The organism is Halopseudomonas sp. 4NH20-0008 (assembly GCF_057548395.1).
Window position 1 is genome coordinate 114,137 of record NZ_BAAJMD010000003.1, and the last position, 55,435, is coordinate 169,571.

General features: G+C 58.3%; 57 protein-coding genes and 1 riboswitch (2 of these 58 cut by a window edge). Of the genes, 28 read left to right on the forward strand and 29 right to left on the reverse strand.

The window, feature by feature from the left end; genetic code table 11:
- Window positions 1-38, forward strand: the final stretch of a protein-coding gene (locus tag AC27HQ_RS04215; protein ID WP_487154745.1) for an LON peptidase substrate-binding domain-containing protein. 490 nt of this gene lie to the left of the window's left edge; the window shows 38 of its 528 coding nt (coding positions 491-528); the start codon falls outside the window, past its left edge; it ends in the stop codon at window positions 36-38.
- Here the strand turns inward: AC27HQ_RS04215 and AC27HQ_RS04220 are convergent.
- Window positions 18-1,238, reverse strand: a complete 1,221-nt coding sequence (locus AC27HQ_RS04220; protein ID WP_487154746.1) for a DedA family protein — start codon at window positions 1,236-1,238, stop codon at window positions 18-20. The genes AC27HQ_RS04215 and AC27HQ_RS04220 overlap by 21 nt on opposite strands.
- Before the next feature lie 178 nt (window positions 1,239-1,416).
- On the opposite strand from AC27HQ_RS04220, the gene AC27HQ_RS04225 reads away from it, so the two are divergent.
- Genes AC27HQ_RS04225 through lipB form a run of 11 tightly spaced genes read left to right on the forward strand, consistent with a single transcriptional unit; the run spans window position 1,417 to window position 11,290 of the window.
- The gene (locus AC27HQ_RS04225; protein ID WP_487155010.1) at window positions 1,417-2,682 is read left to right on the forward strand and encodes a glutamate-5-semialdehyde dehydrogenase; all 1,266 of its coding nucleotides are present in this window, start codon (window positions 1,417-1,419) and stop codon (window positions 2,680-2,682) included.
- 7 nt (window positions 2,683-2,689) lie between these two features.
- Window positions 2,690-3,325: a nicotinate-nucleotide adenylyltransferase gene (nadD, locus tag AC27HQ_RS04230; RefSeq protein WP_487154748.1), complete on the forward strand. Its 636-nt coding sequence runs from the start codon at window positions 2,690-2,692 to the stop codon at window positions 3,323-3,325.
- 23 nt (window positions 3,326-3,348) lie between these two features.
- On the forward strand, window positions 3,349-3,711 hold the full coding sequence (gene rsfS / locus AC27HQ_RS04235) for a ribosome silencing factor (protein WP_487154749.1): 363 nt from the start codon (window positions 3,349-3,351) through the stop codon (window positions 3,709-3,711).
- A gap of 6 nt (window positions 3,712-3,717) precedes the next feature.
- A complete protein-coding gene (gene rlmH / locus AC27HQ_RS04240; protein ID WP_487154750.1) occupies window positions 3,718-4,185 on the forward strand; it encodes a 23S rRNA (pseudouridine(1915)-N(3))-methyltransferase RlmH in 468 nt (155 codons plus the stop codon).
- Window positions 4,186-4,188: 3 nt separating this feature from the next.
- On the forward strand, window positions 4,189-6,057 hold the full coding sequence (gene mrdA / locus AC27HQ_RS04245) for a penicillin-binding protein 2 (RefSeq protein WP_487154751.1): 1,869 nt from the start codon (window positions 4,189-4,191) through the stop codon (window positions 6,055-6,057).
- Complete coding sequence (rodA, locus tag AC27HQ_RS04250) at window positions 6,054-7,199, forward strand: rod shape-determining protein RodA (RefSeq protein WP_487154752.1); 1,146 nt, start codon at window positions 6,054-6,056, stop codon at window positions 7,197-7,199. Before mrdA ends, rodA begins: the two co-directional genes overlap by 4 nt.
- Before the next feature lie 41 nt (window positions 7,200-7,240).
- Complete coding sequence (mltB, locus tag AC27HQ_RS04255; protein WP_487154753.1) at window positions 7,241-8,260, forward strand: lytic murein transglycosylase B; 1,020 nt, start codon at window positions 7,241-7,243, stop codon at window positions 8,258-8,260.
- Window positions 8,250-9,122 (forward strand): septal ring lytic transglycosylase RlpA family protein, encoded by an 873-nt coding sequence (locus AC27HQ_RS04260; RefSeq protein ID WP_487154754.1) that lies wholly within the window; start codon window positions 8,250-8,252, stop codon window positions 9,120-9,122. Before mltB ends, AC27HQ_RS04260 begins: the two co-directional genes overlap by 11 nt.
- A 52-nt stretch (window positions 9,123-9,174) precedes the next feature.
- A complete protein-coding gene (locus AC27HQ_RS04265) occupies window positions 9,175-10,368 on the forward strand; it encodes a D-alanyl-D-alanine carboxypeptidase family protein (protein ID WP_487154755.1) in 1,194 nt (397 codons plus the stop codon).
- A gap of 17 nt (window positions 10,369-10,385) precedes the next feature.
- A complete protein-coding gene (locus AC27HQ_RS04270; protein ID WP_487154756.1) occupies window positions 10,386-10,661 on the forward strand; it encodes an HP0495 family protein in 276 nt (91 codons plus the stop codon).
- Window positions 10,661-11,290 carry a lipoyl(octanoyl) transferase LipB gene (gene lipB / locus AC27HQ_RS04275; RefSeq protein WP_487154757.1) on the forward strand — a complete coding sequence of 210 codons (630 nt, stop codon included), beginning with the start codon at window positions 10,661-10,663 and terminating at the stop codon, window positions 11,288-11,290. The genes AC27HQ_RS04270 and lipB overlap by 1 nt, the downstream gene beginning before the upstream one ends.
- On the opposite strand, the gene lipA is transcribed toward lipB, so the two are convergent.
- Window positions 11,287-12,345, reverse strand: coding sequence for a lipoyl synthase (gene lipA / locus AC27HQ_RS04280; RefSeq protein WP_487154758.1), 1,059 nt, complete (start codon window positions 12,343-12,345; stop codon window positions 11,287-11,289). The genes lipB and lipA overlap by 4 nt on opposite strands.
- 112 nt (window positions 12,346-12,457) lie before the next feature.
- Window positions 12,458-13,705 carry a lytic murein transglycosylase gene (locus AC27HQ_RS04285; protein ID WP_487155012.1) on the reverse strand — a complete coding sequence of 416 codons (1,248 nt, stop codon included), beginning with the start codon at window positions 13,703-13,705 and terminating at the stop codon, window positions 12,458-12,460.
- Window positions 13,706-14,030: 325 nt separating this feature from the next.
- Between AC27HQ_RS04285 and AC27HQ_RS04290 the strand changes: the two genes are divergently transcribed.
- The 5 genes from AC27HQ_RS04290 to AC27HQ_RS04310 all read left to right on the forward strand — a co-directional run bounded on the left by AC27HQ_RS04290 (window position 14,031) and on the right by AC27HQ_RS04310 (window position 19,548).
- On the forward strand, window positions 14,031-14,840 hold the full coding sequence (locus AC27HQ_RS04290; protein WP_487154759.1) for a class I SAM-dependent methyltransferase: 810 nt from the start codon (window positions 14,031-14,033) through the stop codon (window positions 14,838-14,840).
- A gap of 41 nt (window positions 14,841-14,881) precedes the next feature.
- Window positions 14,882-16,180, forward strand: coding sequence for a sialidase family protein (locus AC27HQ_RS04295; RefSeq protein WP_487154760.1), 1,299 nt, complete (start codon window positions 14,882-14,884; stop codon window positions 16,178-16,180).
- Complete coding sequence (locus AC27HQ_RS04300) at window positions 16,177-16,782, forward strand: hypothetical protein (protein ID WP_487154761.1); 606 nt, start codon at window positions 16,177-16,179, stop codon at window positions 16,780-16,782. Before AC27HQ_RS04295 ends, AC27HQ_RS04300 begins: the two co-directional genes overlap by 4 nt.
- Before the next feature lie 253 nt (window positions 16,783-17,035).
- The gene (locus AC27HQ_RS04305; RefSeq protein ID WP_487154762.1) at window positions 17,036-18,664 is read left to right on the forward strand and encodes a SulP family inorganic anion transporter; all 1,629 of its coding nucleotides are present in this window, start codon (window positions 17,036-17,038) and stop codon (window positions 18,662-18,664) included.
- Between the two features lie 2 nt (window positions 18,665-18,666).
- Window positions 18,667-19,548, forward strand: a complete 882-nt coding sequence (locus tag AC27HQ_RS04310) for a universal stress protein (protein ID WP_487154763.1) — start codon at window positions 18,667-18,669, stop codon at window positions 19,546-19,548.
- A gap of 26 nt (window positions 19,549-19,574) precedes the next feature.
- Here AC27HQ_RS04310 and holA read toward each other — a convergent pair whose 3' ends face one another.
- Genes holA through leuS form a run of 3 tightly spaced genes read right to left on the reverse strand, consistent with a single transcriptional unit; the run spans window position 19,575 to window position 23,793 of the window.
- On the reverse strand, window positions 19,575-20,615 hold the full coding sequence (gene holA, locus AC27HQ_RS04315) for a DNA polymerase III subunit delta (protein WP_487154764.1): 1,041 nt from the start codon (window positions 20,613-20,615) through the stop codon (window positions 19,575-19,577).
- A gap of 6 nt (window positions 20,616-20,621) precedes the next feature.
- Window positions 20,622-21,167: an LPS-assembly lipoprotein LptE gene (locus tag AC27HQ_RS04320; RefSeq protein WP_487154766.1), complete on the reverse strand. Its 546-nt coding sequence runs from the start codon at window positions 21,165-21,167 to the stop codon at window positions 20,622-20,624.
- Between the two features lie 19 nt (window positions 21,168-21,186).
- Window positions 21,187-23,793: a leucine--tRNA ligase gene (gene leuS / locus AC27HQ_RS04325; RefSeq protein WP_487154767.1), complete on the reverse strand. Its 2,607-nt coding sequence runs from the start codon at window positions 23,791-23,793 to the stop codon at window positions 21,187-21,189.
- A 296-nt stretch (window positions 23,794-24,089) separates the two neighbouring features.
- Here leuS and AC27HQ_RS04330 point away from each other — a divergent pair, with 296 nt between their 5' ends.
- The gene (locus AC27HQ_RS04330; RefSeq protein WP_487154769.1) at window positions 24,090-24,365 is read left to right on the forward strand and encodes a hypothetical protein; all 276 of its coding nucleotides are present in this window, start codon (window positions 24,090-24,092) and stop codon (window positions 24,363-24,365) included.
- On the opposite strand, the gene lnt is transcribed toward AC27HQ_RS04330, so the two are convergent.
- The 5 genes from lnt to miaB form a co-directional block, all read right to left on the reverse strand.
- A complete protein-coding gene (lnt, locus tag AC27HQ_RS04335; protein WP_487155013.1) occupies window positions 24,303-25,811 on the reverse strand; it encodes an apolipoprotein N-acyltransferase in 1,509 nt (502 codons plus the stop codon). The genes AC27HQ_RS04330 and lnt overlap by 63 nt on opposite strands.
- A gap of 29 nt (window positions 25,812-25,840) precedes the next feature.
- Complete coding sequence (locus AC27HQ_RS04340) at window positions 25,841-26,680, reverse strand: CorC family transporter (protein ID WP_487154770.1); 840 nt, start codon at window positions 26,678-26,680, stop codon at window positions 25,841-25,843.
- Window positions 26,677-27,153, reverse strand: a complete 477-nt coding sequence (gene ybeY, locus AC27HQ_RS04345) for an rRNA maturation RNase YbeY (protein WP_487154772.1) — start codon at window positions 27,151-27,153, stop codon at window positions 26,677-26,679. Before ybeY ends, AC27HQ_RS04340 begins: the two co-directional genes overlap by 4 nt.
- Complete coding sequence (locus AC27HQ_RS04350; RefSeq protein ID WP_487154774.1) at window positions 27,143-28,156, reverse strand: PhoH family protein; 1,014 nt, start codon at window positions 28,154-28,156, stop codon at window positions 27,143-27,145. The genes ybeY and AC27HQ_RS04350 overlap by 11 nt, the downstream gene beginning before the upstream one ends.
- Window positions 28,157-28,320: 164 nt before the next feature.
- On the reverse strand, window positions 28,321-29,652 hold the full coding sequence (gene miaB, locus AC27HQ_RS04355) for a tRNA (N6-isopentenyl adenosine(37)-C2)-methylthiotransferase MiaB (RefSeq protein WP_487154776.1): 1,332 nt from the start codon (window positions 29,650-29,652) through the stop codon (window positions 28,321-28,323).
- Window positions 29,653-29,785: 133 nt separating this feature from the next.
- Here miaB and AC27HQ_RS04360 point away from each other — a divergent pair, with 133 nt between their 5' ends.
- Entirely contained in the window at window positions 29,786-30,112 is a 327-nt protein-coding gene (locus tag AC27HQ_RS04360; protein ID WP_487154777.1) for a DUF1820 family protein, read from the forward strand.
- Window positions 30,113-30,116: 4 nt separating this feature from the next.
- On the opposite strand, the gene AC27HQ_RS04365 is transcribed toward AC27HQ_RS04360, so the two are convergent.
- Genes AC27HQ_RS04365 through AC27HQ_RS04385 form a run of 5 tightly spaced genes read right to left on the reverse strand, consistent with a single transcriptional unit; the run spans window position 30,117 to window position 34,132 of the window.
- On the reverse strand, window positions 30,117-30,746 hold the full coding sequence (locus AC27HQ_RS04365) for a tetratricopeptide repeat protein (protein ID WP_487154779.1): 630 nt from the start codon (window positions 30,744-30,746) through the stop codon (window positions 30,117-30,119).
- Window positions 30,747-30,761: 15 nt separating this feature from the next.
- Window positions 30,762-31,409 carry a hypothetical protein gene (locus AC27HQ_RS04370; RefSeq protein ID WP_487154780.1) on the reverse strand — a complete coding sequence of 216 codons (648 nt, stop codon included), beginning with the start codon at window positions 31,407-31,409 and terminating at the stop codon, window positions 30,762-30,764.
- A complete protein-coding gene (gene hemL / locus AC27HQ_RS04375) occupies window positions 31,406-32,686 on the reverse strand; it encodes a glutamate-1-semialdehyde 2,1-aminomutase (protein WP_487154781.1) in 1,281 nt (426 codons plus the stop codon). The genes AC27HQ_RS04370 and hemL overlap by 4 nt, the downstream gene beginning before the upstream one ends.
- 10 nt (window positions 32,687-32,696) lie before the next feature.
- Complete coding sequence (thiE, locus tag AC27HQ_RS04380; RefSeq protein ID WP_487154783.1) at window positions 32,697-33,335, reverse strand: thiamine phosphate synthase; 639 nt, start codon at window positions 33,333-33,335, stop codon at window positions 32,697-32,699.
- Window positions 33,332-34,132 carry a hydroxymethylpyrimidine/phosphomethylpyrimidine kinase gene (locus AC27HQ_RS04385; protein WP_487154784.1) on the reverse strand — a complete coding sequence of 267 codons (801 nt, stop codon included), beginning with the start codon at window positions 34,130-34,132 and terminating at the stop codon, window positions 33,332-33,334. The genes thiE and AC27HQ_RS04385 overlap by 4 nt, the downstream gene beginning before the upstream one ends.
- A 126-nt stretch (window positions 34,133-34,258) precedes the next feature.
- Here AC27HQ_RS04385 and AC27HQ_RS04390 point away from each other — a divergent pair, with 126 nt between their 5' ends.
- Complete coding sequence (locus AC27HQ_RS04390) at window positions 34,259-34,681, forward strand: Mpo1 family 2-hydroxy fatty acid dioxygenase (RefSeq protein WP_487154785.1); 423 nt, start codon at window positions 34,259-34,261, stop codon at window positions 34,679-34,681.
- A gap of 45 nt (window positions 34,682-34,726) precedes the next feature.
- Here the strand turns inward: AC27HQ_RS04390 and AC27HQ_RS04395 are convergent, their stop codons facing one another.
- The 7 genes from AC27HQ_RS04395 to AC27HQ_RS04425 form a co-directional block, all read right to left on the reverse strand.
- Window positions 34,727-35,356, reverse strand: coding sequence for a pseudouridine synthase (locus AC27HQ_RS04395; protein ID WP_487154787.1), 630 nt, complete (start codon window positions 35,354-35,356; stop codon window positions 34,727-34,729).
- A gap of 93 nt (window positions 35,357-35,449) precedes the next feature.
- The gene (locus AC27HQ_RS04400) at window positions 35,450-37,096 is read right to left on the reverse strand and encodes an acyl-CoA dehydrogenase family protein (RefSeq protein ID WP_487154788.1); all 1,647 of its coding nucleotides are present in this window, start codon (window positions 37,094-37,096) and stop codon (window positions 35,450-35,452) included.
- Window positions 37,093-37,734: a TetR/AcrR family transcriptional regulator gene (locus AC27HQ_RS04405; RefSeq protein WP_487154790.1), complete on the reverse strand. Its 642-nt coding sequence runs from the start codon at window positions 37,732-37,734 to the stop codon at window positions 37,093-37,095. The genes AC27HQ_RS04400 and AC27HQ_RS04405 overlap by 4 nt, the downstream gene beginning before the upstream one ends.
- Window positions 37,735-37,821: 87 nt before the next feature.
- Window positions 37,822-38,022 (reverse strand): DUF2788 domain-containing protein, encoded by a 201-nt coding sequence (locus AC27HQ_RS04410; protein ID WP_487154791.1) that lies wholly within the window; start codon window positions 38,020-38,022, stop codon window positions 37,822-37,824.
- Window positions 38,023-38,107: 85 nt separating this feature from the next.
- Window positions 38,108-38,593: an Lrp/AsnC family transcriptional regulator gene (locus tag AC27HQ_RS04415; RefSeq protein WP_487154792.1), complete on the reverse strand. Its 486-nt coding sequence runs from the start codon at window positions 38,591-38,593 to the stop codon at window positions 38,108-38,110.
- Window positions 38,594-38,913: 320 nt separating this feature from the next.
- On the reverse strand, window positions 38,914-39,798 hold the full coding sequence (locus AC27HQ_RS04420; RefSeq protein WP_487154793.1) for a cation diffusion facilitator family transporter: 885 nt from the start codon (window positions 39,796-39,798) through the stop codon (window positions 38,914-38,916).
- A complete protein-coding gene (locus AC27HQ_RS04425; RefSeq protein ID WP_487154794.1) occupies window positions 39,798-40,208 on the reverse strand; it encodes a polyribonucleotide nucleotidyltransferase in 411 nt (136 codons plus the stop codon). Before AC27HQ_RS04425 ends, AC27HQ_RS04420 begins: the two co-directional genes overlap by 1 nt.
- A 110-nt stretch (window positions 40,209-40,318) precedes the next feature.
- Between AC27HQ_RS04425 and hrpB the strand changes: the two genes are divergently transcribed.
- The 4 genes from hrpB (at window position 40,319) to AC27HQ_RS04445 (ending at window position 46,170) form a co-directional block, all read left to right on the forward strand.
- Entirely contained in the window at window positions 40,319-42,856 is a 2,538-nt protein-coding gene (gene hrpB, locus AC27HQ_RS04430) for an ATP-dependent helicase HrpB (RefSeq protein WP_487154795.1), read from the forward strand.
- 68 nt (window positions 42,857-42,924) lie between these two features.
- Window positions 42,925-43,947 (forward strand): methyltransferase, encoded by a 1,023-nt coding sequence (locus AC27HQ_RS04435; protein WP_487154796.1) that lies wholly within the window; start codon window positions 42,925-42,927, stop codon window positions 43,945-43,947.
- Window positions 43,948-43,972: 25 nt separating this feature from the next.
- Window positions 43,973-44,153, forward strand: a riboswitch (yybP-ykoY riboswitch).
- Between the two features lie 15 nt (window positions 44,154-44,168).
- Complete coding sequence (locus AC27HQ_RS04440; RefSeq protein WP_487154797.1) at window positions 44,169-44,750, forward strand: TMEM165/GDT1 family protein; 582 nt, start codon at window positions 44,169-44,171, stop codon at window positions 44,748-44,750.
- Window positions 44,751-44,841: 91 nt separating this feature from the next.
- Window positions 44,842-46,170: a voltage-gated chloride channel family protein gene (locus AC27HQ_RS04445; protein ID WP_487154798.1), complete on the forward strand. Its 1,329-nt coding sequence runs from the start codon at window positions 44,842-44,844 to the stop codon at window positions 46,168-46,170.
- A 12-nt stretch (window positions 46,171-46,182) separates the two neighbouring features.
- Here AC27HQ_RS04445 and AC27HQ_RS04450 read toward each other — a convergent pair whose 3' ends face one another.
- Together AC27HQ_RS04450 and AC27HQ_RS04455 are read right to left on the reverse strand one after the other, a co-directional pair.
- Window positions 46,183-46,497 (reverse strand): BON domain-containing protein, encoded by a 315-nt coding sequence (locus AC27HQ_RS04450; RefSeq protein ID WP_487154799.1) that lies wholly within the window; start codon window positions 46,495-46,497, stop codon window positions 46,183-46,185.
- Between the two features lie 78 nt (window positions 46,498-46,575).
- On the reverse strand, window positions 46,576-47,388 hold the full coding sequence (locus AC27HQ_RS04455) for a M48 family metallopeptidase (RefSeq protein ID WP_487154800.1): 813 nt from the start codon (window positions 47,386-47,388) through the stop codon (window positions 46,576-46,578).
- Between the two features lie 163 nt (window positions 47,389-47,551).
- Here AC27HQ_RS04455 and AC27HQ_RS04460 point away from each other — a divergent pair, with 163 nt between their 5' ends.
- Window positions 47,552-49,687, forward strand: a complete 2,136-nt coding sequence (locus tag AC27HQ_RS04460; RefSeq protein ID WP_487154801.1) for a methyl-accepting chemotaxis protein — start codon at window positions 47,552-47,554, stop codon at window positions 49,685-49,687.
- Here the strand turns inward: AC27HQ_RS04460 and AC27HQ_RS04465 are convergent, their stop codons facing one another.
- Genes AC27HQ_RS04465 through AC27HQ_RS04475 form a run of 3 tightly spaced genes read right to left on the reverse strand, consistent with a single transcriptional unit; the run spans window position 49,688 to window position 50,848 of the window.
- The gene (locus tag AC27HQ_RS04465; protein WP_487154802.1) at window positions 49,688-50,335 is read right to left on the reverse strand and encodes an SOS response-associated peptidase; all 648 of its coding nucleotides are present in this window, start codon (window positions 50,333-50,335) and stop codon (window positions 49,688-49,690) included. It abuts the gene before it with no gap.
- A complete protein-coding gene (locus tag AC27HQ_RS04470; protein WP_487154804.1) occupies window positions 50,332-50,571 on the reverse strand; it encodes a putative signal transducing protein in 240 nt (79 codons plus the stop codon). Before AC27HQ_RS04470 ends, AC27HQ_RS04465 begins: the two co-directional genes overlap by 4 nt.
- Window position 50,572: 1 nt before the next feature.
- Complete coding sequence (locus AC27HQ_RS04475; RefSeq protein ID WP_487154805.1) at window positions 50,573-50,848, reverse strand: CPXCG motif-containing cysteine-rich protein; 276 nt, start codon at window positions 50,846-50,848, stop codon at window positions 50,573-50,575.
- Window positions 50,849-50,883: 35 nt separating this feature from the next.
- Between AC27HQ_RS04475 and AC27HQ_RS04480 the strand changes: the two genes are divergently transcribed.
- Window positions 50,884-52,047 carry a 1-acyl-sn-glycerol-3-phosphate acyltransferase gene (locus AC27HQ_RS04480; RefSeq protein WP_487154806.1) on the forward strand — a complete coding sequence of 388 codons (1,164 nt, stop codon included), beginning with the start codon at window positions 50,884-50,886 and terminating at the stop codon, window positions 52,045-52,047.
- Here the strand turns inward: AC27HQ_RS04480 and AC27HQ_RS04485 are convergent.
- Window positions 52,021-52,293, reverse strand: a complete 273-nt coding sequence (locus tag AC27HQ_RS04485; protein WP_487154807.1) for a hypothetical protein — start codon at window positions 52,291-52,293, stop codon at window positions 52,021-52,023. The genes AC27HQ_RS04480 and AC27HQ_RS04485 overlap by 27 nt on opposite strands.
- A gap of 279 nt (window positions 52,294-52,572) precedes the next feature.
- Here AC27HQ_RS04485 and AC27HQ_RS04490 point away from each other — a divergent pair, with 279 nt between their 5' ends.
- Window positions 52,573-53,034 carry an outer membrane lipoprotein gene (locus AC27HQ_RS04490; protein ID WP_487154808.1) on the forward strand — a complete coding sequence of 154 codons (462 nt, stop codon included), beginning with the start codon at window positions 52,573-52,575 and terminating at the stop codon, window positions 53,032-53,034.
- 263 nt (window positions 53,035-53,297) lie between these two features.
- Window positions 53,298-55,435: the 5' portion of a hydrogen gas-evolving membrane-bound hydrogenase subunit E gene (gene mbhE / locus AC27HQ_RS04495; RefSeq protein ID WP_487154809.1), read on the forward strand. 586 nt of this gene lie beyond the right edge of the window; 2,138 of the gene's 2,724 nt are visible here — the first part of the coding sequence; it begins with the start codon at window positions 53,298-53,300; its stop codon lies beyond the right edge, outside the window.

Here is a 55,435-nt window from a genome sequence, read left to right on the forward strand (position 1 = left end):
AGTTGATTAACGACTGGCTAGAACAGATGCAGGCTTGACCAGGCAAGTAATGGCATCAACAGGAGGCTCGTGCGCAAGCTGTTGGTCAGCGTCGGCAGGGCAAAGGCGCGCTCGACCATCCAGGTGCTGAGCAAGGTTGCTGTTATGCTGATCAGACCGAGGTTCAGCAGTGTAATAAGCGGGGTGCCCAGCCTTGCTAAAAGAATGATTATCAGCCCTGCCAAAGGGATGGCCGCCGCCATCCAGCCGACCCGAGTCCAGAAGTCGAAGCCTCGATTGATCAATACCAGCAAGCTGATATTCAGGCTGATGGCGACTGAGGCTGACAGACCGATCACATCAAGCCCTAGTGACAGGCCAATCAGACTGCTCATCAGGCAGGCACACAGGGGCATGGACATCAGTCTGAGCTGTTTTGCATGCAGCAGGCTGACCAGCGCCAGTAATAGAACGACGACGGGAAATGCCGGGCTGGCCAATGGCAGTAGCGCCAGGATAAAGGGCCATTGATGGGCTTGTAGCCACTGGTTAAAGGTCAGTGTAACAACCTGCAGATGGCTCTCGAGGAGATTCATGCCGGTTATGGCGCACAGACAAAGCATGGCTGCGGCCAGCGCGCTCCAGCGCGCTTGCAGCCTTATGATGAGTATCAGAGCCGTAAGCAGCAAGGCGCCGGCGCTCAGCAGTCCTAACGCCTGCAGCCAGAAATGTTCAGGCACAGGCCATTTGGTTGCCTGACCGGCGAGAAAGCCGGGCAATACATAAGCCGGTGCCCACGCCAGCGCAGAAAGCAGGTTGATGGTTACGAAGCGCCCGGTGGGCATGTCGAACATGCCGGCCACCATCGGGATGATCGGCCTGATCGGGCCGATAAAGCGTCCGAGTAAAATGCTCAGCATGCCGTGCCGCTGGAAAAAGGCTTCGCCCCGCTGAATCCATCGAGGATGCTGTTTGAACAGGTTCAAGCGTTTGATGTCCTGATGAAACAGGCGACCTAGGGTAAAGCTCATCAGGTCGCCGATCACCGCGCCGGCAAAGGCGGCAGCCAGCACAGTTGTGAGCGGCATGCCGCTGCTGCCGGCCATGGCTGTGGTTGCCAGCAGCAGGACAATGCCGGGCACCAGCAAGCCGGCTATTGCCAGGGACTCAAGCAGGGCAATCAGGAAAATGGCCAATCCCAGCCATTGTTGATGGGCGCCCAGCCAGTCCATAAGACCGCTGGTCAGCAAACTCTCCATCTATCAGGTTTTCCCTACGCTGTTGGCAGCCCGGCCTGTGGCTCGAGACTGCGCTGAATGATTCCAGGCGGTTGCCCGCTCAAAGATAATCTCGATCATAGCAGTTGCGCCCTGTCCAGTACCGGGAGGGACAGTTATAATGCGCAACTTGATTCAACGATGGGTATCAGGTGCGGGCATGGGCAGTGAACAGGTAAACGAGTATATGTTGGGCCTTGGGCGTGCAGCGCGAACGGCATCGCGTGTTATCGCCAGGGCCTCTACCAAAGTCAAAAACAGTGCTTTGCTGGCGACAGCCGAGGCTATTGATGCGGCCCGCCCGGCGCTGCTTGATGCCAACCAGCTTGATCTTCAGGCGGGTCGTGAGAACGGTCTGGATGCAGCCATGCTTGATCGCCTGGCCCTGACGCCAGTCCGCCTGGATGCCATGGTTGAGGGGTTGCGCCAGGTTGCAGCGCTACCCGATCCGGTCGGTGCTATCCGTGACATGAATTTTATGCCGTCGGGTATTCAGGTCGGCAAGATGCGTGTGCCCCTGGGTGTTATCGGCATTATCTACGAGTCGCGACCGAATGTGACGGTCGAGGCTGCCAGTTTATGTCTGAAATCCGGCAATGCCTGCATTCTGCGCGGTGGCTCCGAGTCCATTCACTCCAACCGTGCCATCGCCGCCTGCATTCGTCAGGGGCTGGATGTCGCGGGGCTGCCGGCCGACGTGGTACAGGTAGTAGAGACCACTGACCGTGCGGCGGTCGGCACGCTGATCAGCATGCCTGAGTATGTCGACGTGATTGTGCCACGCGGCGGCAAGGGTCTGATCGAACGCATCAGTCGTGATGCCCGGGTGCCGGTGATCAAGCATCTGGATGGTATCTGCCATGTCTATGTGGATGATCGCGCCGATCTGATCAAGGCCGAGGCCATCTGTCTGAATGCCAAGACCCATCGTTACGGGGTCTGTAATGCCATGGAGACCTTGCTGGTGCATCGTGCTGTGGCTTCCGCTTTCCTGCCAGGCATGGCTGCACTCTATGTTGAGAAGGGGGTCGAATTACGCGGTTGCCCTGCTGCCTGTGCGATTTTACCTGCGGCCTTGCCAGCCAGCGAAGAAGACTGGTCGACCGAGTATCTGGCGCCGATTTTGTCGATACGCATTGTCGACGACATGGATGCGGCTATCGAGCACATCAATGATTTCAGCTCACAGCACACCGACGCCATGGTCTCCGAGGATTACACCCGGGCCCGTCGCTTTATTGCCGAAGTGGACTCCAGCTCGGTGATGATCAATGCCTCGACGCGTTTTGCTGACGGCTTCGAATATGGTCTGGGTGCCGAGATCGGTATCTCCACCGACAAGATTCACGCTCGTGGGCCGGTCGGACTGGAAGGCTTGACCAGCGAGAAGTATGTCGTCTTTGGCGATGGACACATCCGTCAGTGATACCGCTATGATGCGGCGGATCGGTTTGCTGGGTGGGACCTTTGATCCGGTGCACCATGGTCATTTGCGAAGTGCAGTGGAAGTGCGTGACCTGCTTGGATTGGATGAGTTGCGTCTGATCCCGAGTGCCAGACCGCCACATCGTCCGCAGCCCGGCGCCAGTGCCGAAGCCCGTCTGGCCATGCTCCAGCTGGCGGTGGACAGGTGCAGTGGCTTTATTGTTGATGATTGTGAATTGCGCCGAGAGCAGTTGTCGTACACGGTCGACACGCTCGAATCCCTGCGTGCCGAGCTGGGTGAGAAGGTGGTGTTGTTTTTGATTCTCGGCTGGGATGCCTTTTGTGGACTGCCCAGCTGGCATCGCTGGGAGTCACTGCTGGAGTTGGCCAGTCTGGTGGTATTGCAACGCCCTGAGCAGGATTCTGAACTACCAGAAGCGCTGAAGAATTTGATGGCTGCGCGCAGTGTGACGGTGTCGGATGATCCGGCGGCGCATGGACAGATTATCTGTCTGTCCCAGACGCCCCTGGCCATTTCTGCCACGCAAATTCGTGGCTTGCTGGGCGTCGGTCGCTCGGCACGCTTTCTTTTGCCGGATGCCGTGCTTGACTATATTGAAACCCATGGCCTATACCGGCCCTGACAACCTAGGATTTAAACCCGATTATGCAGATTGAAGACCTTCTCAAGGTAGTGGAAGACGCTCTGGACGAACTCAAGGCCAAGGATGTGGTGCGCATCGATGTTCGCGAACTGACCAGCGTGACTGACTTCATGGTTATCGCCAGCGGCAGTTCCAGCCGCCAGGTCAGTGCCCTTAGCGATACCGTCGTGGAAAAGGCCAAGGAGTCCGGATGCCGTCCTCTGGGTGTCGAGGGCAAGGATTCTGGCGAGTGGGTATTGGTTGATCTGGGCGATATCATCGTACACATCATGCAGCCGGCAACCCGTCAATTTTATGATCTTGAGCGCCTTTGGCAGAGTGCTGAATCGCGCCGTGCACAGCAGCAAAAACCGATCGAAGAGTAAGCTGGCTTGCGAATTCGGCTGATCAGTGTGGCCTCACGCATGCCGCAATGGGTGGAGCAGGGCTATAGCGAGTATGCCAAGCGCATGCCCCCTGATCTGCCGGTCGAGTTGGTGGAAATACCGCTGACGACACGTGGCAAGAATGCTGATATTGCCCGACTGATGCGCCGAGAAGGTGAGCAGATGCTTGCGGCAACACAGCCTGGGGAACGAATTGTCACCCTTGAGGTCAATGGCCGTAACTGGTCAACTGAAACCTTGGCCGAACAGCTGGAAAACTGGCGGCTGGATGCCCGCACTGTCAATCTGATGGTCGGAGGCCCCGAGGGACTGGCTTCCGAAGTGCTGGCGCGGAGTGATCAGCGCTGGTCACTGTCAGCCCTGACCTTGCCCCACCCCCTGGTCCGTATTCTGCTGGCTGAGCAGCTCTATAGAGCCTGGACTATCCTAAACCGTCACCCCTACCACAAGTGAGTCATGGCCAGACCCATTCAGCTTAAAGATCACTCCAACGATGCCCGGGTCGTCCAGCGTCGAGTGGCTTTGGCTGCAGTCGTGGTCATGATGCTGGTGGGTGTGCTTGTTGCGCGCATGTACTACCTGCAGGTCGTGCAGTACGAATATCACTCGACACTGTCGGAAAACAACCGTGTGCATGTGCAGCCGGTTCCGCCCGGCCGCGGGCGGATTTACGATCGTAATGGTGTGGTGTTGGCCGAGAACCGGCCCAGTTTCAGTCTGAATATCACCCGTGAACGGGCACCTGACTTGCAACAAACCTTTGATCTGCTGGGTAGGATACTGGGTTTGACTGCCGAAGAGCGTGAACGCGCGGAACGCCGCCTTAACCAGGGCCGTCGGCCCTTCGAGTCAGTGCCCGTCATGTTTGGTCTTAGTGACGAGCAAATTGCCCAGCTGGCGGTCAACCAATTTCGTTTGCCAGGCGTTGAAGTGCAGGCCAGCTTTGTTCGCTACTACCCGCTGGCAGAGCACTTTGCCCACGCGGTGGGTTATGTCGGGCGGATCAATGAGCAGGAGATGGCGCGTATCGACCAGGTGGCTTATGCCGGTACGCACTACATCGGCAAGACCGGTATCGAGCGTTATTATGAAGAACTGCTGCATGGCACGGTCGGCTATGAAGAGGTTGAAACCAATGCCCGTGGTCGCGTATTGCGTGTACTCAAACGCACTGACCCACTACCCGGCAAAGACCTGACCTTGCACCTGGATAGTCGGTTACAGGCCGTAGCCGAGCATGCACTGGGTAATCGGCGCGGTGCTGTTATTGCCATTGAGCCCAGCAGCGGCGGGGTGTTGGCCTTTGTCAGCCAGCCGGGCTTCAATCCCAATTTGTTTGTCACCGGTATCAGTCATATCGACTACGGCAATTTGCGTGATTCCCTGGATCAGCCGCTGTTCAACCGGGTATTGCGCGGCTTGTATCCGCCGGGCTCGACCATCAAGCAAATCGTTGCACTGGCAGGGCTGGATGCCGGCGTCACTACACGCACCAGCCGGGTCTATGATCCAGGTTTCTACCAGCTGCCCAATCACAGCCACCGTTACCGTAACTGGAACCGCTCCGGCGATGGCTGGGTGGATATGCGCTATTCGATTGCGCGTTCGAATGACACCTATTTCTATGATCTAGCCCATAAACTGGGCATCGACCGCCTGCATGACTATATGTCGCGCTTTGGACTCGGCACCCGGGTATCCATTGATATGTTCGAGGAGTCGCCCGGCCTGATGCCATCGCGTGAGTGGAAGCGCAATGCACGACGCGAACCCTGGTACCCGGGTGAAACCTTGATCACCGGCATCGGTCAGGGCTATATGCTGACGTCGCCGCTGCAGCTGGCACAATCCATTTCTCTGATCGCCAACCGAGGTATCTGGCACAGACCACGAATGCTTTTGCATGCTGAAGGGCAACTGCCGGATGAGACGGGTACCCCGGCGGATATCCAGTTGGGCAATCCGGATGACTGGCAGTTCATTATCGATGCGCTGGAGGATGTCATGCATGCCCAGCATGGTACTGCACTTAATTCAGCCCTTAATGCGCCTTATCGTATGGCTGGCAAAACCGGTACCGCACAGGTTGTGGCTATCGCTCAGGGTGAGCGTTATGACTCGCAGGCGTTGCAGGAGCGTCACCGCGACCATGCCCTGTTTGTAGGTTTTGCCCCGGTCGAAGACCCCAAGATCGCTATTGCCGTCATGGTCGAAAATGGTGAGTCAGGCGGACGGGTTGCTGCGCCGGTTGCCAGGGCGGTATTTGATGCCTGGTTGTTGCCCGACCCGGAACCAGTTGGTTTCATTGAAGAGGCTATGCCATGAAAGCCTTGTTTGGTAACGCCGCAAATGGGCGTGTTGGCCTGCAGCGCCGCACGCCTTTCTGGCAGCGCATCCATGTCGATCCCTGGTTGCTCTTGTTGATTCTGGTCCTGGCTACGGTAGCCAGTTTTATTCTCTATTCGGCCAGTGGCAGGAACATGGCGTTGTTGTATCGGCAGGGAGCGGCCTATTGTGTTGGCCTCGCGGTGATGCTGATCATAGCCCAGTTTCAACCACGCTTTATGGCGCGCTGGGTTCCAGTGGCCTATATAGGCTGTGTATTGCTGTTGCTGGCGGTATTGCTGGTGGGCACCGAGGCCAAGGGTGCGCAACGCTGGCTGACCATTCCGGGCGTCATGCGTTTTCAGCCCTCGGAGATCATGAAGCTGGTTATGCCCATGAGTGTTGCCTGGTACCTGGCCAGACGGCCATTGCCACCGAGTTTCAAGTACGTCTGCGGGTGCATGGCAATCATTTTGCTGCCGGTGGTCCTGATCCTCAGACAGCCGGACTTGGGTACCTCCTTGCTGGTGGCCCTGGCGGGCTTGTTTGCCTTGTTGCTGGCGGGTTTGCGCTGGCGATATATCCTTGGTGCTCTGGTCATGCTGGTGCCGTTGGCAACAGTCATGTGGTTTTTTGTCCTGCATGCCTATCAGAAACAACGCGTACTGACGTTTATCAACCCAGAGAGCGATCCGCTGGGTGCGGGTTGGAATATCATTCAGTCCAAGGCGGCGATCGGCTCAGGTGGTGTGTTTGGCAAGGGCTGGCTTCAGGGTACTCAGTCACATCTGGACTTTCTTCCTGAAGGCCATACTGATTTCATTATTGCCGTGTTGGCCGAGGAGTTCGGCCTGGTTGGTGTGTGTCTGTTGCTGGTGGTTTATCTGTTGATCATTGCACGTGGCATGGTCATCACCCTGCAAGCTCAGGATACCTTCAGCAAACTACTGGCCGGCAGCGTAACGCTGACCTTCTTTATTTACGTGCTGGTGAATATTGGCATGGTCAGTGGTCTGTTGCCTGTGGTCGGGGTACCCTTGCCACTGATCAGTTATGGCGGTACGTCGTTAGTCACCCTGTTGTCGGGTTTTGGCATTCTTATGTCTATACAAACGCACCGCAAATGGATGCTCCAGGGATGAGCTCCTTTACCTCCTCGCTTCTGCCAATTATGGGAACAACAATGCCTGTCAGCTTTTCAACTGTATGTCGTCAAGGTGCTATCGCCGCACTCTTTGGTCTCTTCAGTCCGGTTCTCTTGGCGGTGAATTACACCCTTGAACATCCGGCGGTACAGCCGTTTATTGATGAGATGCAAGCCGAACACGGCTTTGCCCCCGCCTATGTGCAGACCTTGCTGGCCGATGCCGAGCGCAAGGAGTCCATACTGACGGCCATCTCTACTCCGGCAGAGCGGGTCAGACCCTGGCACGAGTACCGGGCTATCTTCATCACTCAGCAGCGAATCGAGCGTGGGCTGGCCTTTTGGGATGAGCATGCCGAGGCGCTGGCGCGTGCCGAGCAGGAATACGGTGTAGAGGCAGAAATCATTGTCTCGATCATTGGCGTGGAAACCTTCTACGGCGGCAACAAGGGAGGGCACCGGGTCATTGATGCACTGACAACCCTGGGCTTCGACTACCCGCCGCGGGCCGACTTCTTCCGTCGGCAACTCAAGGCCTTTCTGGTGCTGACCCGTGAACAGCAGATGGATCCGCTGACATTGACCGGCTCCTATGCGGGTGCCATGGGTTTCCCCCAGTTCATTCCCAGCAGCTACCAGGCCTTTGCCGTTGATTTTGACAGCGACGGCAAGGTTGATATCTGGAATAACCCGGTTGATGCCATTGGTAGCGTAGCCAACTACTTCCGCGAACATAAATGGCAGTTGGGCGCTCAGGTTGCTGTACCGGCTGCAGTCAGCGGTGAGCGCTTTACCGAGGGGCTGACCATTGAGCAGGGCCTTGATGCGCGTCGAACGGTAGCGGAACTTCGCGCCCTGGGTTGGCAGCCCGCCACTCAGCTGGAAGACGCGCAAGCGGTTATGGCATACGAATTTGATGCAGGTGATCAGATGCAGTACTGGCTCGGCCTGGATAACCTGTATGTGATCACCCGCTACAATCGCAGTGTGATGTATGCGATGGTGGTACATCAGTTGGCCGACCTTATCCGCGAAGAGAGGGAAAAACATGCTCAGTAAGGCCTGCGGTGCTTGTTCCGCCCTGCTGTCGGCCGTGCTACTGACGGCCTGTTCCTCTGCGCCGGTGACACCCTCAGTTGGAGCGAGTGCCCCCCATGTGCCGGCTGTTCGGCCGTCGGTTGATGGTGCGCCGCAGTACCATGTTGATGTATCAAGCATTCCTGATGCAGTACCGACACCGCATAATGGCCCTTATAAGGCATCACCCTATACGGTGCTGGGACGGCGTTATGAGCCGATGCAGGATGGGCGACGTTACCGTGAGGAAGGTGAAGCCTCCTGGTATGGCACCAAGTTCCATGGGCAGCATACGGCCAATGGTGAGGTGTATGACTTGTATGGCATGACGGCAGCGCACAAGACTTTGCCATTGCCGACCTATGTGCAAGTCACCAATCTGGAAAACGGTCTTCAGGTGATATTGCGCGTCAATGACCGTGGGCCTTTCTATTCCGACCGTATTATCGATTTGTCCTATGCGGCGGCCAAGAAACTGGGTTTTGCCGAACGAGGTACGGCGCGGGTGCGGGTCGAAGGCATTGATCCGGTAGCCTGGCAGCAACAGCAGAACCCGGGCTATCTGGTCACGGCTGGCGCCGCCAGTTCGGCCCCGGCACCCGTGAGTGCGGGGTACTACCTGCAGGTCGGTGCTTTTGCTTCAGAGCAGTCTGCGGCGCAACTACGCAGTCAATTGCAAGCCAGGTTGAGCGATCCGGTATTTATCAGCCCGGTTCAGCGAAATGCCCAGACCTTGCATCGGGTCCGAGTAGGCCCGCTATCCAGTCATGCGGAGGCGCAGCGTTTGATCGATAGTCTGCGTGCAGCCAACCTGGGTAACCCGGCACTGGTGTCGGCCCAATAACCCGGTAGCCTTTATTCATAACTCAATTTTCACACCCAAGACAGTGAGCACCATGTTCAACAAATTGCCCCAAACCCTGCTGTTCTCCGCCACCCTGGTTTATGCCGCTTTCAGTTATGCGCAGGCTCCCAGGCCGGCACCGCCGACGCCACCGACTAATCCGCAGATCATGGCGGCGCCGCCGCAGATTGCCGCCTCCAGCTATATTTTGATGGATGCCAACAGCGGCGCCATTCTGGTCGAACATAATGCTGACGAGCGCCTGCCGCCAGCCAGCCTGGTCAAACTTATGACCAGCTACATCGGTAGCCTTGAATTGATTGAGGGCCGTGTCAGCGAGCAGGATGAGGTACTGGTCAGCGAGGAGGCCTGGCGCAAGGGCGGTTCGAAAATGTTTATCGAGGTCGGTGACCGTGTGCCCTTTATAGACCTCAAGCGTGGCATCATCATTCAGTCGGGCAACGACGCCAGTATCGCCATGGCAGAGCATATTGCCGGCAGCGAAGGCGCCTTTGCCGACATGATGAATAGCCATGCTGCCCGGCTGGGCATGAACAACAGCAACTTCACCAATGCCACCGGTTGGCCGGATGACAATCTGTATTCCACCGCCCGTGATATGGCGATTCTGGCCCAGGCGATTATCCGTGATGATCGTGAGTACTACCCGATTTACAAGGAAAAGGAATTCGTCTGGAACGGTATTACCCAGAGCAACCGCAATCGCATGCTGTGGCGTGACTCCAGTGTCGATGGTCTGAAAACCGGGCATACCGAAGCCGCGGGCTACTGTCTGGTGGCCTCGGCCGAGCGCGACGGCATGCGCCTGATTTCGGTGGTCATGGGCACCAGCAGTGATGCAGTGCGCACAGCGGAAACGCAGAAATTGCTGACCTGGGGCTTCCGTTTCTTTGAAACCAAGGCGTTTTACCAACCAGGCCAGGTGCTTTCCAGTGCGCGCGTCTGGGCGGGCGTCAGCGATCAGGTGTCAGTTGGCCTGGCTGATGGGTTGATGCTGACCTTGCCACGTGGCCAGGCGGAAAAACTCGATGCGGGCATCAGTCTGAACGGGCAAATCAGGGCGCCGATCGTCAGTGGTGACGTGCTGGGCGAGGTGGTGGTGCGTCTTGAGGGTGAGGTGATTCATACCGCGCCGCTTGTTGCCTTGGCCAATGTCGAGCAGGCTGGCTTCTTCGGTCGCCTGTGGGACAGCATCAAGCTGTTTTTCCTTGGTCTGTTCAACTGAGTCTGCAGGAGCCTGTGATGACCGATAAGCCGGTTGATGCCCCACGCATCGAATTTCCCTGCCGCTATCCGATCAAGGTGATCGGGACCGCCGAGGAGGGCTTTGCCGACCTGGTGGTGCGGATCGTTGAGCAGCACGCGCCAGGCGAGGAAACCCGTCTGATCGAGGTGCTGGACAGCAAGAACGGACGCTTTCTGTCGGTCAGGCTGGAAATTCATGCTACCGGCCCTGAGCAACTGCAGGCACTGCATGCCGAGCTAAAGGCGACCGGCAAGGTGCATATGGTGCTGTGATGACACCCCCTCTCCTGTGTCGTCGGCTAGGGCTGGTGGACTATTTGCCTACCTTGGAGGCCATGCGTCGCTTCACCGCTGAGCGGGACTGCAATACGCCGGATGAAATCTGGTTGTTGCAGCATCCTTCGGTCTTTACCCAGGGGCAAGCCGGCAAGGCCGAGCATGTGCTGGCAGCCGGGGATATCCCGGTGGTGCAGGTCGAGCGCGGTGGGCAGGTGACCTACCATGGGCCCGGCCAGTTGGTAGCCTACCTGTTGTTGGATATTCGCCGCCGGGACATGGGTGTGCGTGACCTGGTCAGTGCTATGGAACAGGCGTTGGTCAGTGTCCTGTCCGCTTATGGCCTCTGTGCTGCGCCCAAGGCGAACGCGCCTGGCGTATATGTTGGCGAGGCCAAGATTGCCTCGCTCGGGCTGCGCATCCGGCGCGGCTGCTCCTTTCATGGCTTGGCTTTGAATGTTGATATGGACATGCAGCCATTTCAGCGCATCAATCCCTGTGGCTATGCCGGTTTGGCAATGACACAGATGCGCGACCTGCTGCCGGCATCACCGTCCATGGCTGAACTTGAGATACGGCTTGAGCAGGCGCTCAGGGCGTCCCTGGATGTTACTGAGGCAGTCTAGTTGAGGCTGGTCAGAGGAATCAGGTTGGCAATCTTGGATTCAGCCTGCCCCGGCACTGCTGCCGGTTCGGCCAGACCCAGATTGTTCTTTTCGAATACCCGATCGGCACGGTAGCTGGAGCGTACCAGTGGACCTGCCGGAACTTCCATGAAGCCTTTGGCCAGGCCAATATCACGGTAACGGTTGAACTCCTCGGGGCTGACCCAGCGCTGCACCTGCAGGTGATTGCGGGTCGGTTGCAGGTACTGGCCAAGGGTGACGATATCCACGCCAATGGCGCGCAGGTCATCGAAGGTCTGCAGGATTTCCTCGTCGGTTTCACCCAAGCCCAGCATTAGACTGGTCTTGGTAATGACCTGCGGGCGATGCTGCTTGGCATGGGCCAACACCCGCAGAGTCTTTTCGTAGCCAGCACGTGGGTCACGCACCACATGGGTCAGGCGTTCTACTGTTTCAACGTTCTGGGCAAAGACTTCCAGCCCTGAATCGACCACCCCTTCGATAGCCAGCAGATCCCCGTCAAAGTCAGGGGTCAGGGCCTCAACCACAACCTCGGGGGTTCGGCGTTTGATGGCTCTTACTGCCGCCGCATAATGCGCTGCACCACCATCCGGTAAGTCGTCACGGTCAACCGAGGTCAGGACGATATAACGCAGGCCCATGAGTTCGACGGATTTTGCCGTGTTTTCTGGTTCATCCGCATCCAGCCAACCGTTCGGATTGCCGGTATCAACGGCGCAAAAACGGCAGGCCCGGGTACAAACCGAGCCCATCAACATGATGGTAGCGGTACCGTTGGACCAGCATTCGCCCATGTTCGGACAGTGCGATTCCTGGCAGACGGTACTCAGTTTGTGTGAGCTGACATTACGTTTGACCGCTTCAAATCGTTCACCACTGGGCACTTTGGCTCTAAGCCATTTCGGCTTGGGTTCGAAGCCTTGTAGCGGAGCGCTGGCAGAGCGCTTTTTCTGACCATCCTTGATCGCAGTAATGCCCTGTGCAGTGCGGAATTTTTCACCGCTGGCGACGGGTTTTGAAGGTTGGTCAGTCATCGAAGAACAGAGCTCCTGTGAGGCGGATCTGTGGGCGGCAACCGACCAGGCTGCCGGCAGCGTGCGGTGCAGTTTATCACAGGCTCCGGTGCCGGACAGTCTCCGCCAAAGCTTATTGGCGGAGCTTTTCCAGCAAGGCCAGGGTCGGATAGCCATCTGCTGGCCAGCCCAGGCTGACCTGCAGTCGACGAATAGCCTGGCGGGTATTGGCGCCGATGATGCCGTCAATGCCGCCAGGCTCAAATCCGCTGGCTTGCAGGCGCTCCTGCAGTTCCAGACGTTGACTGCGTGACAGGGGTTCATCATCGACTGGCCAGCTGCCGATGACTGTGTCCTGGCCTTTAAGCTGGCTGGCCATCAGGCCAATGGCCAGGGCATAGCTGGTGGAGTTGTTGTATTGCAATATGCTGCGGAAATTCGCCAGTACCAAAAAGGCCGGGCCACGGTGTCCGGCGGGCAGCAGCAGGCTGGCCTGCTGGCTGTCGAGGTGGTCGGACAGCGCGCTTTGCTTGGCATCCAGCAAGCCGAGCTGACGCCATTCACTGATGGGTTTGCGGATGCTGGTGTCGGCCAGCGTGTAGTCGAAGGCATCCGGTAGATGCACTTCAAAACCCCAGGGTTGCCCTGTCTGCCAGCGCGAGCTGCTCAAATAGTTGGCCGCAGAGGCCAGCGCATCGGCTGAGGCGTTCCATATATCGCGTTTGCCATTGCCGTCAAAGTCCACGGCATGGCTAAGGTAGGTGGTTGGAATGAACTGGGTCTGACCCATTGCGCCAGCCCATGAGCCAAGCATGGCTTCGGGACTGATATCGCCTTGTTGCAGAATTTCCAAGGCCGCGATCAGTTGGGTATGGGCAAAATCCGGGCGCCTGCCCGCATGGGCCAAAGTGGCCAGTGAGCGGACCACCTGTCGGTCACCCATATTGCCGCCAAAATTGCTTTCCAGGCCCCAGATGGCCACCAGCACATGACGGTCAACCCCATAGCGTTGTTCTATCGCTTCCAGTGTGCTGGCGTGGCTGCTCAACAGTTGTCTGCCGGTAGCCAGACGCTGCGGCGAAATGGCACTGTCCAGGTAGGCCCAGACGGGACGAGTAAATTCCGGTTGACTCTGGTCGGCGCGCAGGACGGCCGGGTCCGGTTGAACACCCGTGAATGCGCGGTCAAACAGGTCGGCAGCGATACCCTCAGCCAATGCCCGACCACGGAAGTCGCGTTGCCAGTCGGCAAAGCTGGTTGCCGATACCGTATCCTCGACGACAGGGACAGGTGAGGCTGTCAGAGATCCGCTGAGACTGCCGGCCAAGAGGCCCGTGAATAGGGTGGCAAGGGCAGTCTGGCGGCGCAGCGGTGCTGACATGAATGGCATGATGATTTTCCACATTGTTTTCAGGGGGCAACTTTAGCATGCAGCTCAGGGCAATGGAGATTGAAATAAGCCTGACGGACTGCTGTGAACTGGCTGTTGCCGGCAGTCGGTGTTAATCTCAGCGCGCTGTAAACTGAGTTCTGCAACCCTTGCAGAGTCGATTGTATCTCCGTATTGCGATCAATGGGTTTGACTTGGATAGCGCTTGAAGTTCAGTGCAGAATCCATTTGCCTTGGCAATGAATCGCGTAATCCGCCATATCAGCGTCTGGCTTGATTGCTGCCTGAAGATTGCTTCAGAAACAGGGACCAGGATATGACCCATCACCTTGTGTCGCCCGAGCAGATTGCCGAGCGACAGGAATTGGTAATGCGCCGGGGATTGGCGCAATGGCCGCAGGAAACACCAGGAGAAACAGTGCAGGTAAGCGCCTTCGCAGAGTGGCTTGGCTCTCTGGAGTCTTCCACTTTACTCGAGCACCCGCATTTTCCGCTGTTACTGCCGGTTGATGCCGGCTTCAGTCCGCGCATGGCCTGTTACTTTTCCCTGGGCGATTACGAACAGGCTGACTTGCAGTTGATTGACCAACTGATACAGGCCGGGGACAGGGTTGTGGAATGCGGTGGCGGGGCGGGGGTGACCGGCAGTTTGGCAGGCATGCGTTCTGGCCGTCCGGTGACCGTTGTTGAACCCAATTCGCAGATGCACGGACAAATCCAGGCGACATTCGCCGCTAATGGCCAGCAGTTGGAGTTGATTGATGCTGCCGTGGTGCCGGATAGCTTCGCCGGGAACAGGATTGAGCTCGGCTTTTACCCTGAGTACTGGTGGAGCAGCAGTCTGACACCCGCATTGGCCGATCGTTGCGAAGACGTGCCGGCCCTACGCCTGGGTGAGGTGCTGGCGCGTTTGCAGCCATCGGTGCTGATTCTCGATATCGAGGGTGGGGAATTGGGCTTGTTCCCAACCAGGCTGCCGGATCAATTGCGTTTGTTGATGGTCGAGATTCACACACCTGATATTGGCGAACTGGCGACCGTTGAACTGGTCAATAGCATTCTGGCTCAAGGGTTTGTATTGCGCCGCCTGTTGGCTCAAACCTGGGTGTTTGAGCGCAGTAACTGACGTACCAATGGATCGTTGAATTGTCCATCTGAAAAGAGAATATGGCTTTGATAAACCTGCAGTCTGATTTATCCCGCTTCAAGTGGCCCTTGCTCCTTTTTGCCGCCTTGCTCTTTGTCCTGGTTGCCTGGTTGAATCCATCCTATCAGATGGCCGGATTCGCCAATCCTGCGTTCCCTGCGGCCGAAGCAGACGGGCAACCCATGATTGAGCGGCGCTTTGTCTCCAGCGATCTTGACGAATTCGTGCACTCGTCATCGATCACCGAGCTCAAGGGCGGTGATCTTCTCAGCGTCTGGTTTGCGGGTAGTCGCGAGGGAGCAGCTGACGTCAATATTCGAGCTGCACGCTATGACCACAGCAGCCGTGAGTGGAGTGATGAGTTTATTCTGGCGAGCCGTGAGTCCACTCGCAACGCGGTCGGCAAACCCATACGCAAGCTGGGAAATCCTGTGGTAGCGCTGGCCCCGGATGACCGTCTGTGGCTGTTTTATGTCTCGGTTTCCCTGGGAGGCTGGGCAGGCAGCGCTATCAATGCCCAGTATTCGGATGACATGGGTGTCACCTGGACCGCTCCCCGGCAACTGGTTACATCGCCCTTTATCAATATCAGTACGCTGGTCAGAACGGCGCCGGTGTTTCATGCTGACGGCTCAATAGGTCTGCCTGTTTATCACGAGTTTCTCGGCAAATTTCCCGAGTATCTGTATCTGGACAGTGACGGCCGGATCCTTGACAAGTTTCGCATAGCCGACGGTACCAACAGTCTGCAGCCCACGGTGGTACCGCTGGATGATCGGCGCGCGGTAGCACTGCTGCGTAACGCCGGTCGTCGAGGCCATGTGCTGGCCAGTATCACCGAGGATGCCGGACAAACCTGGACCGAGGAATACGACGTGGCCCCCTGGAATCCCAACTCATCGTTGGCGGCGGTTCGTTCACACCGTGATACCTTGCTGGTTGCGCAGAATAATCTGGTGGATGGTCGGTTTCGTCTGACCTTGGATGAGGCCAGCTTCAGTCTGGAGCAGTGGACTTTGGTCAATACCCTGGATGAATCGACAGACCAGGAAGGCGACCTGATTCCGCTGGAGCAATACGCGCCCTTGTTGCGAGACAAGTTTCTCGACGCCAGTGGGCGCAGTCGGCAGAAATTGGTGGATGATTACATGACCTTGTTTGAGGCCAGGGTGTGTCGTCACGGGCTCTGTGATTTCGATTACGAGTACCCCTATATCATTCGCAGCCAGGATGGACTGTTTCATCTGGTGTACTCCTGGAACAACAGTTTCATCAAGCATGTCACCTTCAATACCGCCTGGCTGGAGTCACAGCAATGATTATCGCAAGCTGGCAGTCCGTTCTGACCTTTGCCCTGTTGGTATTTTTGCTGTTACCTCTGGGCAGGTTGCCCAAGGGCTACCGATTGTCCGTTCTCTTTGCCCTGTTACTGGTGGCATTGGTTCCGCTGTCCACGGGCCTGACTCTGGCTGGGTTGTTACGCGGCTTGACTGACGATCTGGCTATCACCACCATGATCTGGTTGGTGATTGCAGTATCGATACGCCTTGGATACGTGCAGCCTATGGGCGCAAAGGAGAAGTGGCCTTTGTGGCTGGGGTTTGGCGTGCTGGGTTTGGTGCTCTATCCGGCGGCCATGGGGGTGGGCATGTTTGACACCTATCGCTGGGGCTATCATCCACGGCTGCTGATCGTCGCCGTTGGCGCCTTGACCCTGGCGTTTTTTGTGCTCAGGTCCTACCTTGGTATTCTTATGCTGCTGGTCGCCAGTCTAGCCTTCCTGCTGGATATCAAACCGTCCAATAACTACTGGGATTACCTGCTGGATCCCTTTTTGGTGATCTACTGTCTGGGTGCCCTGGTGGTTCAGTGTGTTCACGCAGTCTGGCAGCGTGTGACGCCTGCTCGGTCTGCTGCTTAGGCCGTATGATTGGCCCCGGTCATGGCCGGGGCTGGCTCGGCGTGTTAAAGTGCATGCCCTTTTCAAACACCCCGGTCAGATTGTGCTGAAGAAATGCTTTCTTGGCGTCACGCCACCTTAGCCCCGGAACACCCATTCCGCCGGCTACCCGCCTGCGTTTTTACTCCAAGCCTTTGCCAGCCTCTGCGGTCAGACAGGACTGCTTGTCTTGCTGGTTTGACTGATACTCTGGTTGTTCGTACGGATAATCCCCATGACGTTTTTTAATAATGTTCGCGCCCAATGGTTTTCCAATATTCGCGGTGATCTGCTGGCCGGTATTGTGGTAGCCCTGGCACTGATTCCCGAGGCCATTGCTTTTTCAATTTTTGCCGAAGTAGATCCCAAGGTCGGCCTCTACGCCTCCTTCTGTATTGCCGTGGTGATTGCCTTTACTGGCGGTCGGCCGGGCATGATTTCCGCTGCCACTGGCGCCATGTCGCTGTTGATGGTTACGCTGGTGCGTGACCACGGCCTGCAGTACCTGCTGGCGGCCACCATTCTGTGTGGCATTCTGCAAATTGCCGCGGGTTATCTGCGAATGGATAGTCTGATGCGTTTTGTATCACGCTCGGTAGTAACCGGTTTCGTCAATGCATTGGCAATTCTTATTTTCCTCGCGCAGTTACGTGAACTGGACAACGTGACCTGGCATGTTTATGCCATGACGGCTCTGGGCCTGGCGCTGATATACGGTATGCCCTGGCTGGGCAGACAGACTATTCCCGGTATTGGACTCTTGACCCTGATCCTTGGCTTTGCGCTGATTGCTGCAACCGTTCAACTGTGGATGGGCGCAATGATGCTGGCTGTCGGGGCTGCACTGTTTTTGCTGTTGTTTCGCTGGACCCGTGACCTGGTAATACCGTCTCCGTTGATCTGCATAATGTTGTTGACCGGTCTGGCCATGTACCTTGGTCTGGATATAGGCACCGTTTCCGATAAGGGCGAACTGCCCGATACCTTGCCGATCTTTCTCTGGCCAGATGTGCCTTTGAATCTTGAGACCCTGGCAATCATCTTTCCCTATTCGGCAGCGCTGGCCGTTGTGGGTCTGCTGGAGTCGATGATGACCGCTACCATTGTCGATGATCTGACCGATACCTCCAGTGACAAGAACCGCGAATGCAAGGGTCAGGGCATTGCCAATATTGGTGCGGGCTTGATGGGCGGCATGGCCGGTTGCGCCATGATCGGCCAGTCAGTCATTAACGTGAAGTCGGGTGGTCGAACCCGGTTGTCCTGTTTCACTGCCGGTGTGGTGCTATTGGTCATGGTGGTTTTTCTCGGTGACTGGGTTGGTCAGATTCCCATGGCGGCACTGATTGCGGTGATGATCATGGTATCGATCGGTACGTTCAGCTGGGATTCACTGATCAACCTGAAAAAACACCCGTTATCGACGAATATCGTCATGGTCGCTACGGTGGTGGTGGTGGTGGCAACCCATAATCTGGCCTACGGCGTTCTGGTAGGGGTGTTGTTGGCGGCGCTGTTCTTTGCCAACAAGATGGGGCATTACTTGCACATTGGTAGTCAGGTCGAGAGTCATGGTCGCCAGCGCAGCTACACTGTGGTGGGGCAGGTGTTCTTCAGTTCTTCGGACAAGTTTGTTGCTGCCTTTGATTTCAAGGAAGCCCTTGATAAGGTGATTATCGACCTTAGTCGGGCGCACTTCTGGGATATCACGGCGGTCGCCGCCCTGGACAAGGTGGTGATCAAGTTCCGCCGCGAGGGTACTGAGGTCGAGGTGCTTGGCCTGAACGAGGCCAGTGCCACCATCGTTGACCGTTTTGCTGTGCACGACAAGGCAGATGCCGTCGACAAGCTGATGGGTCACTGACCATGGTTAATAACAAGGAGAATGCTGTGACCACTGCCAACGTTCTGGCCTGCATCGATGGTTCACGCTCAACACCGGCGGTCTGTGATTATGCTGCATGGGCCAGCCTGCGGCTGAATGCGCCCCTGGTCTTTCTGCATGTGCTGGATCATTCGCAGTTTCCGGTGCAAAGCGACCTGTCAGGCAATATCGGTCTCGGCAGCCGCGAGCATCTGTTACAGGAGTTGGCTGAGCTGGATGAAAAGCGCGGCAAGCTGATGCGCGAGCAGGGCCGGCTGATGCTGGAGGCGGTGGTCGAGCGTGCCATTGCTGACGGTGTGGCCGAGCCGGTCACGCGCCAGCGCCACGGTGATCTGGTCGAAACGCTGGCGGCGTTGCAGGGTGAGATTCGTCTGCTGGTGATGGGTCGTCAGGGCGAGGAGGGCGACAGTGTCGGCCAGCATGTGGGCAGCCACCTGGAAAGTGTTATTCGCACCCAGCACAAGCCGATTCTGGTCACCGCCGGTGGGTTCCGTCAGCCACGCCGTGTGATGCTGGCCTTTGATAATGGCTCGAGCACCCGCAAGGGCATCGAGATGATCGCTGAAAGTCCCCTGTTTCAGGGGCTGCCAATACACCTGTTGATGGTGGGGGCCGACACCAATGATGCCTGGGAAGCGCTGAACGCAGCCAAGGCTCGTTTGGAAAAAGCCGGTCATGACGTGATTGCCAGTATCCGCGCTGGCGATGTCGAGAAAACCCTGCTGGGCTATGCAGAGGAGCATGACATCAACATGATCGTCATGGGCGCCTATGGCCACTCGCGCATTCGCCAGTTTTTTGTCGGCAGCACCACCACCAGCATGCTTGCCAGTACTTCGCGCCCGCTGTTGCTGTTGCGTTGAAGGTGAGGTGAGGTGCTAGAGGTTATTCAGGCCGTGCCGCCGTCAAGAATGGCAAGGCCACAGACCGCCAGTGCCAGACGGGTCAAGCCGTCCCAGGCTGAGCCGGGCTGCTGCCCTTTGATCTGCTCGTCAATTGACTGGGCATCGCGTAGCCAGCGTTCCCAGGCAGTGGTTGGGTGCCGTTGCAAGGCTTGCGTCAGCAGTGGTTTGCGTTTGTCCCAGACCGGTGGGCGCTGACTGGAGAAAATCCGCTCCAGCGCCATGCCGCGTTGCAGGTCCATGGCCATGGTCGCCAGGCTGCGGATCTCGCGGCTCAGTGCCCAGAGAATGATCGGCGCTTCAACGCCTTCGCCGCGCAGCCCCTGAAGAATCCGCAAGGCCTGTTCTGCATCACCCTTGAGTAGGGCATCAGACAGATTGAAGACATCGAAGCGGGCGCTGTCGGCCACCACCTGTTGCACGGTATCGAGATCCAGTTTGCCGTTGCTGCAGAACAGCTTGAGTTTCTCGATCTCCTGGCTGGCCGCCAGCAGATTACCTTCAACCCGAGCACTGAGCAGATCAATGGCCTCCGGACTGGCGCTGATGCCGGCACTGGCCAGTCGATCGCGCATCCAGCCGGGTAGCTGATGGGCTTCAATGGGCCATATCTGGATAAAACAGCTATGGGCGTGTTCGATCAGGCCCTTGGCCCACTTGCTGCGCTGGGTGCTGCCATCCAGTTTGGGTAACAGAATCAGCAGTGTGGTGTCTTCCGGTGGTTGCTCGAGCCACTGCAGGAGGGCCTTGCCGCCCTCATCACCGGGTTTGCCGCCGGGAATCCGCAACTCGATCAAACGCTTCTGTGCAAATAGCGACAGGCTATGGCTGACATCATGCAACTGGCCCCAGTCAAAGCTGCGCTCGACATGAAAGACCTGACGCTCTTCACTGCCGGCCTGGCGGCAGGCCAGGCGAATGCGGTCAGCGATTTCACCACTCAACAGCGGATCATCACCGCTGACCACATAGACCGGCGACAAACCCTTGTCGAGCAGCCGTTCAAGCTGGGCCGGGCTGGCTTTCATGCGCGATTATCGCGCCTGCTGGTCAAGGGCCTGTTCACGGCTGGCCAGTTCGCTCTCGCTCAGGCTGGACAGGCGAAACAGCATTTGTCGGGTCAGGTCGCGACGCATTTCGCGCTGCAGCAGTTGCTCTTCTTCACTGCTGCCGATGATGTTGTCCTTGTCGTTGACGAACACCCGTTGTGCGCTCAGGGTTTCCGGACCAATCAGTGCGCGGCCCTGTTTGTCGCTGACCTGGAAGGTCAAGCGACTGGTCAGTTCCAGCTCTGCAGGCGTAGCACGACTGGTGTAGCTGACGACATCGCGTGATTGGCTTTCATCCAGCAGTTGCAAATGATAGTTGGCGCTGTCAGACAAGCGTACGCCGTCGATTTCCAGCGCCTCGCGGACCTGCATGTAGGTCTGGCCATAACTGTTGCGCGCACTCAGACGCAGCTCTTCGAGTTGCACATTGTCAACGCCGGTGCCGCGCAGCTGAAAGCCGCAGGCGCTGAGCAGCAGGCTCAAGGCAATGACCGAGGTGCCCAGCAATTGGCGCGTGTAGTTCAGGGACATGGTGCTTCTCCGTTGCATCTTAATTGGCGACAATATTGACCAGCTTGCCGGGAACGACAATCACCTTGCGGATCGTCAGGCCCTCGGTATAGCGCAGTACGTTTTCATTTTCCCGGGCGACTGCTTCGACCTGTTCACGGCTGATGTCGGCGGGCACCTCGATCTGTCCGCGGAGCTTGCCGTTGACCTGAATGACCAGTTGCAGACTGTCCTGCACCAGCGCCGAGGCATCCAGAGCCGGCCAGGTTGCATCAATGATCAATTGATCATGGCCAAATGACTGCCACAGCGCCTGACTGATATGCGGAGCGATGGGGGCCAGCAGCAGGGCTACGGTATTCAGCCCTTCCTGCAGCAGGGCGCGATCCTGCTCGCTGTCCTGCTGAGCCTTTTCCAGCACATTCATCAGCGTCATTACCGCCGCAATCGCGGTGTTGAACTTGTGATGCTGGCCAATATCCTGGCTGGTCTGGCGGATCGCCAGATGAATGGCCCGGCGCACATTCTTTTGCGCCTCGCTCAGGCTGCTAAGATCGAGATCAGTGGTTTTGCCAGCCGCTACATGTTGACTGGCCAGACGCCAGACCCGGCGCAAAAAGCGGTGTGCCCCTTCAACGCCTGAGTCGGACCACTCCAGACTCATGTCTGGAGGTGAGGCAAACATCATGAACAGGCGGCAGGTATCGGCGCCGAACTGGTCGATCATGGATTGCGGGTCAACACCGTTATTTTTGGATTTGGACATTTTTTCAATGCCACCAATCTCCACCGGCAGGCCGTCACTGGCCAGACGTGCGGCGGTGATCTTGCCCTTGGCGTCGCGCTCGACCTCAACGTCGGCCGGGTTGAACCAGCTCTTGCTGCCGTTATCCTGCAGACGATAGTAGGTTTCCGCGATCACCATGCCCTGGGTCAGCAGGTTCTTGAACGGCTCGTCGCAGTCGACCAGGCCCTCATCGCGCATCAGTTTATGGAAGAAACGCGCATACAACAGGTGCAGAATCGCATGCTCGATACCGCCAATGTACTGGTCCACCGGCAGCCAGTAGCGTGCGGCTGCCGGGTCTATCATGCCGTCGGTAAAGTGAGGTGAGGCATAGCGGGCGAAATACCAGGAGCTTTCCACGAAGGTATCCATGGTATCGGTTTCGCGCTTGGCTGCCGCGCCACAACGCGGGCAGGTACATTCATAGAATTCGGGCATTCTGGCCAGCGGGCTGCCCGCACCATCCGGGATCACGTCTTCGGGGAGCACTACCGGTAGTTGATCTTCGGGTACCGGGACATCACCGCAGCTGTCACAGTGGATGATCGGGATCGGACAGCCCCAGTAGCGCTGGCGGCTGATGCCCCAGTCGCGCAGGCGGAACTGGGTGCGAGGGCTACCCAGATCCTTCTGTTCCAGTACGTCACCAATGCTGGTAAACGCGCTGGAGAAATCCATGCCGTTGAATTCATCGGAATTGATCAGCTCGCCTTTTTCCGCGTAGGCCTCCTGCCAGGGTGCGGGCGTCAGATCGCCTGCGGAGGTGCGGATAACTGGTTTGATCGGCAGTTGGTATTGCAGGGCAAAGGCAAAATCGCGCTCATCATGGGCTGGAACCGCCATCACTGCGCCTTCGCCATAGCTCATCAACACATAGTTGGCGACCCAGACGGGGAGTTTCTCGCCGGTCAGCGGGTGCTCGACGAACAGATTGGTTGGCATCCCCTTCTTTTCCTGGGTAGCAATATCGGCTTCGGCGACACCGCCACGTTTGCACTCCTCGATAAAGGCCTGCAAGGCTGGATTCTGAGTGGCGGCAATGCTGGCCAGCGGGTGTTCGGCGGCAACCGCGACATAGGTTGCGCCCATCAGGGTGTCAGGGCGGGTGGTAAAGACCTTGAGCTTGCCGGCCTGGCCAACGCTGGCCTGGTCATAGGGGAAGTGCACTTCCATGCCGACCGACTTGCCGATCCAGTTGCGCTGCATGGTCTTGACCTGCTCGGGCCAGCCGGGCAGGTTATCCAGCGAGCTGAGCAACTCCTCCGCATAATCGGTAATGCGGAAGTAGTACATCGGAATTTCACGTTTTTCGATCTCGGCGCCGGAGCGCCAGCCCTTGCCGTCGATCACCTGCTCGTTGGCCAGCACGGTCTGGTCAACCGGATCCCAGTTCACTGTGCCGTTCTTGCGGTAGATGATGCCTTTCTCGAACAACCGGGTGAACAGCCACTGCTCCCAGCGGTAATACTCCGGGGTGCAGGTAGCAAATTCGCGCGACCAGTCCATGGCCAGTCCCAGGCTTTTCAGCTGGTTGCGCATGTAATCAATGTTCGAATAGGTCCAGGCAGCCGGGGCGACCTTGTTGTTCATCGCCGCATTCTCCGCCGGCATGCCGAAGGCATCCCAGCCCATGGGCTGCAATACATTGCGGCCCTGCATGCGCTGGTAACGGGCAATCACATCGCCAATGGTGTAGTTGCGTACGTGCCCCATGTGCAGCTTGCCGCTGGGGTAGGGGAACATCGACAGGCAGTAGAAGGTCTCGCGATCGGGCGTTTCATGAACTTCAAAGGCCTTGCGCTTATCCCATTCGGCCTGGACGGCAGCTTCAATATCGCGGGGTGAATACTGTTCTTGCATGGTTGGGGTGTCTGTACTCGATGAACATTGGGTAATGCGCACGGGCGGCCTTGGCATGACAGGGGGTTGCCCTGATTGGGTGATGCCGGCTGCCGGAATTATCTGCACATAATGAAGTCCGCAGGATACACCACCCGGCCCGCTGCAGGTAGCCCATGCCATTCGTCGCCAGCTGCATTGCGCATCCTGTCAGGGACTATGCTCTAGGGAAGCGGAAGGATTTGTTAAGCGCGTCCCTGGGTAACAGGCTTGGTGTCGCCTGCTCCAGGTCAACTCGGTAGTAGAGGGGGTGTTGCATGAAAGGGTTGGTACCCGTGCCGCTGGTGGAATGGCCCCGGGATTCATCCTATGGGCGTTTATTGCGCAGGCTTGATCAGGCGTTGGACATGGCACGCACCCGAGAGTGGCTGAATGGCCGCTCCCAGGTCATTACCGAACTGGAACTCAATGGTTTGAGTCCCGAGGATCAGCAATTGCTCTGGCGTATCATCAACGCGCTCGGGGTTGACTCAGCGATTACGCCTGCGCAGTACCAGACTGAGCAGCAGGCACATCACTGCCGTGGCGGTTAGCGGCAGGCTGCCCCAGCGTAAAAACGGGCTGAGGCCCTCGCGCGGCTGAACCCAGCCGTTCAGCACGGCGGTCTCGAATTGGGGGATCTGTGCGCGGATGCGGCCATTGTGATCAATTATCGCGGTCACGCCGTTATTGGTTCCTCGAATCATCCAGCGTCCACTTTCGATGGCCCGCATGCGGGCTATCTGCAGGTGTTGCAGCGGACCAATAGAATCACCAAACCAGCTGTCGTTGCTGATGGTCAGCAGCAGCTCGCTCTGTGCCGCCAGGCGTGCGGCAAAGTTCGGGTAGACGGTTTCATAACAGATGAACGGCGCAACACGGTAGCCCTTGACCTGCAGCGGTGCCTGGTCAGACGGGCCCCGGGAAAAACTCGACATGGGCAGGTCGAAGAAGGCGATCAGGCCGCGCAGCCAGTCCTCCAGCGGCACATATTCGCCGAAGGGTACCAGTTTGTGTTTCAGGTAGTGATTGTCCACTGAGCCGGCGACCATGATGGCGTTGTAGATACGCATCTGGTCCCCTTCCCAGGTATCGAGTGGGATGCCGGTGATCAGGCTGGTGCCCTGTTGCGCCAGGTTGGCAGCCATGCCGTCGGTGAAATGCTCGGCACTGCTCTTGAGGACGGGTACCGCGGTTTCCGGCCAGACAATCAGATCAACCTGACCTTGGGCATAACTCAGGTCGCGATATTGGCTCAGGGTCTGCTCGATATGCGCGGGATCCCATTTGCGCGACTGCGGGATATTGGCTTGAACCAGGGCTACTGAGAGCGGTTCGCCGGCTGGTCGAGTCCATTCGATCTGTTGCAGAGCGCTGCCGCCCAGCCAGATCAAGGCCAGCAAAGCGGCGACGCTCAATCCATAGCGCAGCGAGCGCCAGAGGCGGTGTTCGACCAGCAGGCAAGCGCTGAGAACGCTCAGCCAGGTCAGCAGCCAGACCCCGCCCACCGGTGCCCAGCCAGCCAGCCAGGTATCGGTGTGCATATAGCCGCTATACAGCCAGGGGAAGCCGGTGAGAAACCAGCCGCGGAACAGGTCCTGTATCAGCCACAGGCTGGCGAAGGCGAACACGGCTAGCCAGGGTTGCTGTTCAGGACGCAGCCAGCGTGCCCAGAGCCAGGCCATCAGCGCCGGTACCAGTGCCAGGCCGCCAACAAACAGGGCGGTCAGCAGGCCGGCCAGCAAGGGGTGGGCGTAGCCGTGCACGTGAATGCTGATATAGACCCAGGATACGCCGCTGGCAAACAGCCCCAGTCCCCAGAACCAGCCGCGCAGGGCCGCCTGTCCGGCTGGCAGATGCTGGAGGCCGATGTAGAGTGCGGCGATGGACACTAGCGCCAGTGGCCAGAGGCCAAAGGGGGTAAGGCCAAAGGTGGTCAGTGTGCCCGCCACCAGCATGGCGACATGGCCTGGCCAGCCCGGTGCTGTCAGGCGCTGCAAAAGCGGTTGCAAGCTGGGCATGACGGTCCTCAGGCAGGGAGTACCGTGACACGCAGCAAATGCACGCGACGGCTGTCGGCATTCAAGATGCGAATCATGAAGCCCTCCAGTTCAACCACTTCATTGCGTTTGGGCATGTGACCAAAGGCATTCATTACCAGACCGCCGACGGTATCGAATTCCTCGTCGGAAAAGGCGGTATTGAAGTGTTCGTTGAACTCTTCGATAGGGGTCAGGCCCTTGACCAGAAAATCACCGCTGGGCAGGGGTTTGATCTGACTGTCTTCGTCGACATCGTGCTCGTCTTCAATATCGCCAACGATCTGTTCGAGCACATCTTCGATGGTCACCAGGCCGGATACGCCGCCATATTCGTCAATGACAATGGCCATATGGTTTCGGGTCGAACGGAATTCCTTGAGCAGCACGTTAAGGCGCTTGGACTCGGGTACGCAGGTGGCGGGGCGCAGGAGTTCCTTGATATTGAAACGCTCGTTGTTGTCCTGCAGCATCAGCGGCAGCAGATCCTTGGCCAGCAGAATACCGAGCACATCATCAATACTGTCGCCAATCACCGGAAAGCGCGAGTGTGCTGCTTCGATAACGTCAGGCAGAAACTCCCGGGGCGTCTGGCTGGCCTTGATGGTGGTCATTTGTGAGCGCGGAATCATGATGTCGCGCACCTGCATGTCGGAAACCTGCAGGGCGCCTTCGATGATCGACAGGGCCTCGATATCCAGTACTTCGTTGGCATGCGCTTCGCGCAACAGTTCCAGCAGTTCCTGGCGGTTCTTGGGTTCGTGGACAAAAGCCTGGACCAGTTTGTCCAGCCAGGACTTGTGCCCATTGGTCGATCGATCTTCGCTCATGATTCCTTGTTCTCGTCGGGTTCAAGATAGGGGTCGGCAATGCCCAGTTGCGCCAGGAGCTGGCGTTCCAGGTTTTCCATCTGCTCGGCCTCGTGGTCTTCGATATGATCATGGCCGGTCAGGTGCAGACAACCATGAATGACCATATGGGCCCAATGGGCCAGGGGGGCTTTGTGTTGCTCAATGGCTTCGCGGGCGACGACCGGGGCGCAGATAACCAGATCGCCGAGCAGGGGGATCTCAAGCTCGGGCGGCAGGTCGGCCGGGAAGGACAGTACGTTGGTCGGGTAATCCTTGCCGCGGTAGTCGTGGTTCAGACTACGGCTTTCGTCTTCATCGACAATGCGGATGGTCAGCTCATGACCGGGCTTGTCCTGCAGGGCCAGTCCGGCCCAGCGCCTGAAGCTGTCATCGTCGGGCAGGTCAGGGGCGCTGGAGGCGCGTTGTATGTCCAGGTCCAACTTAACGATCATCGCGGCGTTCCTGGCGCTGGTTTTCCTGATGCAGCTCGAAGCGATCATAGGCTTCGACAATACGCTGGACCAGAGGGTGACGCACCACGTCCTTGGACTTGAAGTGGGTAAAGCCAATGCCTTTGACGTCCTTGAGCACCTCGGTGACATGCGCCAGACCGGATTTGGTGCCGCGTGGCAGGTCAACCTGGGTGACGTCACCGGTGATCACGGCGGTGGAGCCAAAGCCGATACGGGTCAGGAACATCTTCATCTGTTCCAGCGTGGTGTTCTGGCTCTCATCCAGAATGATAAAGCTGTTGTTCAAGGTGCGGCCGCGCATGTAGGCCAGCGGCGCGACTTCAATCACCTGTTTCTCAATCAGTTTGGCCACTTGATCAAAGCCAATCATTTCATACAGGGCATCATATAGCGGGCGCAGGTAGGGATCGATCTTCTGGGACAGATCGCCGGGTAGAAACCCGAGCTTTTCACCGGCTTCAACGGCCGGGCGGACCAGTAGTATGCGCCGGATCTGTTCGCGTTCCAGCGCATCCACGGCGCAGGCCACGGCCAGATAGGTCTTGCCGGTACCGGCCGGACCAATACCGAAATTGATGTCGAACTCCTGGATCGAGCGCACATAGGCCTGCTGGTTCGGGCCGCGCGGCTGGATGGTCATGCGCTTGGTGCGCAGCACCACGGGTTTGTCCGTGCCGGTGTGATACAGGCTGTCGCTGAGGTTTTCCAGTCCGGCTTCCTGCAAAAACAGATGAACGGTATCGGTTGAAAGGTCGGCGTTATCGCGGGTTTCCCGGTAGAGCTGGCGCAGCACCGCTTCGGCAGAGCGAATCAGACTGGCTTCGCCGATCAGCTCGAACTGGTTGCCGCGGTTGCGCACTTCGATACCCAGACGCTGCTCGATCAGGTGCAGGTTTTCGTCAAACTGACCGCAGAGCGCGGCAAAGCGGCGGGCATCAACGGGCTCGATACTGAAACTGTGGATATGCAGAGGAGCGTTCAAAGTGGTCTATCGGTCGCCTTGTGGCAAGAAGTTGGTGGAAGCATAGCGCGCCCTTGGTTTGATGCAAAGGGGTATGCCGGGTCCTGTGATGTTGCTGTTTGCGACGGCCGGAGCTGGATCATGCACCCCGGTGCACAGGTTTACCTTGTGCAGCGGGGTGCATATCAACTGGCGATCAGCGATCCGCGCAACGAATGGGGCAGCGCTTCATCAATCTGTACATCGACAAATTGACCGATCAAACCCGGATTGTCACAGCGGAAGTTGACGATTCGGTTACTTTCAGTGCGGCCCTGCAGCATGCCGGGGTCTTTTTTCGAGTAGTCGGTAACCAGAATGCGCTGAGTGCTGCCAACCATACGCCGGCTGTTTTCAAAGCCTTGCTGGTTGAGACGATTTTGCAGAATCTGCAGACGCTGCTTTTTCACGTCCATCGGCGTGCTGTCCGGCAAATCCGCTGCCGGTGTGCCAGGGCGTGAGCTGTAGATGAAGGAGTAGGAGAAGTCGAAGCCGACCTCTTCAACCAGCTTCATGGTCTGCTCGAAGTCGCGCTCGGTTTCGCCTGGGAAACCGATGATAAAGTCGGAACTGAGGATCATGTCCGGCACTGCGGCGCGCAGCTTGCGCACCCGCGACTTGTATTCCAGCGCCGTATGGTTGCGTTTCATGCCGGCCAGGACGCGATCGGAACCGGACTGCACAGGCAGGTGCAGGTATTTGACCAGCTCCGGCACCTCGGCATGGGCCTGAATCAGACTGTCGGAAAACTCCAGCGGATGCGAGGTGGTGTAGCGAATTCGGTCGATGCCGTCGATAGCGGCAATCACACGGATCAGATCCGCCAGGTCGGCCACCTTGCCATCATGGGTCTGGCCTCGATAGCCGTTGACGTTCTGGCCCAGCAGGGTGACTTCCCGGACACCGTTTTCGGCCAGATGCAGGCACTCGGCAAGCACGTCATCGAAGGGGCGGCTGACTTCTTCGCCACGGGTATAGGGCACCACGCAGAAACTGCAGTATTTGCTGCAGCCTTCCATAATCGAGACATAGGCGGTGGGTCCGTCAACCCGCGGTTCGGGCAGACGGTCGAATTTTTCGATTTCCGGGAAGGAGACGTCCACCTGCGCGTTGCCGGTGCTACGCGCTGCATTGATCATTTCCGGCAGGCGATGCAGGGTTTGCGGGCCGAACACCACGTCAACGTAGGAGGCGCGATCACGGATTGCCGTGCCTTCCTGGCTGGCCACGCAGCCACCGACACCGATGATCAGATCAGGATTCTTTTCCTTCAGCGGGCGCCAGCGTCCCAGTTCCGAGAACACCTTTTCCTGCGCCTTCTCGCGAATCGAACAGGTATTGAGCAGGATCACGTCCGCCTCTTCAGGGCGGTCGGTCAGTTCCATTGCCTGATGTTCGCCAAGCAGATCAGCCATGCGCGAGCTGTCATACTCGTTCATTTGGCAACCGTGGGTCTGGATAAAGAGTTTCTTGGCCATGGGTGCTCTGGGGTTGTCCGAAAAAGGCGAATTATACACAGGTGCCGGGGTGCCTGTCCTGTGCTGTGGTATTATCCGCCGCCGTCGCACCTTCCGTGCCGGTCAGCCATGAATCAGGTTTTACGGTTTCGTTATGAGCAAAGAGAAACAACCCATTTTCCGCGTGATTTTCCACAATCAGGGCCAGGTCTATGAGCTCTATGCACGGCAAATCTATCAGAGTGATCTCTGGGGCTTTCTGGAAATTGAAGAGCTGATCTTCGGTGAGCGTTCACAGATGCTGGTGGATCCGTCCGAAGAAAAGCTCAAGACCCAGTTTGATGGTGTGGCCCGCAGCTTTATTCCGCTGCAGGCGATAGTGCGTATTGATGAGGTAGAGCGTATCGGTCCGGCCAAGATCAGCGAGGCCAAAGGTGGCAACATCATGGCCTTCCCGATGCCGCCGCAGCCGGGGTCCTGAGACGCTACTCGAGTATCGCCTCGTCGCCGTCGATCGCTGGCTGCTGTGCGGGCATTGCCTCGCTCTCAGGCAGGGGCGTCGCTTGCAGGCTCTGTAGCTGTTCTTCGCGGATTTGTGTCAGGTAATTGCGAAACAGGGTGCCGAGCACCTGGGTGGCCACGGCCAGTTCCTGAGCGTTCATTTGCAAGGCAATCTGGTCGCTGACATCCATGGCGGCATCCTTGCCGTTCACCGCAGCCATCTTCAGGATGATATAGGCCTGGGGCAAGTTACGGTCCACGCCTTCGCCCTGATAGTGCATCAGCCCCAGTTGATACTGAGCGCCAGGGTGGCCCTGAATCGAGGCCTGTTCGTACCATTCCAGCGCCTGGGGTACGTTCTTGTCAGTGCGCTCGCCCTTGAAATGAAATTCACCCATCTCGAACTGCGCCTGCATATCTCCTGATTCTGCCAGCGCGCTGCACGCCTCAACCGCCAGTGGCAGACTTTCATCGTTGACGCGGTTGATTGCACAGCGCTCATCGGTACTGATCAGCAAGGTATTGCCGGTCTGGGCCTGGGCCACCGAACTCAGGCCAATCAGACCCGCCAGCAGGAGGCTGGCAAGTAGCCGAACAGTGCAGGGTGCGTTCATGGTGCAGTCATGGCCTCAGGTGCGATCTTGTGGTGTTGAATAGCTATTGTGCGCCTGTTCGGCCAACAGGCCAACTGCCAGTCCCCCGGCCAGGTAGCCGGGCAGCAGCCAACTGGCCTGCAGGCTGGCCTGTAGCAGCGCAAACTGAGGCAATTCGGAATTCAGCAGGGCCGGCAGAACCAGGCAGACCGGCGCGACCAGGCACAGCAAGCTGATGCGCCGATCATGTGCCAGGTACAGCAATGCCGTTGCCAGAAGCGCCAGTGCGCCCAGCAGGCTGACCAGCCACTGGTAACCGGTTTGCCATTCCAGATAGCGGGACAACTCGTAAAAGGCCATGATCCCGAGAATGACGCTGGCCCAGTAATTGGGTTTCCAGCTCATGCCCCTGCCCAGATACAGCGCCGCCAGTCCGAGCAGGAGCGGGGCTATATGTTGCGCCGCCAGCCCCATGATCCGTTGGGCATGGGCCAGACCGCTATTACTCAGGCCCCAGCCGGCCAGCGCAAGCAGTAGGCTGGTAGAGGCGACCAGCAGGAGAGCGACCATGGCCGCCTTGAGGGCACCCTGGGCTGGCGCATGCATCAGTGACTTGCGGCGCCAGAGCCAGACGCAGAGTCCCAGGCAGCTCAATCCCAGTAACAGGTAGACAAGACTGCTCATAGCTGGGCAAAGGCCTTTTCCGCCGCGTTCAGGGTCAGCTCCAGCTCGGTGTCGCCATGGGCGATGGAAGTGAATCCCGCCTCGAAGGCGCTGGGCGCCAGATACACGCCGTTGTCCAGCATGCCGTGGAAGAAGCGCTTGAAGCGCTCGACATCACTGGCCATGACGTCTTCAAAGGTGATGATGTCGTCTGCACCGGAAAAGTACAGGCCGAACATGCCGCCAGCCTGGGTGGTCACGAAGGGGATGCCGGCGGCATCGGCCCGCTCCTGCAGGCCAGCCAACAGGCGGCTGGTGTACTGGCTCAGCTCGGCATGGAAACCGGGGCGACTGATCAGGCGCAGCGTCGTCAGACCGGCGGCCATGGCCAGCGGATTACCCGACAGGGTGCCGGCCTGGTAGACGGGGCCCAGTGGCGCAATGACCTGCATGATCTCGCGCTTGCCGCCGAAACAGCCAACCGGCATGCCGCCGCCGATGATCTTGCCGAAGGTGGTCAGGTCAGGCATGACGCCATAGTGCGCCTGGGCGCCACCCAGGGCGACGCGGAAACCGGTCATCACTTCATCGAAGATCAGTACCACGCCGTGCTGGTCACAGAGTGTTCTGAGTCCCTGAAGAAAACCGGGCGCCGGGGGAACGCAATTCATGTTGCCGGCCACCGGCTCGACAATGATGCAGGCGACCTCAGAGCCCTGTTCCGTCAGGCAGTGTTCAACGGCGGCCAGGTCGTTGAACGGCAAGGTCAGGGTGTGCTTGGCGAAGTCGGCAGGCACGCCGGCGGAACTGGGCACGCCCTGGGTCAGGGCGCCTGACCCGGCCTTGACCAGCAGGCTGTCGGAGTGGCCGTGGTAACAGCCTTCAAACTTGATGATGTTGTCGCGTCCGGTGTAACCACGGGCCAGGCGGATGGCGCTCATGGTCGCCTCGGTACCGGAACTGGTCATGCGGACCATCTGCATGGACGGCACCAGCGAGCAGACCAGATGGGCCATCTCGGTTTCCATGGCGGTGGGGGCGCCATAGGACAGGCCATGCTGCAACTGGTTGCGCACGGCATCCAGTACCTCGGGATGGCTGTGACCCAGGATCATCGGTCCCCAGGAGCCGACATAGTCCACGTAGCGCTTGTTGTCCTCGTCGGTGACGTAGGCGCCCTCGGCGTGTTTGAAGAAGATCGGTGTACCGCCGACGCTGCGAAAGGCCCGGACCGGTGAATTGACACCACCGGGAATGTGTTCCTGGGCGGCGGCGAAAAGGCTTTCTGAACGGGACATAAGGATTCTCTCAAAGACGGTTGAATAAATGGCTGAAACCCTGGGCACGGGCTTCAACTTCAGCAGGGGAGGCTGCCGCAAACAGACCCTGTACCACGGCGACCAGACTGGCGCCGGCACTGATCAATTGCGGGGCGTTGTGCAGTGTCACGCCGCCAATGGCCACGATCGGCAGGCTGAAGCGCTGCCGTGCCTGTTCCAGCAGGACTGGCGTGGCAGCCGGTGCGCCGGGTTTGGTCACGGACTGGAAAAATCGCCCGAAGGCAATGTAACTGGCGCCGTCACGCACGGCCTGCTCGGCAAAGTCCAGGCTGGCGTGGCAGGTGGCGCCGAGGATTGCATCCGGCCCAAGGGCCTGACGGGCTTCGCTGAGCGAGCCGTCGTCGCGCCCGAGATGCAGGCCAACCTGCAGATCGCTGGCCAGGCGCAGGTCATCATTGATGATCAGCTCGGCACCGTAGTAGGCGCACAGTGACTGCAGTTGCAGCGCCTGCTCTTGGCGGCGCACAGCGTCTGCGGATTTATCGCGGTACTGCACGAGGCGGGCGCCGCCGGCCAGGGCCGCATCGACCCAGGACATCAACTTGTCGCCGACCAGTAGCTGACTATCGGTGATGGCATATAAACCGCGCAGGGCCGGTCTGCTCACGAGCAGAAGTCCAGCGGCAGGCGCCTTGGCACATATTGGCCGTGACCGGGCTGTTCGGCATCACGCAGGGTGCGCCAGGTATAGGCCAGTGCCGAGTTGACTGCGCTGATCAGTTCTTCACCCAGGGCCAGACGGCCGGCAAGGGCGCTGGCCAGAGTGCAGCCGGAGCCATGGTAACTGCCGGGCAGACGTGGGCAACTGAATTCGTGGCGGCTGCCGTCTCGGCAATACAGTCGGTTGTGGATATCCTGTTCATCGCCATGGCCGCCGGTAATCAGCAGGTTCTGGCAGTAGGGCAGCAGTTTGTCGGCGCAGGCATCGGCGCTGCCGTTCGGCAATTCCGCCAGAATGCGAGCCTCGGGCAGGTTGGGTGTGGCAATGCGGGCGATTGGCAGGAGTTTCTCCCGCAACGCGTAGCCGACCTCGTCCTTGCCCAGTGATCCGCCACCACCGGCACGCAGAACCGGATCGCAAACCAGCGGTAGATCAGGGTGGTCACGCATCAACTCGACCACGGTATCGACCATCTGCAGATTGCCGAGCATGCCCAGCTTGACCGCTGATACCGGCATGTCCTGGAGTACGCAGCGGGCCTGGGCCAGCACCCATTCAGGGTCGAGTACTCGGAAGTCGCTGACATCGACAGTGTTCTGCACGGTCAGTGCGGTGACGGTGGGGGCTGCATGGCAGCCCTGTGCAAGCAAGGCTTCAATATCGGCCTGCAGGCCGGCACCGCCGCTCGGATCATGGCCGGACAGGCACAACACAACGGGTCTGGATGGCATCAGTGTTTTCATCGGCTAAGCTTACCATCATGCGTGCATGACCGGCAGGGGAGCAGACTGGCTTTCAGGGCCATGGCGAGCCTGTTGGCGGCCGTTGATACTCTTTGTTTGTAAAAAACAATAACAGGAGTGCTTGAAATGAAAGCCATTGATCAGTGGTTTGATGAATATGCCGTCAGTCACCAAAATCCGCTGAACAAGCTGCTGCACTGGATCTGTGTACCGCTGATTACCTTCAGCGTGTTGGGCGTGCTTTGGGCTATTCATCCCTGGGTATCGATGCTGGCCGTGGCTGGCGCGTTAGCCTTTTATCTCAGTCTATCCTGGCGCATTGCTGCTGCCATGCTGGTGTTGAGTCTGATCATGCTGCTGATTCTGAGCATGATGACCCATGTGTTCTGGCCCAGTGTGGTGATTTTTGTGCTGGCCTGGGTTGGTCAATTTATCGGTCATCATGTTGAAGGCAAGAAACCTTCCTTCTTCAAGGATCTGCAGTTTCTGCTGATTGGACCCATCTGGTTGCTGGGTTTTGTGTTCCGAGCCTTGAATCTGCGTTACTGAACTCTGTCGAGTGAGCCTGTTGTCAGTTGGATACCTTTGGCAGGTTCAGATACTGAGTTCGCGCCATTGTCCTGGCTGCAGGTCGCCAAGTTGCCAATCGCCGATAGCTACCCTGACCAGCCTCAAGGTTGGCAGGCCCACGGCGGCGGTCATGCGTCGTACCTGACGGTTTCTGCCTTCGCGGATGGTGATGCGCAGCCAGTGGGTCGGGATGCTGGCGCGAAAGCGTACCGGCGGGTTGCGTGGCCAGAGTGCCGGTTCTTCAATCTGCACTACTTCGGCTGGGCGGGTAGGGCCGTCATTCAGCAGCGGGCCGGCGCGCAAAGCCTCAAGCTGGTCGGTGCTGGGCGTACCTTCGACCTGCACCCAGTAGGTCTTGGCCAGTTTGTGTTTTGGATCGGTGATGCGCGCCTGCAGTTGTCCGTCATTGGTCAGCAGTAGCAGGCCTTCACTGTCGCGATCGAGACGGCCGGCTGGGTAGATGCCAAGGATATCAACATAAGCCTTCAGCGTCTGACGACCCTCTGCGTCGGTAAACTGGGTCAGCACATCATAGGGCTTGTTCAGCGCAATCAGGCGCGGGGTGTCCGGGCTTGGCGCCGCTTGGCGGCGTGCTTTGCTCTTGCGCGACACTGCTGGCTTGAAGGGAGCGGTTCGTGGTCTGGTCGGTTTCATGCCGGGTTCTTGGTTGCGGACGACAGTGCGATGCTAGAGAAAACCTTTGCCGCTGGCAAAGCCGGGACTCGATTGAGAGCCCCGGCTTACCTGTCAACGGTTGGGTGTCGCGCGGTCAATCAGTGCTGCGACATCGATGCCACGTGGCAGGGTGCCGTAAACCCGGCCGCGTCCACCGAAGCGGCTGGCGATAAAGGCTTCGGATACCAGGTTGTTGCCGGCTTGCAGCAACAGCGTTGCCTGTAGGGCAACAGCGACGTCCTCGGTCAGTTGTCGGGCGCGGTACTGGATATCGTCAGTGTCGCGGAAGTCGTTCTTGATACCTTTAATATGTGCCCTCAAGCGGGTATCGCCATGGCCGTCGCCCAGTTCGCTGAACAGCACTTCGAGTACCCCGGGCTCCTTGGACAGAGCGCGCAGTACATCCAGGCACTGAACGTTGCCCGAGCCCTCCCAGATCGAGTTGACCGGCGCCTCACGGTAAAGCCGCGGCAGAATGCTGTCTTCCACATAGCCCGCACCACCCAGACACTCCTGCGCTTCGTTGATCATGGCTGGGGCGCGCTTGCAGATCCAGTATTTGCCAATGGCGGTGACTAGCCGTGCAAATTTTTCTTCATGTTCATCTTCGGCCTGATCAATGGCCTTGCCCATGCGCAGGGTCAAGGCCAGTGCCGCTTCGCTTTCCAGTGCCAGATCAGCCAGTACGTTTTGCATCAATGGTTGTTCGGCCAGCACCCGGCCACCGACCTGGCGGTAGGCGCAATGGTGGCTGGCCTGGGCCAGGGCCTGGCGCATCAGCGAGCTGGAGCCGATCATGCAGTCAAAGCGGGTCATTGAGACCATTTCGATGATGGTTGGGACGCCGCGACCTTCTTCGCCAACCATCCAGGCCAGGGCGCCACGAAACTCGACCTCGCTGGAGGCGTTGGCCTGATTGCCCAACTTATTTTTCAGGCGCTGGATATAGAACTGGTTGCGCGAGCCATCCGGACGATGACGTGGCAGCAGAAAGCAGCTCAAGCCCTTGTCGGTTTGCGCCAGGGTCAGAAAGGCATCACACATGGGCGCCGAGCAAAACCATTTGTGTCCGAGCAGTTCGTAGGCCTGCCCTGGGCCACTCGGACCCAGTGCATGGGCGCGGGTGGTGTTGGCGCGGACATCGGTGCCGCCCTGCTTTTCGGTCATGGCCATGCCGATGGTGACGCCGGTCTTGTGTTCCATCGGCAGATTACGCGGGTCGTACTGGCGCGAGAGGATTTTCGGCAGCCATTTCTCGGCCAGGTCCGGCTGCTGCTTCAGGGCCGGGACGCAGGCATAGGTCATGGTCATGGGGCAGCAGGTGCCGGCTTCGATCTGATTGTGCAGATACATGTGTGCTGCCCGAGCTACATGGGCACCGGGTTTGGGCTCGGTCCAGGGTGACGAGGTGATGCCGTGGGCGATGCCGGCCGCCATAAGCTGATGGTAGGCAGGATGAAATTCCACCAGATCAATGCGGTTGCCATTGCGGTCATGGCTTTTGAACACCGGCTTGTTTTCATTGGCCAGAAAGCCAGCCTGCATCAACGGATCTCCCGTTAACAGGCCGTACTCGGACAATTGATTGTCCGCCCAGTCACCTTGAAAGCGGTGCACCCATTGTTTGAGTGCCAGATCACTGTGATACAGATTGATGCCCTCAAAGGCCGGGACCTGATTGGTGACGTCGTGGGTTTCGGCGAACTGGTGCAGGTTCATGGGGTGGTCTCCTTGGCGCCCAGGGCGCGCAGACAAAAGCAGCTGAGAGCGCGGCTGTAGTTTTCCAGGCTTTCACTGGGAAGCCCGCTGGCACGCAAGGCACGGGCCTGGGGTGACAGGGGGCCGATCAGAGATTCGGCAATGGCGCCGACCAGGCACGCGGCCGTGACCGGGATATTGCTTACGTCAAAGCTGCCGTCTTCATTGCCCTGCTGTATCAGTTTGGCAAACAGATCGGCGTAGGCAGCGCGATAGCGCAGCCGTTCGTGATCAACCTCGGGGTCCAGGGGCTCGGCAATCAGCGCATGGGCCAGTTGGCGGCTCTGCCAGGCACGGCCGACAAACTGCGCCAAGCCCCGGCGCAAGCGTTGTGCGGCGTTACCCTGGCCGAAGAACTGCGTTTTCAGGGTGTCGATTTCAACGCGAGTGGCCCGCACAAAAACCTCGGCGGCCAATGCGCCTTTGCCCGGAAAGTGACGGTATAGGCTGCCGGTGGCTATCCCGGCAGCTTTGGCCAGAGCGCTCATGGTCAAGGCAGTAAAGCCACCTTCGGTAACCTGTTCCAGAGCGCAGTCGAGAATGTGCTCGCGCAGTGCCTGGTCGCGCTCAACGCGGGTCTTGGTGAGTCGGTAGGGCATAATCTGAATCCTGATTCATTTTGATTTCAAGTGAATCAGGATTCAGATCTTGTCGCAGGGGGTAAAGGTGACAGGCTTCAGGCTGTTTCAGCCTTCCATATTGCCGATGATCACGGCCTTGATGACAAAGCCCAGCACGCCCAGGCCCAGGGCAAAAAACAGCACCATGGTGCCGTACCGTCCGGCTTTGGATTTCTTTGCCAGATCCCAGACGATGTAGCCCATGAAGGCGACCAGGGCGAAAATCATCAGGGGCATGGCCAGGGCTTCAAACTGCTCGTAGTTCACAATCTAGCTCCGAATAAAATGCATAGGCTACCTGTCGTTGCCGGGACTGGACAGTGACAGGTGGTCGCGGCCGGTTATCGCCAAATCAGTTTTTCAAATGATCCAGTGGCAGTTCGGTGCTGCTGAGTATCTGGTTCAGTACAAAGCTCGAGCGCACGCTGGAGACGCCGTCAATCCGCGTCAGACGGCCGAGCAGAAACTGTTGGTAATGCTCCATGTCCTGAACCACAACGCGCAGTTGATAGTCCGCTTCCATGCCGGTCACCAGACAGCAATCGAGGACCTCGGGGCATTCAAGAATGGCTTTTTCGAATCCGGCAAAACGCTCCGGGGTGTGGCGGTCCATGCCAATCATGACAAAGGCGGTCAGCGTCAGGCCCAGTTTGCGCGGCTCAAGCAAAGCTACCTGGCGACGAATATAGCCGCTGTCTTCCAGTTGCTTGACCCGTCTGGAACAGGGGGAGGGGGACAAGCCTATTTGCTCGGCCAGCTCCTGGTTGCTGATGCGGGCATCATGCTGCAGGGCAGCGAGTATTTTAAGATCATAGCGATCAAGATTGTGCTCTGACATGGTGTTTCTCTGGTAGTTTTGCGCGTTAATTAATAAATGTAGTTACTAATTGCTGTAACTGGCCATTTTAATGCAATTTTAAGTGAGAAATGGCGCGCCTATCTGGTTATAGTTGATTCCAGTTCGACGCCGATGCCGGTTCGTCCACGCCGCGCCTCCACAAGAGGGGCGGCAGGCACTGATCAAACCCGATCCGATGCCACCCGGCAACCCAGCCCACAAGGCCAGGGATCAGCGGCAGCACCCACCCGGATGCAACCCCAGGGCGCAAAAAAGGCTGAAGCTCGTCTTCGGCCTTTTTTATTGCCCGCAAGCCGGGTCTAAACCGGGTCGCTATGAATCAGCACCTCGGCCTGCGGATAGCGCGTTTCAATCGCTGAGCGGACCGTTTCGCCCAGTTCATGGGCTTCAATAAGTGGCATCTGGGCGGGTAACTCAAGGTGCATTTGCATAAACCATAGATGTCCCGATTCGCGGCTGCGAAAATCATGCACGTCAATGACCCCGGGTATGCCTCTGGCCAGGGCAAGCACCTCTTGGCGAATCGCATCTGGCAATTCATGGTCCATCAAAACCTGAATGGCTTGTATGCCGATCTGAAAGGCGCTGTAACCGATAAAGACGGCAATCGCCAGACCGAACAGGGCGTCTGCACGCTGGATACCGAACGACGCCAACAGCAGTGCCACAATGATGCTGGCGTTAAGGAGCAGGTCTGAGCGGTAGTGCAGCGAATCGGCGCTGATGGCTGTGGAACCGGTCTGTTTGATCACGTGGCGTTGCACCAGCAACAGGCCAAGGGTGGCAATGATCGACAGCACCATCACTGCAATGCCGAGCCAGGCTGCATCGAGCGGTCTGGGATTGAACAACCGGTCGATCCCTTGCAGCAGCACCAGCAAGGCAGAGCCACTTATAAAGGCGGCCTGGGCCAGGCCGGCCAAGGCTTCGGCTTTGCCATGTCCGAAGCGATGTTCCCGATCTGGTGGTTTGAGGGCGTAACGTACGGCAAACAGATTGATGATCGAGGCGCCGGCATCCATCAGGGAGTCAATCAGTGAGGCCAGCAGGCTGACCGAGCCGGACATCACCCAGACCCCGCTCTTGAGCATAATGAGCGCGGCTGCTACCGAGACCGAGGCGTAGGTCGCCAGTTTCAGCAGTCGAGAGCGCTCCTCTGGGCTAAGTGCTGTCGGAATGTTCATCAGCCGCGGACTGGCAGGCCCAGCTGGGCCAGTTGCAGGTTATCTAGGTGATGCAGTTGGCGGGCCTGCTCAAGGGGCAAATCCAGACCCAGATCCTGTTGAATAATCACCTTGAGCTTGAGCGGATCGACCTGCCCGCTAGCATCGACGGCATCCTTCAGGCGCTCTGGCGCGATACTGTAGCGATTGTCTGGCAGATAAATGGCCCCGGTAGTGAAGTCGATGGCAAAGGCAAGCAGGCCCGGCAGTACATAAAACAGCAGACCAATACCATTCAGAACCGCCACCTCAGGGTCGATCTCGCCACTGATCTGGCCTCGGCGCTCTGGGTAGAAAAGGGTTCCGCAGGCCCCGAGTTGGGTGGTCAGAGAGACGGTCAGGAGTATTGCTGCAAGGGGCTTGAGGCGCATGTCGGGATCTCGTATCCAGTTGTTGAACAGATCTGAGCGCCGGACTGAGTTGCCCGGCAAGCTGCTGCACGGGGCTATAATAGCGCCTTTGCTCAACGGCCCCCAGCTCGATGAATGAATTACCCATAAATGCGGTACTGCCAGCGTTGGACGCAGCGTTGGCGGCTCACTCCAGCGTCGTTTTGCAGGCCCCGCCGGGGGCAGGTAAAACCACCCTGGTGCCTCTGGCCTTGCTGGACAGTGCCTGGCTGTCAGGTCAGCGCATTATCATGCTGGAGCCACGTCGGTTAGCTGCGCGTGCGGCCGCTGAACGTATGGCCGAATTGCTTGGCGAGCGCGTTGGCGAACGGGTCGGTTATCGCATCCGGCTGGAGAGTCGGATCAGTGCCGCCACCCGTATCGAGGTCATTACCGAGGGTATTTTGCAGCGTATGCTGCAGGATGATCCTGAGCTGGCCGGGGTTGGGCTGGTTATTTTCGATGAATTCCATGAGCGCAGCCTGGATGCAGATCTGGGGCTGGCCCTGTGTTTGCAGACCCAGCTCTATCTGCGCGATGCCGTGCCGCTGAAATTGCTGATCATGTCGGCCACCCTGGATGCCCAGGCCATCAGCGAGTTGCTGGATGACGCCCCCTTGGTCAGCAGTCAGGGGCGTCAGTTCCCGGTGGCAATAGCGTACAGCGCCGCGCGGCAGGTCAATGAGCGCATCGAGCCGGTTGTGCTGCAGGCCATCAAGCGGGCGTTGACTGAAGAGACCGGCAGTATTTTGGTATTTCTGCCCGGTGCGGCTGAAATTCGACGGGTCAAAGCCGATCTGGATCAACATCTGCAAGGGCAGACGGGGGTGCTGGTTACGCCCTTGCTGGGTGATCTTGAGCTGGCGGCCCAGCGTCGGGCCATCAGTCCGGCACCGGCCGGACAGCGCAAGGTGGTGTTGGCCACCTCGATTGCCGAGACCAGTCTGACCATCGAGGGTGTGCGGGTGGTGATCGACAGCGGCTTGTCGCGGGAGCCGAGTTTTGATCCGGTGTCGGGCATGACCCGTTTGCAGACCCGGCGCGTCTCCAGTGCGGCGGCTGAACAGCGCGCAGGGCGTGCCGGCCGCCTTGAACCGGGGGTCTGTTATCGGCTCTGGTCGGAGGATCAGCAGGCGCAGTTACAACCCCGTAGCACAGCTGAAATCCTCCAGGCTGATCTGGCGCCTCTGGCGCTGCAATTGGCGCAATGGGGTATTCAGGACCCGGCTGAACTGCGTTGGCTTGATCCGCCATCTGCTGCGCCCCTTGCTCAGGCCAGAGAGCTGTTGGAAGGTTTGGGGGCTTTGCGCCTGGAGCAACAGGGCTGGCAACTGACGGCCCATGGTGCCGACATGGCCGCACTGCCCATGCACCCGCGACTGGCGCATATGCTGCTGCGTGGTCAGTCCATGGGGTTGGGCTTGCTCGCCAGTCGCCTGGCTGCGGTGGTCAGTGAGCGTGATCTGCTGTCACGTTCTCAGGATGCCGATATCAGCCTCAGATTGGCGCTGTTTGATCAGCAGGGTCAGACATTGGCAGTCGATCGTGGGGCGTTGCAACGTGCCCGGCAACTGGCTGCCCAGTGGCAGCGACTGGTGGCAGCGCGAGCCACGGATCAACCCGTTGCCGAGGCGGACAGTGAAGCCTGCATTGGTCTGTTACTGGCCATGGCCTATCCCGACCGGATTGCCCAGCGGCGCGGCGCCGAGGGTGGCGAATACCGCTTGGCCAATGGCCGCTCGGCGAGTTTTGCCGAGGTTGACTCGCTGCAGCAACAAGCCTGGCTGGTGGTGGCCAGTCTCGGCGGCCACGCCACGCAACGCAGCGTACGGATTTTCATGGCTGCCGCCCTTGATCCGCAGTTGATCGAGTCGGCTTTGCCCGAACTGGTTCGCCAGCAGGATCAACTCAATTGGGATTTGCGCAATGACGTGCTGGTGGCCGAGCGGCAATGGCTACTGGGGAGTCTGGTCCTGCGCCGCGAACAACGGGTCGAGGTCGATGCACAGCAGCGTCAGGCCGCGCTTTGCAATGTGGTGCGCCGTCAGGGCCTGGACTTGTTACCCTGGACCCCTGGATTACGCCAATGGCAGGCCCGCGTCGCACTGTTGCGAACCCTGGATGTGCAGGCTGGTAATGACAGTATCTGGCCAGATTTATCCGATCAGGCGCTATTGGATAACCTGGAGAACTGGCTTGGGCCCTGGTTGGGCAAGGTCAGCCGCCAGGCGCACTTTGCCAACCTGGATCTGAACAACATGCTGCATGGCTTGCTGCCCTGGCCCCTGCCAAAACAACTGGATGAACAGGCGCCCAGTCATTGGCGGGTGCCGAGCGGTTCATCGATTGCGATTGATTACAGTGAAACGCCCCCGGTACTGGCTGTGCGTCTGCAGGAACTCTTTGGCAGCAGCAGCACACCGCGTATCGCGGGTGGCCGTGTGGCGCTCAAGCTGCACCTGTTGTCACCGGCACGCCGACCGGTTCAGGTGACCCAGGATCTGGAAGGCTTCTGGCGTGGCAGTTATGCCGAGGTGAAAAAAGAGCTGAAAGGTCGTTATCCCAAGCACTACTGGCCGGATGACCCATTGCAGGCCGAGCCAACATCCCGGGCCAAGCCGCGCAAATAAATCGCTGCCCTTCAAGCGTGACGAGCAGCCACGTACAATACGCCATCCCCACACCCACGGAGCCAGGCATGGACAATACCAGCGAAATTCTTTTACGCAGTGCCGAGCTGTTCAGCGGCAAGCGACTGTTGCTGGTCAACCCCCCTGCTGATGCCTTGACCGCGACGCTTGAGGCCAACTGGACGGTTTGGACCTGGGATTTTGCCGTACAGCGAGGGCTGGCGGCGTCTGGTTTGAGTGCCGAACAACTCAGTTTCTCTCATCTGTGCCCCGCAGTTGAAGGCCTGGATGGCGCCATATTGGTTATGCCCAAGGCCATCGAGCGGGCCGAGTATGCGCTGGCACAAATTGCACCCCTGCTGCCTGCCGGTTGCCCGCTGTATCTGGTCGGCGAGAAAAAGGGTGGCGTCAGCCGCGCCGAAAAGCTGCTCAAACCCTATGGCGGCCTGGCTGAAAAACTTGACTCGGCGCGGCACTGCCAGCTCTGGCGGCTTGAAGTTGACGGCCTGGCTGAGCCCTTTGCCTTGGCTGACTGGCAACGCCATCTGACGCTGGCGTTGACCGATCAGCAGGTCGAACTGATCAGTCTTCCGGGTGTTTTCAGTCATGGCCGGCTGGATGAGGGGAGCCAACTGCTACTGGATGAAATGGCCAGTCTGCCAAGCGGCAAGGTGCTGGATTTTGGGTGCGGGGCTGGGGTCCTGAGCATTGTCCTGGCAAGGCGCAATCCGCAAAGCCGCTTTGAGCTGGTTGATGTGGACGCGCTGGCGTTGTATTGCGCCGAGCAGAATCTGGCATGCAACGGGATTGAGGCTGGGGTCTATGCCTCAGATGGCCTGAGTGAAGTGCATGGGCGACTGGCGGCGGTGATCAGTAATCCGCCTTTTCACACGGGCATACGTCACGATACCAGTATTGCCGAGCGTTTTTTCGAGCAGGTTACCCGTCATTTGCTGCCGGGGGGGGAGCTGCGTATCGTGGCCAACGGCTTCCTGCGTTACCCCGCGCTGATCGAGGCGCATGTTGGCCGTTGCCAAGTACTGCGGGAGAACAGCCGGTTCAAGGTGTACTCGGCGCGGGTACCCGGTTGACCCCGTTTCAGCTGCGGCGTATAGTCGCCGCGTCTTAGGGGAGTAGTCTCTCGCCGGGCCATGTGCCCGCAGGTGAACGTCAACATACTTGGTCCGCAGACCATGGCGCTCACGGCCTGTATCTTCGGGTTTGACGAGACCTATGGCATGCACATACCGAGCAAGGACGGCGGGGTGGGCGTGTCATTGGTATTCGCAATCCGCCCTTTTTGGAACTCTCTGTGGAAGCCTTTCTTGTCTCAACCGGCATAGTCACCCTCGCTGAAATCGGCGATAAGACCCAACTGCTGGCTCTTCTTCTTATCCTGCGCTTTCGTCGGCCCTGGCCCATCGTGCTGGGCATTCTGGTTGCCACTGTCGCCAACCATGCGCTAGCCGGTGCGCTCGGACAACTGCTCGGCTCCCTGCTGAGCGAGGTGTGGCTCTATGGTCTGCTGGCCCTATCCTTTGTTGCGGTTGCACTATGGACCCTGGTGCCGGATGAGCTGGACGATGATGAGGGCTTGACCGTCGGCCGCTTCGGGGTGTTCACGGCCACCCTGATTGCCTTCTTTATTGCTGAAATGGGTGACAAGACGCAGATTGCCACCGTGGTACTGGCGGCGCAGTTCGATGCCTATGTCTGGGTTGTCATGGGTACAACCTTGGGCATGTTGCTGGCCAATGTACCTGTGGTGTTCATGGGTAACGCGCTGGCCGGTCGCCTGCCGCTGAATTTGATTCGCGTCCTGGCGGCCTTGGCTTTTCTGTTAATGGCGCTTTATGCCGGGTGGCAGGCCTGGGGTGCATGGCAGTCAGTCTAGCCAAGCTGGTTCGTGCTGTAAGCGGCTGTTAGAGTACGGATACCTCTTTGCAAGACCCTGGTTTCACTGCCGCATTCAGGAGCGCGTGAGCATGGAAAGATTGAACATACCGGCGCGGCTGGAACTGGTTCTGCATCTGCTTAAATGGCTGCTGCTGGCTAGTGCTGTGGCTGTTCTCGCGGGCTCCGCGTCGGCACTGTTTCTTTTCGGGCTGAACTGGGTGACGGATACGCGGGGCGAGCATGCCTGGCTGGTCTGGCTGCTGCCTGTTGCCGGCTTTGCCGTGGGCTGGATCTATCTGCGCTTTGGCCAGTCAGTGGAAGCTGGCAACAACCTGTTGCTGGAAGAAATCTATGACAGCCAGCGGGTCATTCCGTTGCGCATGGCGCCGCTGGTGCTAGGCGGCACCCTGGTTTCCCATTTATTCGGGGCCTCGGTGGGGCGTGAGGGCACGGCGGTACAAATGGGCGGTGCGCTGGCGGATCAACTGACCCGATTATTCAGGCTCAGTGCCGAGGATCGGCGCATTATGCTCATGGCCGGGATCAGTGGCGGCTTTGCCTCGGTCTTCGGCACGCCGCTGGGCGCGGCCATCTTTGCCCTTGAAGTATTGGCCACCGGACGCATTCGCTATGAGGCAATACTGCCCTGCCTGATTGCGGCAATAGTGGCTGATCAGGTCGCCCTGCTCTGGGGTATTCAGCATGATCATTATATGCTGTCTTTGATTCCGGAGATCAGTCTCTGGGGGCTACTGGCCATGATTATCGCGGGCGCGGCGTTCGGCTTGACCGGCAAGCTTTTCGCCTTGGCGACCCATGGGCTGACCATCTTCATGCGCAGGTGCATTAGTTATAGTCCCTTGCGACCCTTTGTGGGCGGTCTGCTGATTGCGGCGGCGGCCTGGTTTTTGGGCGGAGAGCGTTATCTTGGTTTGGGGATACCGGTGATCATGGAGGCGTTTGAACAGCCGCTACCCGCTTATGACTTTGCCGCCAAGATGCTCTTTACCATTGCCTCGTTAGGCAGTGGCTTCAAAGGCGGAGAAGTGACGCCCCTGTTCTTTATTGGCGCCACCCTGGGTAATGCGCTGTCGCCGATATTGGATATGCCCTTCGGCCTGATGGCTGCCGTGGGGTTTGTTGCGGTATTTGCTGGCGCGGCCAATACCCCGATTGCCTCTACTCTGATGGCTATGGAGCTGTTTGGCGCAGAGATTGGTCTGTTTGCCGGGGTCGCCTGCGTGGTCAGTTACCTGTTTTCCGGTCATGCCAGTATCTACAGTGCCCAACGCATTGGTCACAGTAAGCACGGGCGGCTGCCAGAGGGCCTGCGTCTGGGCGAGTTGGCGGATTACCTACGCCAACAGAAAAGGACTGAAGATAGCCAGCGCAGCGATACCGATAACAAGGATCACTGAGCCGGCAGGCTATCAGCGTATTTGCATATCGTTACGCACGGCCTTGACGCCATTGACCTGGCGGGCAATGGCCACAGCACGGCTGGCAGAACTGCGTGAGCTGACGAATCCGCTCAGCTGTACCACCCCCTTGTAGGTTTCCACATTGATCTCAAAGGCTCTGATCTCGCTGTCGCGAACAAAGGCAGCTTTTACCTGGGTGGTAATGAGACTGTCATCGACAAACTCGCCCGGCGACTTCTGGCCTGAGGTGACGCTGCAGGCGGTAAGGCTCAACAGGCTGAAGCTCAACAGTAAGACGGTAAAGAACTGGCGAAGCGTGTTCATGATGTGGCTCACTGATGTAGGTTGAGTAATGGGTTAAGGGCTGATGCTTGTGCAATCGGGTCATCAGCCCTGCGACTGTTAGCGGCGGCGGGCCGCTTCATAAAGCGGCTGAACGCGTGGTATGGCAGCCTGCAAGCTCTGAATGCGTCCGGATGAGGACGGGTGGGTGCTGAGGAAAGCCGGTGGCTCACCCTGAGAGGCACTGGCCATTTTCTGCCACAGGGTAACAGCGGCCTGGGGGTTGTAACCGGCGCGGGCAGCCAGCTCCAAACCAATCAGATCAGCCTCGCTTTCATTGGCCCGGCTGTTGGGCAAGGTCAGGCCAACCTGTACTGCCTGGTTGGCCATTTGCTGCGTACCTTCGCCCAGGCCTAACAGGGCGCCGGCCAGTTGGGCGCCAGTTTGTGTGACGTAGGCACGTGAAATGGCTTCACGCCCGTGCTCACGCAGGGCATGAGCAATCTCATGGCCCATAATCTGGGCAATTTCATCATCGGTCAGTTGCAGGCGGGTAATGATGCCGCTGTAGAACAGAATCTTGCCGCCGGGTGCGCAACTGGCATTCAGCTCTTCACTCTTGATCAGATTGACTTCCCAGTTCCAGTTGCGCGCATCCTGGCGGAAGTTGACGACCTGGGGGATCAGTTCGTCGGCAATACCGCGCAAACGTCGGGCCATGGCAGCATCCGTGTTAAGCACACCCTTGTTACGCGCTTCGCTCAGCATCTGGGCATAGGATTCAGCTGCCATGCGGTCCACTTCGGCACTCGGCAGGGCACTGAACATACGTTGCTGGCGGTCAACGCCGACAGCGCCACCCTGGGTGGTCTGAACGGTTTCACAGCCAATAAGCAGAGCAAGAGGCAGGCACAGCAGATAACGCATACGCATGGAATTCATCCTTTGAATGACCCAGTTGAAAAACCGCTATTGTTCACACTTAGTGTCGCTTTGACCATCAAATGAACTAAAGTTTTCATCAGCAATATTATTTGTTGCAGAAAACCGGCTACTGGCCGATATGGCTATACAGGTTGCTTATTCGGAGTCGTTCATGAAATTCAAATCCATCCAGTTGGCCATCACTGTTCTTGCTGGTGCCAGCCTGTTTGTCTCTGTTGCCATAATGACTCTGTTCAGCCTAAACGCGGGTCATCAGAGTCAGCGCTTTGTTCAGGAAAACAGTCGAAATCTGCTGGAAAAGCAGATTGAGCGACGCCTGATTTCCATTGCCAACGCCGAGAGCGAACGTATTCAGCGCAGGCTGGAATACCCGCTGGTGGTTGCCAGCCAGCTGGCGGCGCTGAACCAGATGCTGGATGAAATTCAGGACGACGGACTGCCCAGCTTGATGATGAGCCGAGAGGAAATGAACCGGGTGGCGCGCAAGACGCTGGCCGAGAATCCGGATCTGCTGAGTGTTTATATCGCCTGGGAGCCGGCAGCCTTTGATGACCTTGATCAGTATTTTGAAGGCGTTGAAACGGATGGCTATGACGGTTCAGGCCGCTTTATGCCCTGGTGGTATCGCAGTGAAAGTGGCGAGTTGATGCTCGAGGCCTTGACCGACCTGGAAAGTGAGACGCTGCTTCCCACTGGCGTGCGAGAAGGGGAGTACTACCTGTGCAGCCGTGACAGCCTGAAACCCTGCGTGATTGATCCGGCACCCTATGAGATGGATGGTAAAACCGTGATGCTGTCCTCGTTCAATGTCCCCATTCTGTCGGACGGTGAGTTCAAAGGTATCGTGGGTACCGACCTGTCTCTGGCTTTTTTGCAGGAGATGCTGGAACACAATAATGCCAATCTTTTCAACGGCAGTGGCGAGCAGATGCTAATCAGTGGCAATGGCCGAATTGTGGCCTTTACCGGTGAAGGAGCAAAGCCCGGGGATGCGGCCAGCCAGGTGCTGGATGCCAATGAAGTGGCCAATCTTGGCAGCCTGGGCGACAGTTTGGTATATGACATCGACGAAGCCGGGGGGCATATCGAGTTGATCCTGCCGATCAGTATTGCTGATACCGGGACCCGCTGGGTGCTGCTCCTGACCTTGCCCCTGGATGCCGTTATGGCTGAACTCAATGCGCTGACAGCGGAACTGGATAGTCGCCAGTCTCGCGATGCCATGACCATGGGGTTGATCGGCTTGTTGGTTGCCATGGCTGGCCTCGGGGTGATGACAATGGTTGGCCTGGGTCTGTCACGTCCGGCCCGGCGGTTGGTGGTCATGCTTGATGACATTGCCAAAGGTGAGGGTGACCTGACCCGACGACTGAAGGTCGATCGCAGCGATGAGCTGGGTGATATTGCGCGCGGTTTCAATGCCTTCCTGGATAAACTCCAGGCGATGATTCGTGAAGTGGTCGGTTCCGTTCAGCAGGTAACAGATGCTTCGGAAAGTACAGCCGATATTGCCATGCGCACCAATGATGGTATCCAGCGCCAGCTCAGTGAAATCGATCTGGTTGCCACGGCCGTCACTGAAATGACCGCAACCGCCCAGGACGTGGCACGTAACGCCTCTCAAGCAGCGGAGGCCGCGAACAATGCCGATCGCTCGGCCAATCATGGTCGTGACGTGGTCAAGTCTACTGCCGAGTCGATCCAGTGCCTGTCTGCCGACATTCAGCAGGCGGTTGCCAGTGTGCAGTCACTGGCGCGGGACAGTCAGAACATTACCGGTATTCTCGATACCATTCGCGGTATTGCCGAGCAGACCAACCTGCTGGCACTGAACGCAGCCATCGAGGCCGCCCGTGCTGGTGAGCAGGGTCGCGGTTTTGCCGTCGTGGCTGATGAGGTCCGCAACCTGGCCCAGAAGACCCAGCGCTCGACTGAGGAAATTCAGGTGATGATCGAGCAATTGCAGAAGGGCACGCGGGATACGGTCAAGGTCATGGAACAGAGCCGCAGCCGCACCGAAGACAGTGTTCTGCAGGCTGAAGAAGCCGACGCGGCATTGACCTCAATCACGCAGGCCGTTTCCATCATTACTGAAATGAACACCCAGATTGCCAGTGCCGCAGAGCAGCAAAGTGCCGTGGCAGAGGACGTCAACCGTAATGTGGCAACCATTGATCAGGTCGCCAAGTCGGTGGCCGGCGGTGCTCAGGAGGCGTCACAGGCCAGCGCCGGGCTGACCAAGCTGGCCGAGCATCAGCGCCGACTGATCAATCAGTTCAAGGTCTGATCAGAGCAGCACCGCTGTACCGCTGGGTGTGCAGCATTGTGCGCCCTGCGTTGCCGGGCTGCTCATGGCTGGGTTGACTGGATACATCATCTCGACCTGGGATGCGGCATTCAACAGCAGCGGTTGCAAGCTGCTCACGGCGGTAGCAGAGGCGAGCCATATGGCCTGCTCGCCGCTGTTCAGGGTGGCAGGCATACGCGTGCCCACGCGTGCGGCCAGCCCGGTTGCCGGTACGGTAATCAGTGCGCAGCTGTCCCAGAAAACGCCATCGGCAACACTGTAACGCTCCCATATTCCGGCCAATGCCATACCGCCCTGCATTTTTCGCAGGTACCAAGGCTGTTTGCGCTTGCCCTGGCTGTGCCAGACAAAATAGCCATCAACCGGAATAATACAGCGGCGTTGGGCAAAAGCCTGGGCGAACATGGGTTTCTCATGCAGGTATTCGGCCTGGGCGCTGAAGGCCGCACGATCGAGTTGCTTCAGCCAGCCAGGCGTCAGATTCCACAACACCTGTGAACAGTCGAGTTTGCCAGCGCTTTTGCGCAGGATCAGCAGGGAGTGTCCCGGTGCAATGTTCCAGGCCGGCTGCCAGCCTTCAGGTGGCTTGAGGCCGGGCGGGGTAAATTGTGCCAGGCGACCGCTCATTCGTTCTCCGTATCCGGCAGTATCGGTGTGGCTTGCAGCCAGGACTGAATCAGTTGTCGAGCCAGTCCCAGATCTTCAGCCGGTACCCACAGGCCGAGTAGATCAAGTGCCGGCAACTCACCCATGGCGCCCTGCAGGTACTGCCCGCTGATATGGCAGTTGATCCGATGATCTGTCAGCATGTACTTGAGCAGTTCGGCTTCTGCCAGATCCTGTGGGTGGTACGCGCAGAGCATGTCAGTCCTGCTCGCGGCGCAAATCAACCTGATACTCGTCGTTACCCTCATCCACCCACAGGCTGACGTGGATGGGCTGGCAACATACCTGGCAATCCTCAATATAGGATTGCGTTCCACCACTCAGGTCGAGTAGCAGACTGATGGATTCGCCGCAATGCGGGCATTGCAGGTCTGCTTCATCCATGGCTTGCATGTGTGGCTCTCGGAAGGTTATCAAGGTGACCTGCAGTGTAGCGCTATCGTCAATCTGGTGAAACCACGCTCGGCGACGCATAATGCGCGCCCTACCCAGTCAGACAAGAGGACAACATGGGCGAGTTTGATGCCATCAGACCCTATTCGGATGAGGAAGTGGCTCCGGTTCTCAGCCGTCTGCTGCATGACCGCGATTTGCTGGCGATGCTGGCGCGTTATCGTTTCCCACGACTGAGCGGCTTGATGCCTGGGCTGATGGCAGCCCTGGTCGGGCTGAAGTTGCGACAGGAGGCGCAGGGCGTTAACACTGTGGACGCCTTGCAATTGAAGCTGGAGCCCTATCTGGATGCGTTGATTGAGCGCAGTACGCTGACGGTCACCTACAGTGGTCTTGATAACCTGAATAAGGCCCGCGCGCATCTGTTTCTGGCCAATCACCGGGATATCGTCATGGACCCGGCCTTTGTCAATTACGCGCTGTTCCATGCCGGCCATCCGACACCGCGCGTGGCCATTGGCGATAACCTGTTACAGCGGCCCTTCGTCAGTGATTTGATGAGGCTTAACAAGAGCTTCATCGTGCACCGTTCCGTAGCAGGACGTCGTGAAAAGCTGGGGGTCTACCAGACGCTGTCAGCCTATATCCATCATTCGATTGCCGAGGGTCATTCAATCTGGATTGCCCAGGCTGAGGGCCGGGCAAAGGATGGGCTGGATGAGACGGATACGGCCATCATCAAGATGCTGTGCATGAGTCGCAAGGGCGAGCCCTTCAACGAGGTGATCCACTCCTTGAATATCGTCCCGGTATCGATTTCCTACGAATGGGATCCCTGTGATCAGTCAAAGGCCGGCGAGCTGGAGCAGCGAGCACGTACGGGCTCCTACACCAAACAGCCCGGGGAGGATGATCGTTCCATTGCCATGGGTCTGATGGGCTACAAGGGGCGGGTGCATGTTGCGTTTGGCCAGCCAATGTTATCGGGCTATGCCGATGCGCGTGCGGTGGCCGAGGAGGCTGATCGGCAGATTCTTTCGCAATACCGTTTGTATGCCAGCAACTACCTGGCCACGGAACGCATGGGTCAACCCCAGGCCAAGGCGATTGAAGGTTGGCGGCAACACTTTGATGCTGAGGTGCTGCGCGAAGAGCAGGCTCGCTTTGAACAGCGTCTGGCCGCCTGCCCCGAGGCGCAGCGGCCCTACTGGTTGATGCAGTATGCCAACCCGGTGGTCAGCCGCCAGCGCTTTTCAGACCAGGGTGCTGATCAGGCTTAACAGCAGGCCCAGGCCCAGGCAGGCTAGACCAACGCTGTTGAACAGGCGATTGATACGCAGCGTAGCCGGCGAAAGAGTGGCCTCGCTGGCGGGGCTGGTCAACAGCAGGCTGGTCTGGCGGCTGGCGCGAATTTGTGTCGCCAACAATAGCCAGCTGCCACTCAGGGCATAAAACAGTGCGAGGCCATTAATGACCAGCGCCGGGTTGTTCAGATAATACGTCCAAGCCGCTTGAAGTACGGGCACACAACACCTCCGGTTAGGGCGTGTTCGGCAACCTGCTTGGTCTTGTTATTGTTATGGCTGGGTTACAACGAAACAAAAAAATGGCTGGAAAGGGTATTGGCTATGCCAATCCCGACTCAAAACGGCCGCGATTATAGCCGGTAGATATTTGTTTTTCGACCCCTCTGGCTTCATTCTGAGTTGTGAGTCGATGAGTGGCAGTCAGCATTTACTCTATTGAATCGCAACTTTGGTGGGTTTGAGCGTCAAAGCATCATCGTGAATTGACAGAGGTGAACCATGAAAAAGCACATTCTCATAAGCGCTACCCTGATAGCCCTTCTCGGGCTCGGCGGCTGTGCCTCGAAATTGACCGGTGATGTTTACAGTCGTGATCAGGCTCGAGCGCCGCAGACTGTGCGCATGGGCACCATAGAGTCGGTGCGGCCGGTTCAGATTGAGGGTACCAAGACCCCGATTGGTCCAGCTGCTGGCGCTGTGGTTGGAGGGGTTGCCGGCTCCGGTGTCGGCGGTGGGCGTGGAAGTGTGATAGCCGGTGTAGTAGGCGCAGTGGCCGGTGGCATGATTGGCGCCGCCGCCGAAGAGGGCATTACGCGCACCCAGGGCGTTGAGATCACCGTGCGCGAGGATGATGGTCAGACCAGGGCTTACGTGCAGGAGGCTGACCCGGCGGTATCCTTTTTTGCCGGCGAGCGTGTACGTATTCTGACGGTTAACGGCGTATCCAGAGTATCCAAGTAGGATCTACCAGGGAGGGGAGGCTGACGGCTTCCCCTTAGGCATGGTCAGCCATTGCACAGGTTGAACACGGTTCAATTGATTCAAATTGCTACAGAGCGTAATGCAATCCCTTCTTATTTATACGTCGCTTACTAACCAATATGTCTGCATTAAACCCTTGTTCTGGCAGGATGTTATCCGGCTTTGATTCTGTGTTAATTATGATCGTCGCCCAGCTCGGAGTGAGATGCATGACCAACAACATGACGTTACGGATTATTTGAATGCTTAGCAGTGTACTGGCCATTGCCTTGAATGCGCTGTTGGCTCCGCTGATCTGGCACCTCTTCAAACGCCACTCAGGTGCCTTGTTGGCGTTGATTCCTGCTGCCTGCTTTATCTGGTTTGCCAGCCAGATCCCCCTGGTTGCCGGCGGGCAGGAGTTGATAACCAGTCTGGCCTGGGTGCCGGCGCTGGACGTGGCCATTACCCTCAGGCTGGACGGTTTGTCCCTGATCTTTGCTCTGCTGATCACTGGGATCGGTGCTTTGATAGTGCTTTATTCGGCCGCCTATCTACATGATCACCATCATCTCGGGCGATTTTACGCCTATTTGCTGACCTTCATGATGGCCATGCTCGGGCTGGTGCTGGCTGATGACCTGATTGTCATGTTTGTGTTCTGGGAACTGACCAGTGTGGCCTCCTATCTGCTGATCAGTTTTCAGCATGAGAAACCCGAGTCTCGCCGTGCGGCACTTCAGGCCCTGTTGATTACCGGTGGGGGCGGGCTGGCATTGCTCGCCGGCTTGATTCTGCTTGGTGCGGCGGCCGACACCTGGCAGTTTTCCCAGCTTGATGCCGTTCTGGTTCAGGCCCACGGGCTGTTTCCGGCGATCATGTTGCTGGTATTGATCGGTTGCTTCACCAAGTCGGCACAGTTTCCTTTTCATCTCTGGTTGCCCAACGCCATGAATGCGCCGACACCGGTGTCAGCCTACCTGCACTCGGCAACCATGGTCAAAGCGGGCATTTACCTGCTGGCACGCTTGAACCCGACCCTGGGTGGTGGCGCAGGCTGGAGCACAGTGCTGATAACAGTGGGCGCCTTGACCGCACTGATCGGCGCAATTTTGGCCATTCGTCAGTACGACATCAAACGCATGCTGGCCTACACCACGGTCACCGTATTGGGCCAACTGACCATGCTGATCGGCACCAATACTTCCTATGGCCTGCAGGCCTTTGTCCTCTACCTGGTCGCGCACTCGCTGTACAAGGGCGCCTTGTTTATGGCGGTTGGTTCGATTGATCATGCGGCCGGCAGCCGTGACTTGAGGCGCCTGGGAGGCTTGGCCGCGCTGATGCCGGTGACTGCTGTAGCGGTCGGGCTGGCGGCCTTTTCCAATGCCGGGTTACCGCCTTTTTTCGGGTTCATAGCCAAGGAGTTCAAATACGCCGGCTTGGTTGAAATGGGCAGTGTGGGTTGGACGGTGATCCTGGTGATGATCGTGACCAACGCACTGCTGGTGGCGGCAGCCGGTTTGATTTTCTTCAAGACCTTTTTTGGCCCGCGTGGTGATTATCCCGGCCAGGCCCATGAAGTTGGATTTTTCATGTGGATAGGGCCGCTTTTGCTGGCAGTCGGTGGTTTTGGCTTGGGCGCCTGGAATCAGTGGCCAGAAACCTGGCTGGTGAATACGGCTGTCCAGTCGGTGGCCACTGGTCAGGTCGATGTCAATCTGTATCTCTGGGGCGGTATTACCCCCGCCGTGATTGCCAGCGTGCTGACCCTGGCGCTGGGGACCCTGTTTTATTTTCGGGCTGCAAGCGTGCGTGCACTGGCCAGTCGTTTGAGCAGAATATGGAGCTTTAGCGGTGATCTGCTATGGGATCTGCTGCTCAGCCGTCTTTTTCAGTTTGCCAGCCTGGTGGCACGGCAGTTCCAGCACGGGTCTCTGCGTTTGCACCTGGCTCTGATGACGCTGGTCGTCAGTCTGTGCATTTTGTTTGGCCTGGCATTCACGACCAACAACCTGTTCGATCCGTCAGTTCTGTCTGACGTCAGTCTGCCGGGGATGCTGGGTCTGATGTTGGCGATAGGCGGTGCGGCGGGCGCGGCCTTCATGGCTGGACGGCTGGCATTGGTTGCTTCGCTGGGTGCCAGTGGTCTTGGCCTGGCGTTGTTTTTCGTCTCGGTCAATGCGCCGGATGTGGCGCTGACACAGTTGATGGTCGAAACCCTGACGGTGGTATTTCTGGCCATGGTGCTGCGGCGCATGCCCATGGTGCCGGCCAGCGGGTTGGGTGGTCGCGGCATCAATCTGTGGCATGGACTGGTGGCTGCTCTTATGGGTTTGTCAGTCACCTTGCTGATCATCAATGCCGTCAGTCAACCTTTGCCCGGTGACCTGGCCAGCTG

Coding starts and splice junctions, on each gene's coding strand:
- AC27HQ_RS04220 (WP_487154746.1), bottom strand. CDS start 1,238: ATGGAGAGTTTGCTGACCAGCGGTCTTATGGACTGGCTGGGCGCCCAT.
- AC27HQ_RS04225 (WP_487155010.1), top strand. CDS start 1,417: ATGGGCAGTGAACAGGTAAACGAGTATATGTTGGGCCTTGGGCGTGCA.
- nadD (WP_487154748.1), top strand. CDS start 2,690: ATGATGCGGCGGATCGGTTTGCTGGGTGGGACCTTTGATCCGGTGCAC.
- rsfS (WP_487154749.1), top strand. CDS start 3,349: ATGCAGATTGAAGACCTTCTCAAGGTAGTGGAAGACGCTCTGGACGAA.
- mrdA (WP_487154751.1), top strand. CDS start 4,189: ATGGCCAGACCCATTCAGCTTAAAGATCACTCCAACGATGCCCGGGTC.
- rodA (WP_487154752.1), top strand. CDS start 6,054: ATGAAAGCCTTGTTTGGTAACGCCGCAAATGGGCGTGTTGGCCTGCAG.
- mltB (WP_487154753.1), top strand. CDS start 7,241: ATGCCTGTCAGCTTTTCAACTGTATGTCGTCAAGGTGCTATCGCCGCA.
- AC27HQ_RS04260 (WP_487154754.1), top strand. CDS start 8,250: ATGCTCAGTAAGGCCTGCGGTGCTTGTTCCGCCCTGCTGTCGGCCGTG.
- AC27HQ_RS04265 (WP_487154755.1), top strand. CDS start 9,175: ATGTTCAACAAATTGCCCCAAACCCTGCTGTTCTCCGCCACCCTGGTT.
- AC27HQ_RS04270 (WP_487154756.1), top strand. CDS start 10,386: ATGACCGATAAGCCGGTTGATGCCCCACGCATCGAATTTCCCTGCCGC.
- lipB (WP_487154757.1), top strand. CDS start 10,661: ATGACACCCCCTCTCCTGTGTCGTCGGCTAGGGCTGGTGGACTATTTG.
- lipA (WP_487154758.1), bottom strand. CDS start 12,345: ATGACTGACCAACCTTCAAAACCCGTCGCCAGCGGTGAAAAATTCCGC.
- AC27HQ_RS04285 (WP_487155012.1), bottom strand. CDS start 13,705: ATGTCAGCACCGCTGCGCCGCCAGACTGCCCTTGCCACCCTATTCACG.
- AC27HQ_RS04290 (WP_487154759.1), top strand. CDS start 14,031: ATGACCCATCACCTTGTGTCGCCCGAGCAGATTGCCGAGCGACAGGAA.
- AC27HQ_RS04295 (WP_487154760.1), top strand. CDS start 14,882: ATGGCTTTGATAAACCTGCAGTCTGATTTATCCCGCTTCAAGTGGCCC.
- AC27HQ_RS04300 (WP_487154761.1), top strand. CDS start 16,177: ATGATTATCGCAAGCTGGCAGTCCGTTCTGACCTTTGCCCTGTTGGTA.
- AC27HQ_RS04305 (WP_487154762.1), top strand. CDS start 17,036: ATGACGTTTTTTAATAATGTTCGCGCCCAATGGTTTTCCAATATTCGC.
- AC27HQ_RS04310 (WP_487154763.1), top strand. CDS start 18,667: ATGGTTAATAACAAGGAGAATGCTGTGACCACTGCCAACGTTCTGGCC.
- holA (WP_487154764.1), bottom strand. CDS start 20,615: ATGAAAGCCAGCCCGGCCCAGCTTGAACGGCTGCTCGACAAGGGTTTG.
- AC27HQ_RS04320 (WP_487154766.1), bottom strand. CDS start 21,167: ATGTCCCTGAACTACACGCGCCAATTGCTGGGCACCTCGGTCATTGCC.
- leuS (WP_487154767.1), bottom strand. CDS start 23,793: ATGCAAGAACAGTATTCACCCCGCGATATTGAAGCTGCCGTCCAGGCC.
- AC27HQ_RS04330 (WP_487154769.1), top strand. CDS start 24,090: ATGAAAGGGTTGGTACCCGTGCCGCTGGTGGAATGGCCCCGGGATTCA.
- AC27HQ_RS04340 (WP_487154770.1), bottom strand. CDS start 26,680: ATGAGCGAAGATCGATCGACCAATGGGCACAAGTCCTGGCTGGACAAA.
- ybeY (WP_487154772.1), bottom strand. CDS start 27,153: ATGATCGTTAAGTTGGACCTGGACATACAACGCGCCTCCAGCGCCCCT.
- miaB (WP_487154776.1), bottom strand. CDS start 29,652: ATGGCCAAGAAACTCTTTATCCAGACCCACGGTTGCCAAATGAACGAG.
- AC27HQ_RS04360 (WP_487154777.1), top strand. CDS start 29,786: ATGAGCAAAGAGAAACAACCCATTTTCCGCGTGATTTTCCACAATCAG.
- AC27HQ_RS04365 (WP_487154779.1), bottom strand. CDS start 30,746: ATGAACGCACCCTGCACTGTTCGGCTACTTGCCAGCCTCCTGCTGGCG.
- AC27HQ_RS04370 (WP_487154780.1), bottom strand. CDS start 31,409: ATGAGCAGTCTTGTCTACCTGTTACTGGGATTGAGCTGCCTGGGACTC.
- hemL (WP_487154781.1), bottom strand. CDS start 32,686: ATGTCCCGTTCAGAAAGCCTTTTCGCCGCCGCCCAGGAACACATTCCC.
- AC27HQ_RS04385 (WP_487154784.1), bottom strand. CDS start 34,132: ATGAAAACACTGATGCCATCCAGACCCGTTGTGTTGTGCCTGTCCGGC.
- AC27HQ_RS04390 (WP_487154785.1), top strand. CDS start 34,259: ATGAAAGCCATTGATCAGTGGTTTGATGAATATGCCGTCAGTCACCAA.
- AC27HQ_RS04395 (WP_487154787.1), bottom strand. CDS start 35,356: ATGAAACCGACCAGACCACGAACCGCTCCCTTCAAGCCAGCAGTGTCG.
- AC27HQ_RS04400 (WP_487154788.1), bottom strand. CDS start 37,096: ATGAACCTGCACCAGTTCGCCGAAACCCACGACGTCACCAATCAGGTC.
- AC27HQ_RS04405 (WP_487154790.1), bottom strand. CDS start 37,734: ATGCCCTACCGACTCACCAAGACCCGCGTTGAGCGCGACCAGGCACTG.
- AC27HQ_RS04415 (WP_487154792.1), bottom strand. CDS start 38,593: ATGTCAGAGCACAATCTTGATCGCTATGATCTTAAAATACTCGCTGCC.
- AC27HQ_RS04420 (WP_487154793.1), bottom strand. CDS start 39,798: ATGAACATTCCGACAGCACTTAGCCCAGAGGAGCGCTCTCGACTGCTG.
- AC27HQ_RS04425 (WP_487154794.1), bottom strand. CDS start 40,208: ATGCGCCTCAAGCCCCTTGCAGCAATACTCCTGACCGTCTCTCTGACC.
- hrpB (WP_487154795.1), top strand. CDS start 40,319: ATGAATGAATTACCCATAAATGCGGTACTGCCAGCGTTGGACGCAGCG.
- AC27HQ_RS04435 (WP_487154796.1), top strand. CDS start 42,925: ATGGACAATACCAGCGAAATTCTTTTACGCAGTGCCGAGCTGTTCAGC.
- AC27HQ_RS04445 (WP_487154798.1), top strand. CDS start 44,842: ATGGAAAGATTGAACATACCGGCGCGGCTGGAACTGGTTCTGCATCTG.
- AC27HQ_RS04450 (WP_487154799.1), bottom strand. CDS start 46,497: ATGAACACGCTTCGCCAGTTCTTTACCGTCTTACTGTTGAGCTTCAGC.
- AC27HQ_RS04455 (WP_487154800.1), bottom strand. CDS start 47,388: ATGCGTATGCGTTATCTGCTGTGCCTGCCTCTTGCTCTGCTTATTGGC.
- AC27HQ_RS04460 (WP_487154801.1), top strand. CDS start 47,552: ATGAAATTCAAATCCATCCAGTTGGCCATCACTGTTCTTGCTGGTGCC.
- AC27HQ_RS04465 (WP_487154802.1), bottom strand. CDS start 50,335: ATGAGCGGTCGCCTGGCACAATTTACCCCGCCCGGCCTCAAGCCACCT.
- AC27HQ_RS04470 (WP_487154804.1), bottom strand. CDS start 50,571: ATGCTCTGCGCGTACCACCCACAGGATCTGGCAGAAGCCGAACTGCTC.
- AC27HQ_RS04475 (WP_487154805.1), bottom strand. CDS start 50,848: ATGCGTCGCCGAGCGTGGTTTCACCAGATTGACGATAGCGCTACACTG.
- AC27HQ_RS04480 (WP_487154806.1), top strand. CDS start 50,884: ATGGGCGAGTTTGATGCCATCAGACCCTATTCGGATGAGGAAGTGGCT.
- AC27HQ_RS04490 (WP_487154808.1), top strand. CDS start 52,573: ATGAAAAAGCACATTCTCATAAGCGCTACCCTGATAGCCCTTCTCGGG.